Below are 40379 nucleotides of genomic sequence, written 5' to 3'. Positions count from 1 at the left end.
TCATCGATCGTGCGACATGGGACAACGTCCAGCGGATGCTTGCCGCCAATCTCCAAGGCGAGAGGTCAGGCGGCAGGGCACGATCACCCAGCTTGCTTGCGGGTCGCATCGTCGATCAGCACGGCGAACCGCTGGTCGCTGTCCATGCCTGCAAGGGGAAGGTCCGCTATCGTTACTATGTAAGCCGGTCGCTCCAGCATGATTCAGACGCAAGGTCGACCGACGGCCTACGAATACCAGCGCTGGAGATCGAGGCAGCCGTCAGCCAGCTTCTGACGGAAGCGCTCGATGATCCGCTATCGCTGCTTGCACGAGCGGGGATACCACTCGAAAGTGATCGTCTGCGTATGATCCTCAAACAGGCCGAACAGCTTGCCACTTCCATCCGCGGCAAGCAGCGCGATACGATCCGCGATCTTGTAGCAAAGGTCGCCGTCCAATCACACGAGATATCGGTTGAGCTGTCAGTTATGGCGCTATGCACAACTCTGGCTGTCGAGGCCTCTGCAGGTACACAACCCTCGATCCTGCTTAACTCGCCGGTCCGTCTGACCCGCACCGGTCGGGCCATCCGGCTGGTCCAGCGCGATGGCCGACTGGTCTCACAGGGCAGGCCTGATCCCGGCCTCGTTGAGTTGCTGCGCAAAGGGCGTAGCTGGTGGCAACAGCTTCAGACCGGCACGATCGACATCGCCACCATCGCCCGTGACGAGAAGGTCAACGACTCATGGGTATCGCGCCTCGTCCGACTGAACTTCCTCGCGCCTCCGATCGTCGAAGCCATCCTCGCCGGGACCCATCCTGCCTCAGTCAGCGCGACATCTCTACGCACCGCCAGCCTGCCGGTCGACTGGGACGAGCAGATGGCCCTGTTCGGAATGTGATGAATCACAGCCAGTCACGATACCTGCGGCGCTTCGGCGCCACTTTGCATTGCCAGACTATCAAAAGCAGCCGACGATTACTCACTCCGTACTGCCAAATCAGGCGACAGAGAAAATGCCGCCAGAGGGCCCAAATGTTGCTCCAGATACGCTCTCAGCAGACCGGACCATCTCCGCAAACGGCGTGGAACCGCGCCACTTCCCGGAGTATCTTCCTTTTATATCAATAACTTAAATATGCGTGGCGGAGGGAAGAGCTTCGAAACGCCCGACTGGAGTCATGTAACCATCGGAAATCACTCGATAATATGGCTCCACATCATCCAGTCCGGCCTGCGCCGCAGACTTCCTGCCAAGCAACAAGTCCGTACCGAGAGAATTCATGTAGTCTGCAACAGCCGCTCCAAGATTGCCATCTCTGGTGGATCGGTGCCCCTCCTACGATCGCGCATCATGATGCACCCATCGCCCTGTCCACTCCGTATCGCGGAAATAGGCGATAGAGGAAAAGTCGTCTGACCGGCCAAATCTTGCCCACCATCTGCTCTCCGCAGACCGGGCCATTTGCCCAAATGGCGCGGAACCGCGCGCCTTTCAGCGGAAAAGAAAATCATTCTATATCAATGACTTATGTGTGGCGGAGAGGGTGGGATTCGAACCCACGGTACGGTTGCCCGCACAACGGTTTTCGAGACCGTCCCAATCGACCTCTCTGGCACCTCTCCGCATGATCGAGGGTCTCTCCGCCCGGGGGCGGCTGGTCGATGAGGGGCGGCCCTTAGCCGAACTATTCGGGCTTGCCAAGCGTCGCGCTTGCTTCCGTCGCGACAAACCCTAGATTGATCCCATGACGAGGGATATTTCGCTTTCCGTGGATCGCCAGGCGCAGTTGATCGCGCCCGCCATCGCCCATGCACGCTTCGCCATCGGCGATGTCGTGCGGCACCGGCTGCTGGAATTCCGGGGCGTGATATTCGATGTCGACCCCGTGTTCGCCAATAGCGAGGAATGGTATGAGGCCATTCCCGAAGGCGTCCGCCCCGCGCGCGACCAGCCATTCTACCATCTGCTCGCCGAAAATTCGGACAGCAGCTACGTCGCTTATGTGAGCCAGCAGAATCTGGAGCATGACGAAAGCGACGAGCCGGTGGACCACCCCGCCATTTCCGGCATCTTCGACGATTATCGCGACGGCCGCTACCAGCTGCGCCGCGAGCATCGCCACTGATCCGATCCCGCTGACCGCCAATCGCCGGGCTTGACGATTACAGGCGTAGTCATATAAGACTACATCTGTAATCGGAGGGACGCCGATGGTGGATCGAATCAGCGACGGCGAACATGCCGTCATGGACGTGTTGTGGGATGAGGCGCCGCTGACCGCCGCCGAGGTGGCCGAACGGATCGATCCCGCCCGCGGCTGGAGCGACCGCACCGTCAAGACCATGCTCGCCCGCCTGCTCGCCAAGGGCGTGCTGGCGCATGAGGAGGATGGCCGCCGCTACCTCTACCGGCCGCTTGTGGCGCGGGCGGATTATGCGGCCCGCGAATCCCGCAAGCTGATCGATCGCCTGTTCGGCGGCCGCGCCGCGCCGCTGGTGGCGCATCTGGCCGAGCAGGACCAGCTTTCCCCGCAGGACATTGCCGAGATCGAGGCGCTGCTGAAGGCGCTCAAGCCATGAGCGCCGCGCTGCTTCTCCAAAATCTGGCGGCATCGGCGCTGCTGATGCTGCTGGTCCTGCTGGTGCGCGGCAGGATCGCCGCCCTGTTCGGCGCGCGGCTGGCCTATGCGCTATGGGCGCTGCCGATGATCCGGCTGGTGATGCCGCCGCTGCCCGAAATCGCCCGGCCGGTGGCGGCGCATGTCCCAATCCGCATCGACCTTTCGGGGCTGGAGGGCATCGCGGCCGCGCTGCCCGCGGGCGCGGAAGCCGCATCGCCGGCCATGATCGCGCCCCATGCCGCCGGCATGGCCGCGGCGACGGGGCCGGACTGGGCCGCGCTGATGGTGCCCGGCCTGATCCTGCTGTGGCTTGGCGGGGCCGCGCTTCATTTCGCATGGCATATCGGCCTTTACCGCCACTTCCTGAAGATGGCGCTCAGGGGATCGGCCTTCCTCTGCCGCCGCTGCGGGATCGCGGTGCATGTGAGCGCGGGCGTGGACGGCCCGGTGGCCGCCGGCATCGTCCGCCGCCGCATCCTGCTGCCCGGCGATTTCACCCGCCGCTATACCCGGCAGGAGCAACGGCTGGTGCTGGCGCATGAAGTGGCCCACCATGTGCGCGGCGATCTGATCGCCAATATCTTCGCGCTGGCGATGCTGTCGCTCCACTGGTTCAACCCGCTGGCGCACATCGCCTATCGCGCCTTCCGCGCCGATCAGGAACTGGCCTGCGACGAAACCGTGCTGGCGGACGAGCCGGCGACGGAGCGCCACGCCTATGCGACGGCGCTGGTGAAATCGGCGACGCGCGGCACGCCCGCCGCCGCCTGCGCGCTGGGCGCCGCCCGGATCAAGAGGAGACTGCAGATGATGGCCACGGGCAAGATCGGGCGCGCACGCCGGCTGGGCGGCGACGGGGATCGATATGCCCCGGCTGGCGGTTGCCGCTCCCCTCGCGCCGCTGGCGCCGGCGGCACCGGCTGCGCCCGCCGCCCCTGCCCAACCCGCCATCCAGGCGGTGCCGCTGCCGCCGTCCGTGGTGGCGCCGGATGCGCCCGAGCCGCCGGCCCCGGTGGCGGCCCCCGCCGCGCCCCGCCCCCCGGTCGAAGCCCAGGCGGCCCGCGAACAGGCGGCGCGTGCCCGTGAGCATGCCGCCTTGCTGCGCGAACAGGCGGATCGGATGCGCGAGCAGGCGGCGGAAGCGCGCGAGGCCGCCGCCGAGGCCCGGGCGATCGGCCGCGAGGCGCGGCGGGAAGCGATGCGTGCCCAGGCGCGCGCGGATGTGATCCGCGTGGATGTGGACCGCGAGGTCCGCGTGGCCCTTGCCCAGGCGCGTGCCGAGCTGGCGCGGACCTGCGGCAATGGCCGGGGCCGGATTTCCGCCGAGGCGGATGATCGCCGCGCGATCGCCACGCTGGCCGCCAGCTGCGTGGACGCGCGCGCGATCCGCGCGCAGGTGGCCGATGCGCTGAAGGAGGCCCGCGCCGAGATCCGCGCGGCCGATCTCACCGCCAGCCAGCGGGCCAGCGTGCTCGCCTCGCTCGACCAGCAGATCGCCGCCCTGCGCGCGGATTCCGTGGATTAAGCCGGATCGACGTTCGAATATCCGGCACCGACATCGCTTGTCGCAGGATGGCCCCTGAAACGGGTTCCGGGGCGACGATTCGACCGCCACCCTTTTGAAGGTTCCGGGGAGGGCCGGTTTCGGGGCATACCAAGGCATGATCGCCTCTGCCGGATGGAGGCCCCGGCTAAACGATGGTCCGGGGCGGCATGCGGGGGAGGTCGGAGTAGCTTCGCTTCATTCAGCCCGGATCGGCATGCCGCCCCGCTTTGGGGACAGGCGGCCGCCGGACATTCTGGAGGAAGCACCCCATGACCAGCATCAACGGAACCGCCCTCGTCACCGGCGCCTCGTCCGGCATCGGCGCCACTTATGCCGAACGGCTGGCGCGCCGGGGCCATGATCTCGTCCTCGTCGCCCGCAGCGCCGACAAGCTCCAGGCGCTCGCCGCCCGGCTGCGCGCGGAGACGGGCCGGCAGGTGGACGTGCTGTCCGCCGATCTGGGCAAAGCCGACGATCTGGCCCGCGTCGAACAGCGGCTCCGCGACGACAAGGCGATCACCATCCTCGTCAACAATGCCGGCATCGTCGGCGACGGGCCGCTGGCGACGGCCGACCCCGACAAGCTGGAGGCGATGATCCGGCTCAACGTCGTCTCCACCACGCGGCTGGCGGCCGCCATCTTCCCCCGGCTGCTCGCCGCCGGCAGCGGCGCGATCATCAACATCGCCTCGGTGACGGCGCTGATGTCCGGCGCGTTCGAGCCCGGCTATGGCGCGACCAAGGCCTATCTGCTGAACTTCACCGAAGCGCTGCAGGCCGAGGCGGGCGACAGCGGCGTGCGCATCCAGGCGGTGCTGCCCGGCATCACCCGCACCGCCATCTGGGACAGCCTGGACGGCAAGCTGGATCTCGTGCCGGCCGAGATGGTGATGGAGGTGGACGAGATGGTCGATGCCGCGATCGCGGGCTTCGACCAGGGCGAGGCGGTGACGATCCCCTCGCTGCCCGATGCCGGCGACTGGGAAACCTATGTCGCCGCCCGCGCGGCGCTGGCCCCCAATCTGAGCCACGCCCATGCAGCACCACGCTACGGCCTGAAATGACGGGCCTTTCGATCGGAAGCGGGCCGATGGACGAAGCCGGCGTCCGATTTTGATCCCTCGGCTGTAAGCTTCCGATCTTTCCACGCCCCGGCCCACCCCATAGCCTGTCCCCGAACCGGCCTTTGCCGCCGGCAACGATAAGGAGAGGCACATGGCAACCGCACCTTCGATCGCGCCCGACGAGAAACTCGTCTCGGTCGATTCGCATGTTTTCTACACCGATGAATGGGTCGTCCCCCGCCTTTCGGAGCGGCTGCGCCAGGGGTGGATCGACGGCAACAAGAAGTATCAGGCGCTGGAGCTGGAGAAGCGCGGCGGCTTCATCCCCGACATCAACGACATCATGGACCCGGTCGCGTGGAACGATCCGGGCCATTACGAGCCCCATGCCAAGCTGGCCTCGATGGACCGCGACGGCGTGTTCGCCGAGGTGATCTTCCCCGAAGTCGGCGGCGCCAAGATGTGCAGCCCGGAGATCATGGGCAACGACTGGAAGGAGATGCTGTCGGGCTTCAACGACGCCATCGCCGATTTCGCGGCGGTCGATCCGCAGCGCCTGATGTGCGCCTACCAGCTTCTGCCGCACGATGTGGAAGCATCGGTGAAGGAAGTGGAGCGCGTGGCCAAGCGCGGCGCGCGCTGCGTGCAGCTTCCGCCCTTCCCCACCGAGCTCGGCCTGCCGGACTATTTCGACGAGCGTTACGACCGGCTGTGGGCGATCCTGCAGGAAACCGGCATCACCATCCTCAACCACCTCGACAACAACGCCAAGGGCTATGAGCTGATCAAGCGCGATCCGACCCCGATGAAGGGCGTCGCGCTGGGCCTGCCGGGCTTCCAGCTGGCCGAGACGATCTGCTTCTGGATCCTTTCCGGCACGCTGGAGCGCTTCCCCAAGCTGAAGGTGCTGTTCGTCGAGCCGGGCCTGGGCTGGCTGCCCTTCCTGTTCGACATGATCCTCGACGGCCGCATCATCCAGGGCCATTACAGCTTCCCGAAGCTGAAGCTGCTGCCCAGCGAATATTTCAAGCGGCAGATGGGCGCGACCTTCATGTATGAGCCGCTCGGCCTGAAATATTGCTACGACTATTTCGGCCCGGACGTCCTCTACTGGTCCACGGACTTCCCGCACCCGGCGACGTCCTGGCCGAATTCGCGGGCGCTGATGGAAAAGCAGTTCACCGCCGCCGGCATTCCCGACGCCGATCGCCGCAAGATCGTGTGCGAGAACGGCCTCAGGATGTTCGCGACGAACTGAGCCTGCCGGACGGAGGCGACCTTGCGGGCGGCGTGCTCCCTGTGGGCCGCCCGCCAGGGGCGCGGCGGCCATCGGGTCGCGCCGCCGCGCCACGCCCGCCCACCCGCCTTCCACCCGCTTGCCAAGCGAAGGGCAATCCCGCATCGTGCGACCCTTGGGACAATCGGGAGCCGATCCGGTGGCCGCGGCCACGCTTATCGACCATTATGCGCGGGCCTTCCTGGCCAGCGCGGCCCGCGCGGGGCTTGATCCCGCCATCGTCGCCGAAGGGCGCGATCCGGTGGCCGGGCGCTATGACGGCACCGCGCTTTCGGCGATATCCCGCAACGCCAAGCTGATGATGGCGGACGAGCTGTGCGGCCTGACCGCGCACCCGCTGCGCCCCGGCGCGTTCGAGCTGATGTGCGAGATCGGCACGCTCAGCGATACGGTGGGCACCGCGCTCGATCGCGCCTTCCGCTTCTATGCTGTCGCCACGCGCGACCTGGCCTTCACGCTCGACCGCGACGGGCATGACGCCGTCGTCACCGTCGCCATCCCGGATACCGGCCATGATCCCGATCGCGTGCTGCCGGGCTGGTGGCTGATCTTCTGGCAGCGCTTCGCGCAATGGCTGATCGGCGAGAAGTTCGCCGTCATCACCGCGGAATTCCCCGGCGATCCGGCGGTGCCGATGCAGGAATATCTGGAAGTGATGGGCTGCGAATGCCGGTTCGGCGCCGACGTGGCGCGCCTCGGTTTCGCCGACGCGATCCTGGCCCGGCGGGTGGTGCGGGTGCCGAGCGATATTCCCCGCTTCCTCGCCCACCGCCCCGTCGACATGCTGACCGTCGACGATGTCGGCGACGGGCTGGTGACGGCGATCCGCGCCCGCATGCGCGCGCATCTGGAAATCCACCAGGCGCTGCCCAAGCTGGAGGCGCTGGCCGAGGGCTTCGGCATGTGCGGGCAGACGCTCCGGCGGCGGCTGGAGGCGGAAGGATCGAGCTATCGCGCGCTCAAGGCGGACGTGCGGCGCGAGGTGGCGCTGATGTGCCTGCACGACGGATCGATCCCGATCAGCCAGATCGCCACGCGCGCCGGCTTTGCGGAGGCCAACGGGCTGGCGCGCGCCATCCGGTCCTGGGCGGGCGTCTCCCCCACCGCCTATCGCCGCATGGTGCTGGGCCAAGCCGGGCAGGAAACCGCCCACTGATCCACTGACAAGAGGCGCCGCCGCGCGCAAACGGCTTCTGGCGGAGGGGAATTTTCCGGCTTATGGCGCACAGGACCCATAAGGAGCCCGCCATGGCCGCGCTGATCCTCCACGAATATGCGAATAGCGGAAACTGCTACAAGATCAGGCTGACGGCCGCCCTGGTCGGCGTGCCGCTGGACCGGCGCGAATATGACATATTGAAGGGCGAGACCCGCACGCCCGCCTTCCTGACCCAGATCAACGGCAATGGCCGCATTCCCGTGCTGCAGATCGGCGAGAAGCTGCTGCCGGAAAGCAATGCCGCCTGCTTCTGGCTGGCGGAGGGATCGCCGCTGATCCCGGAGGACCGCTTCGACCGCGCGGACATGCTGCGCTGGATGTTCTTCGAGCAGTATAATCACGAGCCCAATATCGCCACGCTGCGCTTCTGGCTGGCCTTCGTCGGCGAAAACGCGCTGACGGATGCCCAGCGCGCCTCCATCCCCGCGCGGCGGGCGGGCGGCGATGCGGCGCTGGCAGTGATGGAGCGGCATCTGCGCGGCGGCGCCGGCTTCTTCGTGGGCGATCGGATCAGCCTGGCCGATATCTGCCTCTACGCCTACACCCATGTGGCCCATGAGGGCGGGTTCGATCTCGGTGCCTATCCGGCGATATCGGCCTGGATCGCGGCAGTCGCGCGCACGCCCGGCTACCTGCCGATCACCGCCTGAATTCCATTCTTCTTGCCCTCGCGGCCGCCTGCGATTACATCGGGCCGGAACGCACCGGCCGCTCCGTAAGGGGCGGCCCTATTTATTTCCGGAGGATGTTCCCGTGGCCCAGCCGCTTATGCCTCATGCGACCGCTTCCTGGCTCGTCGACAATACGGCGCTCAGCTTCGAACAGATCGCGGCCTTTTGCGGCCTCCACATCCTCGAGGTGCAGGCCATCGCCGACGACATGGCCGCCACCAAGCTTACCGGCCGCGATCCGGTGCGCGCGGGCGAGCTGACGCTGGCCGAGATCGAGAAGGGCCAGGCCGATCCCAATTACCGCCTGGTAATGCTGAAGGGGCCGGAACAGGTGCGCCGCACCAAGGGGCCGCGCTACACGCCGGTTTCCAAGCGGCAGGACAAGCCGGACGGCATCGCCTGGATCATCCGCAACCATCCCGAGGTTTCGGACGGGCAGATCAGCAAGCTGATCGGCACCACCCGCACCACCATCGCCGCCATCCGCGATCGCACCCACTGGAACATCGCCAACATCGTGCCCAAGGACCCGGTGACGCTGGGCCTCTGCTCGCAGCGCGAACTGGACGCGATCGTCGCCAAGGCCGCCAAGGCCGCCGGCATCGAGACTCCGGTCGACAGCCGCCTGGAAGGCGACCGCGAGGCGCTGATCGACGAGCTGCGCGCCCAGCGCGAGGCGGCCGCCCGCGCCGCCGAATCGGCGCTGCATGGCGAGGCGGGGGACGAAGACGGCTTCGTCGATCCCTTCAAGAAGTAAGCCGGTCCGGCGCGTGGGGGCGCCGCGATCGCCATCTTCCAGCAAGGCCGCGTCGGGACAGCCCGGCGCGGCCTTGCCGTATTTGCATCCCCCCGCCGCGCGGCCTAGTGGATCGTCATGGCCGATCCCGCTTCCATCTGGCGAACCGCCTACCGCCACCCCACCAGCTGGGAGGCGAGCTACCCGCCGCTCAGCCTGCCAGCGATGCTGGAGGCTTCCGCCGCGCGCTGGCCCGATCGGCCGCTGATCGATTTCTTCGGCCGCCGCTTCAGCTATGCCGAAACGCTTTCCGGCGCGCGCCGGGCGGCGATGGGCCTGGCCGCGCTGGGCGTGGGCAAGGGCGATCGCGTCGGCCTGTTCCTGCCCAACGTGCCCCATTATGTCGCGGCTTATTACGGCGCGCTGATGCTGGGGGCGACGATCGTCAACTTCTCGCCGCTCTACACGGTGGAGGAGCTGGCCCATCAGGTGCAGGATTCGGGCACGCGCATCCTCGTCACCGTATCGGCGAAGGCGCTGCTGCCCACCGCGCTGAAGGTGATGGAGACGAGCGGGCTGGAGAGGCTTGTCGTCGGATCGGTGGCGGGCGCGCTGCCGCCGGCCAAATCGCTGCTCTACCGCCTGTTCCAGCGCAAGGAGGTGGCGAAGGCGCCGCACGATCCCCGGATCGTCCCCTTTTCGCGCCTGATCGCCAATGACGGCGCGCTCGCTCCCGTGCCGATCGATCCCGAGCGCGACGTCGCCCTGCTGCAATATACCGGCGGCACCACCGGCGTGCCCAAGGGCGCCAAGCTGACCCACCAGGCGATGACGGCCAATGCGCGGCAGATCGTGGCGGTCGATCCGCATCGCGACGAGGACGACCGGATCATCGGCGTGCTGCCGCTGTTCCACATCTTCGCCAATGCCGCCGTGCTCAACCGCACCGTGATGAACGGTGGCGAGATCGTGATGCTGCCGCGCTTCGACGCCGCCGGCACGCTGGCCGCGATCCAGCGCACCCGCGCCACCGCCATGCCGGGCGTGCCGACCATGTATCAGGCGCTGCTGGACCATCCCAAGACGGCGGGCACCGATTTCTCCTCGCTGCGAGTCTGCGTTTCGGGCGGGGCGCCGCTGGCGGCCGAGCTGAAGGCGCGGTTCGAGGGCGTGACCGGCGCCAAGCTGTGCGAAGGCTATGGCCTCACCGAAAGCGGCATCGCCAGCGCCAATCCCTATGAGGGCGAGAACCGCACCGGCACGATCGGCCAGCCGCTGCCCGCCACCACCTTCCGCCTGGTGGACCGCGACGATCCCCGCAAGCCGGCGGCGGACGGCGAGCCCGGCGAGATCGTGATCCACGGCCCCCAGATCATGACCGGATATTGGAACCGGCCGGATGCGGACGCCGACATCTTCGTGGGCGGCGGCCTGCGCACCGGCGACGTCGGCCTGATCGACGCGGACGGCTATATCCGCATCGTCGACCGGCTGAAGGACATGATCTCCGTGGGCGGGTTCAAGGTGTTCCCGAGCCAGATCGAGGCGATCCTCTACCACCACCCCGCCGTGAAGGAGGCCTTGGTGATCGGCATCCCCGATGCCTATCATGGCGAGAATCCCAAGGCCTTCGTCACCCTCCACCCCGGAAGCGAGGCCGTGACGGGCGAGGCGCTGCGCGCATGGCTGAACCCGCAGGTCGGCAAGCATGAGCGCGTCGTCGCGGTCGAGATCCGCGAGAGCCTGCCCCACACGCTGGTCGGCAAGCTGAGCCGCAAGGAACTGGTGGCCGAGGAGCGCGCCCGCGCCGAAGCGAGCGCAAAGGCCGCAACGCCGGCTTGACCATGGCGCCCGCCCCGGCCACAAGCCGGGGCATGGGGCAGGATGAAGACACCATCGCCGAGCTTTCGTTCGAGGACGCGCTGAAGCGGCTGGAGACCATCGTCCAGCGGCTGGAGAGCGGCGAGGAGACGCTCGACAATTCGATCCGCCTTTATGCCGAAGGCGATGCGTTGCGCGCGCAGTGCGAGAAGCGGCTGAAGGACGCGCAGGCGCGAATCGAGAAGATCAGCCTGGGCGCCGACGGCCGGCCGGCGGGCGCGCAGCCCTTCGATGTCGGCTGACGGCGACGTGACGACCACGCCCGTCGCGCTCCAGGACGCGATGCGGCAGGTGGCGACCGAGATCGACCGCCATTTCGACCTGCTGCTGGAGGTGCCGGACGACGCGCGCGGGCGGCTCTACGATGCCATGCGCCATGCCGCGATCGGCGGCGGCAAGCGGCTGCGCCCGCTGCTGGTGTGCGCCGCGTGCGACCTGTTCCATGTCGATCGCCAGGCGGCGCTGCGCGTCGCCCTCGCCATCGAATGCATCCACGTCTATTCGCTGGTGCACGACGACATGCCGTGCATGGACGATGACGATCTTCGCCGCGGCAAGCCCACCGTCCACAAGGCCTATGACGAGGCGACGGCGGTGCTGGCCGGCGATTCGCTGCAGAGCCTGGCCTTCGAGATACTGGCCGACGAGGCGACCCACCCCGATCCCTTCGTGCGGATCGAGCTGGTGGCCGAGCTGGCCCGCGCCGCCGGCCCGGCCGGCATGGCGGGCGGGCAGATGATGGACCTCGCCGCCGAGACCCAGGCGTTCGACCTGCCGACCGTCACCCGCCTGCAGCAGCTGAAGACCGGCGCGCTGATCGGCTTCTGCCTGGAGGCCGGCGCGATCATGGGCCATGTGCCGCCCGAAGGGCGCGGCCGCCTGCGCGGCTATGCCCGCGATATCGGCCTGGCCTTCCAGATCGCGGACGACCTGCTGGACGTGGAAGGCGATGCCGCCGCCATCGGCAAGGCGGTGGGCAAGGATGCCGCCGCCGGCAAGGCCACCTTCGTATCACTGCTGGGCCGCGAACGCGCGCACCAGCAGGCGGACATGCTGGTCGGCCAGGCGATCGCCCATCTTTCCAGCTATGGCGCGGAAGCCGATCTGCTGCGCGTGATCGCCGGCTACATCATCGAAAGGGATCGCTGAATGGCGCGCATCGGCGTCTATCCGGGCACGTTCGACCCGATCACCCTCGGCCATGTCGACATCATCCGCCGCGGCGCCAAGCTGGTGGACCGGCTGGTGGTGGGCCTTTCCACCAACCCCGCCAAGACGCCGATGTTCACGATCGAGGAAAGGCTGGCGATGATCCGCCGCGAAGTCGCCTCGATTCCCGGCGATATCACGGTGGTGACGTTCGATTCGCTGCTGATGGACTTTGCCGATCGGGAAGGCGCGCGGGTGATCGTGCGCGGCCTCCGGGCCGTTTCCGACTTCGAATATGAATATCAGATGGCGGGGATGAACCAGCAACTGAACGACCGGGTGGAGACCGTCTTCCTGATGGCGGACGTCAGCCTCCAGCCGATCGCCTCGCGGCTGGTGAAGGAGATCGCGCTTTATGGCGGCGCGATCGACAAGTTCGTGCCATCGGCCGTGGCCGCCGAAGTGCGGGCGCGGGTGGAACAGCTTGGCGTCAGGGGCGGCTGACCGTTCAGCCGCCGGCAAGGGCGATCCGGCCAGGGCCGGGCACCCGGCGTTCGGCCGTCATGTGGGACAGGATTATCGGGGCAGGCAGGCGCCGCACCCCGGCGGGAGATGAAATTTCGATGCGTTTGAAGATGTTGATGGCCACGCTCGCCGGCCTGTTCGCATTCGGACCCGCGCTTGCCCAGGATGCCGCGCCGGCAGCGCCGACCACGCCGGCGGCGCCCGCCGCCGCGCCTGCCCCCGCCGTCGATCCGGCCAACATCCTCGATCTCGAGCTTTCGACCGGCGGCACGGTGAAGATCCTGCTGCGGCCCGACAAGGCGCCGCACAGCGTGGAGCGCATCCGTTCGCTCGCCAATCGCGGCTTTTATGACGGGCTGGTCTTTCACCGCGTGATCGAAGGCTTCATGGCCCAGACGGGCGACCCGCGCGGCGACGGCACCGGCGGATCGGACCTGCCGGACCTGAAGGCCGAGTTCAACGACATGCCGCACGTGCGCGGCGTGATGTCCATGGCCCGCGCCGACAATCCGGACAGCGCCAACAGCCAGTTCTTCATCATGCTGACCGCCAATCTGCGCCTGGACGGCAAATATACCGCGATCGGCCGCGTCATTTCCGGCATGCAATATGTCGATGCGATCGAGCGGGGCGAGCCGCCGGCCAACCCGTCCAAGATCGTCCGCGCCCGTACCGAGGCCGCCGAGCCGACCCTGCCCGTAGCGGCAGCGGCCACCGCCGCCGATCCCCATGCGCATGAGCGCGAGGAGGAAGCTGCCAAGGCGGTGAAGAGCGTGCTGAAGGGCGAGATGAAGGACGATCAGAAGCCCAAGAAATAAGGGCGGCGGATCGGGCCAAAGCCATGCGTGTCGACCTGTTCGATTTCGATCTGCCGGCGGAACGGATCGCGCTCCGCCCGGCATCCCCGCGCGATTCCGCACGGATGCTGGTGGTGGACGCCGCCGGCATGGCCGATCGCATCGTCCGCGACCTGGGCGATATCCTGCGGCCGGGCGATATCCTGGTCTTCAACGATACCCGCGTCATCCCCGCCCAGCTGGAAGGCCGGCGGGGCGAGGCGCGGATCGGCGCGACGCTCCACAAGCGCGAGGGGCCGCGCGCCTGGCGCGCCTTCGTCCGCAACGCCAAGCGGCTGCGCGACGGCGACCGGGTGGAATTCGGCGCGGGCGTGGCCGCCATCGCCGCGAGCCGGGGCGACGACGGATCGATCCTGCTGGAGTTCGAGGGCGACGAGCCGGTCGAGCTGCTGCTGGAACGCGCCGGGCGGATGCCGCTGCCGCCCTATATCGCCGGCAAGCGCCCCGCCGACGAGCGCGACCGCGACGATTATCAGACGATGTTCGCCGCCGAGCCGGGCGCCGTCGCCGCGCCCACCGCCGCGCTGCACTTCACGCCCGGGCTGATCGCATCGCTGGCGGCGCGTGGCGTGGACCATGTGACGCTGACCCTGCACGTGGGCGCGGGCACCTTCCTGCCGGTGAAGGCGGAGGATACCGACGACCATCGCATGCACGCCGAATATGGCCGGATCGACGCCGCCACGGCCGACCGGCTGAACGCCGCGCGCGCGGCCGGCGGGCGGGTGATCGCGGTCGGCACCACATCGCTGCGCCTGATCGAGAGCGCGGCCGGCGAGGACGGCATCATCCGCCCGTTCGACGGCGATACCGCCATCTTCATCACCCCCGGCTACCGCTTCCGCGGGATCGACGGTCTGATGACCAATTTCCACCTGCCCAAATCGACATTGTTCATGCTGGTATCGGCGCTGATGGGGCGCGAGCGGATGCAGGCCGCCTACGCGCACGCCATCGCCGAGGGATATCGTTTCTATTCCTATGGCGATGCGAGCCTGCTGATCCCCTGATCAAGAGGCCGATTGCCAAGCGTTCGTGCCCGCGCTATCCGGCGCGGCACAGGCGGGTATGATGTAATGGTAGCCTGTCAGCTTCCCAAGCTGAACGCGCGGGTTCGATTCCCGCTACCCGCTCCACTTTCCCGCGACATGCAAGAATGAAGGCCCCAGCCGAAGCCGGGGCCTGGGCGGCTCGCTTATGCCGGGCGGTGGAGCGCGCAGAGCTTGTTGCCGGCGGGATCGCGCAGATAAGCGAGGTAGAGCGCGCCGATCGGTGATTCGCGATAGCCCGGCGCGTCCTCGCAGCTCGTGCCGCCATGGGCGACTCCCGCCGCATGCCAGGCATCGGCCTGTTCGGGCGAAGCCGCGCGGAAGCCGATCGTGCCGCCATTGGCGTGGGTCGCGGGCTCGCCGTTGATCGGGCTGGTGATCATGAACATGGCATGATCGTGCACGTAGATCACGCGCCCCTTGTCGTCGGCGAAGCCCGGCTTCGCGCCCAGGGCCCCCAGCACCGCATCGTAGAAGATCTTGGATTTCTGGATGTCGTGCGCGCCGACCATCACATGGGTAAACACTGGCTCTCCCTTCCTTGTTGCTGTCAGTAGACCACGACGGACCGGATGCTCTCGCCGGCGTGCATGAGGTCGAAGCCCTTGTTGATCTCGTCGAGCGAGAGGACGTGGGTGATCATGGGGTCGATCTCGATCTTGCCGTTCATGTACCAGTCGACGATCTTCGGCACGTCGGTGCGGCCCCTGGCGCCGCCGAAGGCCGATCCCTTCCAGACGCGGCCGGTNACGAGCTGGAAGGGCCGCGTGCCGATCTCCTTGCCGGCCTCCGCCACGCCGATGATGATCGATTCGCCCCAGCCGCGATGGCAGGCCTCCAGCGCGGTGCGCATCACCTGGGTGTTGCCGGTGCAGTCGAAGGTGTAGTCCGCGCCGCCATCGGTGAGCGCGACGAGGTGCGCCACCAGATCGCCCTCCACCTTCGCCGGATTGACGAAGTGGGTCATGCCGAAGCGGCGGCCCCATTCCTCCTTGCCGTCGTTGATGTCGACGCCGACGATCTTGTCCGCGCCCACCATCTTCGCGCCCTGGATCACGTTGAGGCCGATNCCGCCCAGGCCGAAGACGATCACGTTGGCNCCGGGCTCCACCTTCGCCGTCTTCACCACCGCGCCGACGCCCGTCGTCACCCCGCAGCCGATATAGCAGCTCTTGTCGAAGGGCGCGTCCTCGCGGATCTTGGCCACCGCGATCTCGGGCAGGACGGTGAAGTTCGAGAAGGTCGAGCAGCCCATATAATGGAAGATCGGCTGGCCCTTGTAGCTGAAGCGGGTNGTGCCGTCCGGCATCAGCCCCTTGCCCTGNGTCGCGCGGATCGCGGTGCACAGGTTGGTCTTGCCCGACAGGCAGCTTTTGCACTGGCGGCATTCGGGCGTGTAGAGCGGGATCACATGATCGCCGGGCTTCACCGAGGTNACGCCCGCGCCCACCTCGCGGACGATGCCAGCGCCTTCGTGGCCCAGCACGCTCGGGAACAGCCCCTCGCTGTCCAGCCCGTCCAGCGTATAGGCATCGGTGTGGCAGATGCCGGTCGCCATGATCTCCACCAGCACCTCGCCCGCCTCCGGACCCGCGAGATCCAGCTCCACGATTTCCAGTGGCTTCTTCGCCTCAAACGCTACCGCGGCGCGTGTCTTCATGGGTCGTCTCCGGAACTTGGTGTCCGGCGAGGCATATTGGCTCGGGCGGGCGCCCGCCACCCTCAAAACGCAGGCCCTAGCGCAAGGTCATCCGGCCGTCGGCGATGCTGACCGATCCGATGCGCGAAAGGAAGGACTGGCCGAGCAGCGATATCCGCGCGCCATCGCCGATGATCGCGCCCGGCACGGCGGCGGCATCGACATGGCCCAGCACGATCCGGTCGATCGTCACCAGCTTGCCGCGCACGTCGCCCGAGGCGCCCTTGCCGATGACGCGGAATTCGTAGGGGTTGAACGGCAGGCCGACGCGGCGGGCATCGTCCATGGTGAGAACGACGCCGCTCGCCCCGGTATCGACCAGGAAATGCACCTGCCGCCCGTTCACCAGCGCATCGGCATAATAATGGCCGTCGGCGCGACGCTCGATCACGATGCCCGGCCCTGCCGGCATCGCCGGCCGCGGCGGTTCCGGCATCCTCTGCGAAGTCGCCGCCGGTGGGGCGGCAACCTGATCCGCAACCGCCGGGGCGGCCCGCGCCGGGGGCTCGGCCGGCGGGGCCGGATCGGGCGACGGCCGATAGGGCAGCAGCCATCCCAGGGCCGCACCGGCCAGGATCGTCAAAAGCAGCGGCAACCGTCCCGACATCCGGCAGCCATTAGCGCCGCTGATCCTGCGATCCGGTTAGGATCGATAGTAAACATCCTCGGCGCAACACCATATCAGCATATGAAATGACGATGTGGATGATGAAAAGCGATATCCCAGGGTTAACCATGCCTTCGCATGAAAGCCGAATGATCTGCAAAATCCATTATTGCCGTATCTATAATAGATCATGCGAAAACTCCGGTATAGTCACGCCACCATCGATGCTGTAAGCATTGGTTGCGGTCGAACCATTAGAGCCAATCAATAGCCGGAGAGGATCAGGTCTGCCCCAGGAAGGGACGTTGCGTATGTGTATCGGGTCCGACGAGTGGTGGAACGAGAGCAGCGACAATCTGAGGGCGATCATCGAAAATGCCCCCCGGAAGATGTGGGTCGGCCGGCCCGACGGCACCGCAAAATTCTACAATCGCGAATGGCGGCGCTACACGGGCGATATCGAGACGACGCCGGATCATGGCTGGCGCGATCTGGTCCATCCCACCGATCTCCACCGGCTCCGCCGCATCGCGGCGCCCGCCATCGCCGCCGGCCAGCGTTATGACGTGGAGATGCGGCTGAAGCGCCAGCGCGACGGCGCCTATCGCTGGCACCGCGCCAGCGTCGCCCCCGTCGAGCGCGAGGGCAGGCTGATCGCCTGGGTGGGAGCGGCGGCGGATATCGACGATCGCCGCCGGGCCGAAATCGCACTGCGCGAGAGCGAGGGCAATTTCCGCCTGCTCGCCAACGTCATCCCGCAGCTCGCCTGGATGCGCGACATGCGGGACGGCACCGTGTGGTATAACGACCAGTGGAGCGAGTTCACGGGCCTTTCCGGCGATGAGATCGCCCGGTCGGGCTGGCGGGCGACCGTGCATCCCGACCAGATCGACGAGCTCAACCGGATCATCGACGATGCGCACGGCCGGCGGGAGCCGTGGGAATTCACCTGCCGGCTGCGATCGCGGGACGGCGACTATCTGTGGTTCCTGATCCGCGCCGTGCCGATATTGGAGGATGGCGCCGTCGCCGTGCGCCGCTGGTTCGCGACCGCGACCGACATCCACCGCCAATATGAGCTGCAGGAACGCCAGAAGCTGCTGACCAAGGAGGTGAGCCACCGGGTCAAGAACAGCCTGTCGCTGGTGGCGAGCATCCTCGACGTGAAGGCGCGGTCGTCCCGCAACGAGATCATCCGCGACGTGCTGCTCGATGCCCGTTCGCGGGTGCAGACGATCGCCGACGTCCACGACCATCTCTGGAAGCAGGAGGACGCCCGCGTCGCCGACCTCGGCGAATTCCTCCGCGATCTCTGCCGCAAGCTCGGCGATTCGGCGCCGCATCACAACATCGCCTTCGAAGGCTTCCGCCATATCGTCCCCGCCGAGCAGGCGATCTCGATCGGGCTGGTGGTGAACGAGCTTGTCACCAACGCGCTGAAATATGCCTATCCCGCCGATCAGGGCGGCCCGATCCGGGTGATCCTCGGCAAGGGCGACGAAGGGCATATCACGATCGAGGTGGCGGACGAGGGCGTCGGCCTGCCCGAGGATTTCGACCTTTCCCGACCGGGCCAGAGCCTGGGGATGAAGCTGATCGCCCGCACCACGAAACAGCTCAAGGCCGATGCCTCGGTCGCGCGGCTGGAAAAGGGCACCCGCTTCGCCATCCAGGTGCCGAAGACAAGCTGATCGGCGCCGCTACTTCCGGCCGAACAGCTTCTCGATATCGGCGTGGCCCAACTTGATCCAGGTCGGCCGGCCGTGGTTGCACTGGCCGGAATGGGGCGTCACCTCCATCTCGCGGAGGAGCGCGTTCATTTCCGCGACCGAAAGGATACGGCCGGCCCGCACCGACCCGTGGCAGGCCATGGTCGCCGCCACCGAATCCAGCTTTTCCTTGAGCGACAGGGCCTCGCCGAAGGCGGCAAGCTCGTCGGCGAGATCGGTGACGAGGCCCTTGGCGTCGCTGCCGCCCAGCAGCGCCGGCACGCTGCGCACCAGCACCGCCTGCGGGCCGAAGCGTTCCAGTTCCAGCCCCATTTCGGCCAGCTCGGCGATCCGGGCCTCCAGCCGGTCGCAGGCGCCTTCGTCCAGCTCCACCACCTCGGGCAGCAGCAGCGCCTGCGCCGCGACGCCGCCATCGGCCATCGCCCGGCGCATCCGTTCCAGCACCAGCCGTTCGTGCGCGGCATGCTGATCGACCAGCACCAGTCCATCGGCCGATTCCGCGACGATATAGGTGGCAGCCACCTGCCCGCGCGCCACGCCGAGCGGATAGTCCACCGCCTCGGGCGGCGGCGCGTGGGCGGGCTCGGCCCGCGCCTGGGGCTGCGGCGCGAAGGCGGGGGCATGATCCCAGACCGATCCCTGCACCGGCGGACGCGGCGCGGCCCAGCCCGCGCCGGGCGACGGCGCCGCAACCGGGCTGCCGAGCGCGCCCATCGGCTCGCTGCGCCAGGCGCCCATCGCCGCCGGGTCCGCCGATTGCGCGCTGCGGTGGCCGGCGGCGTCGAGCGCGGCGCGCAGGCCGCCGACGATCAGGCCGCGCACCAGCCCCGGATCGCGGAAGCGCACCTCCGTCTTGGCCGGATGGACGTTCACGTCCACTTCGCTGCCCGGCAGGTCGATGAACAGCGCCACCACCGGATGCCGATCGCGCGCCAGCATATCCTGATAGGCGCCGCGCAGCGCGCCCACGAGCAGCCGATCCTTCACCGGCCGGCCGTTGACGAAGAGATATTGATGATCGGCGACGCCGCGATTGAAGGTGGGCAGGCCCGCCACGCCGCGCAGCGTCACCTCGCCCCGCACATAATCGATCGCCACGCTGTTTTCGGCGAGCGCCCGATCGGTGAGCGCGGCGACGCGCGACGCGCGATCCTCGCCCGGCGGCGCCGAAAGCGCGCGGCGGCCGTCATGCTCCACCGAAAAGCCGATGTCCGGCCGCGCCATCGCCAGCCGGCGGATCGCATCCATGCAGGCGGCATATTCGGCACGGGGGGAGCGCAGGAACTTGCGCCGGGCTGGCACGCGATCGAACAGCCCTTCCATGCGGATGCGAGTGCCGGGCGGGATCGCCGCCGGCCCCTCCCCCGCCAGCGCGCCATTGTCGACGGTGCGCGACCAGCCGTCCGCCCCGCGCACCCGGCTTTCGATCGTCAGCCGCGATACGCTGGCGATGGAGGGCAGCGCCTCCCCCCGGAAGCCCAGCGTCGATACCGCCTCGATCGCATCGTCGGGCAGCTTGGAGGTGGCGTGCCGCTCCAGCGCCAGCGCGATCTCGTCCGCCGCCATGCCGCAGCCGTCGTCCGCCACCTCGATCCGCGCGAGCCCGCCGTCGGACAGGGAAATGGCGATGCGGGTGGCCCCGGCATCCACCGCATTCTCCACCAGCTCCTTCAGCGCGCTGGCGGGTCTTTCGACCACCTCGCCGGCCGCGATACGATTCACCAGATGTTCGGGAAGGCGGCGTATTGACATGGCTGCCGCTCTAGCCCAAGCGCGAGCATCCCGCGACCGGCATTTCCACCCGACCATGCACGGGGCTCAATGCACGGGCGCGATCGGCGGCGCAGCATCCACGGACAGGCGAACTGATGTCATTTACCCGGTGGTTCAAGTTCATGTCGCATGACATGGCGATCGATCTCGGAACGGCCAATACGGTCGTCTATCTGCGGGGGCGCGGAATCGTGCTCAACGAGCCATCCGTGGTCGCCATCGAAACCACCAATGGAATCAAGAAGGTGCGTGCCGTCGGCGACGACGCCAAGCTGATGATGGGCAAGACGCCGGAAAGCATGGAGGCGATTCGCCCGATGCGCGACGGCGTGATCGCCGACATCGACGTGGCCGAGCAGATGATCAAGCACTTCATCCACAAGGTGCACGGCAAGCGCCGCTTCCCGCGCTTCCCGGAAATCGTGATCTGCGTGCCTTCGGGATCGACCAAGGTGGAGCGCCGCGCGATTCGCGACGCCGCCTCCAACGCCGGCGCCAGCCAGGTGTGGCTGATCGAGGAGCCGATGGCGGCCGCGATCGGCGCCGACATGCCGGTGACCGAGCCGGTGGGATCGATGGTCGTCGATATCGGCGGCGGCACCACCGAGGTGGCGGTGCTTTCGCTGCGCGGCCTCGCCTACACCACCTCCGTCCGGGTGGGCGGCGACAAGATGGACGAGGCGATCGCCTCCTACGTCCGCCGCAACCACAACCTGCTGATCGGCGAATCGACCGCCGAGCGGATCAAGAAGGAAATGGGCGTCGCCCGTATGCCGGCCGACGGCCGCGGCGAGACGATCCACATCAAGGGCCGCGACCTGGTGAACGGCGTGCCCAAGGAAATCACGATCACCCAGAGCCAGATCGCCGAGGCGCTTTCCGAGCCGGTGCAGGCGATCGTCGAGGGCGTCCGCATCGCGCTGGAGAATACCGCGCCGGAGCTGGCCGCCGACATCGTCGACCAGGGCATCGTGCTGACGGGCGGCGGCGCGCTGCTGAACGGGCTGGACGAGGTGATCCGCGAGGAGACCGGCCTGCCCGTCACCGTCGCGGAGGACCCGCTGACCTGCGTCGCCTTGGGAACGGGCCGCGCGCTGGAGGATCCGGCGTTCCGCGGCGTGCTCCAGACCGCCTGAGCGGGCTCGGCCGGCGATGGCGCCGCCGCGCCTCAGACGCCCCGGATTCTCGCGCCGCGCGCAATATGGCCTGTTCGCCGCTTATGTGATCGCGGTGGCCGGGATCGTCGTCGCGCTGCTGCTGCTGGTTGCCGCGCGCTTCGACCCGCAGGGCTTTTCCGCCCTGCGCGCCACCGCCAATGATCTGGCCGCCCCCGCCACATCGGCCGGGCGCGGCTTGGTGGACGGCGCGACGACGATCGGCGAAGAAATCGGCGCCTATTGGCGCGCCGGCACCCAGAATGCCGAGCTGCGGCGCGAGATCGAGGCATCGCGCGCCAAGCTGGTGGAAGCCCGCGCCATCGATTTCGAGAATCGCCGGCTCAAGCGGCTGCTCAACCTCGTCGGCGACAAGCGCGAGACGGTGGCGGTGGTCCGCGTGATCGGATCGTCCGCCAGCAGCACCCGCCGGCTGGTGACGCTGAGCGCCGGCCGCACGGCGGGCGTGGAGCCGGGCCAGCCGATCCGATCCGCCGAAGGGCTGATCGGCCGGGTGGTGGAAGCGGGCCAGATATCCTCCCGCGCGCTGCTGATCACCGACGGCAGCAGCGTGGTGCCGGTGCAGATCATCCGCAGCGGCGTCGCCGCGCTCGCCACCGGCCAGGGCGACGGATCGATCGAGCTTAGGTCGCTGATTGCCGGCGCATCGCCCTTCCGCCGGGGCGACGTGGTGATGACGACGGGCGCGGGCGGCATCTATCCCGCCGGCATCCCGGTGGCGGTGGTGACGAAGGTGACGCGCGATGCCGCGCGGGCCATGCCGCTGGCCGATCCCGCCCGCCTCGATTTCGCGATGGTGCTGCGCCCCCTCCAGTCCGATCTGCCGCCGCCGCCCCCGGCGCCCACCGGCCCGTGAACGGATCGCGCCCCCGCGTCGTCGGCATGGACGATGACGATATCGTCCTGCTGCCGCGCCGCGCCCGCTGGGTGCCGATCGCCACGGTGCTGGCGGGGTCGCTGGTCACGCTGCTGCCGATCGTCGCCGATTGGCCGCTGCTGCCGCCCTTCGGCCTGCTGATGCTGCTCGGCTGGCGGCTGCTCCGTCCGGAGATGTGGCCGAGCTGGATCGCGCTGCCGCTGGGGCTGTTCGACGATCTGTTCAGCGGCCAGCCGCTCGGTTCCGCCATGGCGCTCTGGACCATCGTGTTCGTGGCGTTCGACATGATGGACAATCGCGCGGTGTGGCGCGATTACTGGATGGACTGGCTGACGGCGGCGGCGGCGATCATCTTCTGCCTGGCGGGCGGCGTCGGCCTTGTCGCATTCACCACCGGCGGAGGCCATTTGCTCGCGATCGTGCCGCAGACGATCATCACCATCCTTCTTTTCCCGGCTGCCATGCGCCTGTGCGCGGCGCTGGACCGCTGGCGGCTCCGGTGAAGCGCGGCCGCCGCATCGTCACCGAACAGCAGCAGCTCCTCACCTTCACCCGGCGGGCGATGGTGCTGGGGGGCGCGCAGATCGGCATCGGCGCGATACTCGCCGCGCGGATGGGCTGGCTTTCGATCGCGGAGAACGAACGCTATCGCCTGATGGCGGAGGATAATCGCGTCCAGCTCATCCTCATCCCCCCCCGGCGTGGCTGGATCATCGACCGCAACGGCCAGCCGATCGCGATCAACCGCACCGATTTCCGCGTGGACATCATCCCCGACCAGCTGAAGGACGAGGAGCGCGTGCTCGCCGAACTCGCCCGCCTGCTCGCCCTGCCGGAGGAGGAGGTGGACCGCATCCGCGAGGACCTGAAGGACGCCGCCGGCTTCCGCCCCGTGCAGGTGGCCGAGAAGATCGATTACGAGCATTTCGCCGCCGTCAGCGTCCGCCAGAGCGAGCTGCCGGGCGTGGCGCCCGCGCGCGGCTATACCCGTTATTATCCGGCCGGCGCCGCCGTCGGCCACCTCGTCGGCTATGTCGGCGCGGCCTCCGCCAAGGATTATGAGAAGAACAGGGACCCCTTGCTGATCGCGCCGGGCTTCAAGATCGGCAAGGAGGGGCTGGAAAAGGTGATGGAGCCGGTGCTGCGCGGCAAGCCCGGCGCCCGGCGCAGCGAGGTGACGGCGCGCGGCAAGCTGGTCCGCGATCTCGATACCCGGTCGGACGTGGCGGGCGGCACGCTGCGCCTGTCGATCGACGCGGGGCTGCAGACCTATGCGTCGCGGCGCATCGGCACCAACAGCGGATCGGTGGTGGTGGTCGATTGCCATACCGGCGACCTGTTGTGCATGGCCTCCATGCCGTCCTACGATCCCAACAGCTTTTCCGACGGCATCAGCCATTCCGAATATGCGATGCTGAACGCCAACGATCACCTGCCGCTGCTCAACAAGACGCTGCAGGGTCTCTATCCTCCCGGATCGACGGTGAAGCCGGCGGTGGCGCTGGCCTTGCTGCGCGCCGGGCAGCGGCCGGAGGAATCGGTGGTGTGCACGGGCGCCTACCGGCTCGGCAACCGCCTGTTCCACTGCCACAAGCGCGGCGGCCACGGCCATGTCGACATGCGCCGCGCCATCCACCAGAGCTGCGACGTCTTCTTCTACCATTATTCCCAGACGATCGGCATCGATGCCATCGCCACGATGATGCGCCAGCTGGGCCTGGGGGAGGAATTCCCCCTGCCCGTCGCCTCGCAGCGTTACGGCACCGTGCCGGATACCGCGTGGAAGCAGCGCCGCTACAAGACCGGCTGGAACACCTATGACACGGTGAACGCCACGATCGGGCAGGGCTATATGCTGTCCAACCCGCTCCAGCTCGCCATCATGTCCGCGCGGATCGCATCGGGCCGGGCGCTGATGCCGCGCCTGCTCGCCCGCAGCCCGCTGAAGGGCGGCGAGGCGCTGGACGTGGACCCCGAACATCTCGCCTTCATCCGATCGGCGATGAGCGACGTGGTGAACGGCCCCGGCACCGCCGGCCGGTCGCGCCTGCCGATCGCCAACGTGCAGATGGCTGGCAAGACGGGCACCGCCCAGGTCCGCAACATCACCGCCGCCGAGCGCGCGCGCGGCGGCAAGTTCGGCGGCGAGGGCGTGCCGTGGAAATATCGCGACCACGCCTTGTTCATCGGCTTCGCGCCCGTGGAAAATCCGCGCTACGCCGCCGCCGTGGTGATCGAACATGGCATCGGCGGATCGGCCGTGGCCGCCCCCATCGCGCGCGACGTGATGACCTATCTCTATGATCCGGCGAAGGCGCTGGCGACGCTGGAGAAGATGGAGGAAGGCTGGGGCGGCGATATCGAGACGCGCATGGCCCGCGAAGCCGCCGAATGGGCCAATCGCGAGAAGCCGGCGCCCGCGGCTCCGCCCGCCCCGGCGCCGGCGTCCGCCGCATCGAACGCCGCCGCCCCTGCGCCGGCCGCGAACAACGGAGCGGCCGCGCCCGCCGCCGACGCCGTCGGCAACGAACCGGTCGAGACGGACTGATGCGCGATCCGCTCGTCCCGGCCCCGCTCGCCATGCTGCCGTGGCGGCTGATCGCCACGGTGATCGCCATCGGCGGCTTCGGCCTCGTCGTCCTCTATTCGGCCGCCGGCGGCAGCCTGAAGCCTTGGGCGCTTTCCCAGGGGATCCGTTTCTGCGCCTTCCTGTTCGGCGCGATCCTGCTGTCCCGCGTGCGCGAGGACCAGATCAAGGCGGCCGCCTTCCCGGCCTATGCGATCATCGTCGCGGCGCTGGTGATCGTGGAGATATTCGGCTTCGTCGGCGGCGGCAGCCAGCGATGGCTCGACCTCGGCTTCATCCGCCTCCAGCCGTCGGAGCTGATGAAGCCGGCGATCGTGCTGGTGCTCGCGCGCTTCTACGATCTGCTGCCGGCGGGCGAGATACGCCGCTTCAGCGCGATCTGGCCGGCCGCCGCGCTGATTGGCGTTCCCTTCGCGCTGGTGCTCGTCCAGCCCGATCTCGGCACCGCCACGATGATCCTGGCGGGCGGCGTGGTCGTGACCTTCCTCGCCGGGCTGCCGCTGCGCCTCTATATCGGCGCGGGCGCGGCCTTCCTGGCGGCGCTGCCGATCATCTTCTTCTCGCTCCACGAATATCAGCGCAACCGCGTGCTGATCTTCCTCGATCCCGAAAGCGATCCGCTCGGCACCGGCTATCATATCAGCCAGTCGAAGATCGCGATCGGATCGGGCGGCATCTTCGGCAAGGGTTTCCTGAACGGCACCCAGAGCCATCTCGATTACCTGCCCGAAGGCCATACCGACTTCGTCTTCGCGACGATGGCGGAGGAATGGGGGCTGGCCGGCGGGCTGTTCATCATCGTCGCCTTCCTGCTGGTGGTGAACTGGGGCGTCCGCGTGGCGCTCCGCGCGCGCAGCCGCTTCGGCCGGTTGGCGGCCGGCGGCCTTTCGATGACGATCTTCTTCTACGTCGCCATCAACCTTTCGATGGTGATGGGCCTCGCCCCCGTCGTGGGCATCCCGCTGCCGCTGGTCTCCTTCGGCGGATCGGCGGTGATGACGGTGATGCTCTGCCTGGGCCTGCTGATGGCGATCGACCGCGCCGAAAAGGCCGGCCGCTAAGACAATCGCCACCCCCGCCCGAGGCCCCGACCACCCCACGCCTGCGGCAATGCAAAAAAATCTGCCAAAGGGTGTTTACAAGGCGCCCGCCCTGGGGCAAAGGGCGCGCCTCGCTTCGAGACATTCAGTCTCCAACGGGATGGACGCATAGCTCAGTTGGTAGAGCAGCTGACTCTTAATCAGCGGGTCCTAGGTTCGAGCCCTAGTGCGTCCACCATTTTTCAATAACGTAGATACGACAGCGGCGTGCTGCCTAATCGTGGGGTCCCATTGGGGTCCCAGACTCGTTCGTCGCCTTCACGCATCGACCGAGTGACAACCCGCGCGGTCGTCAGTCGGGCGAATAGTAGATCGCGTCCAGCATGGCGACGCGCCCATCCCATATCTCGGCTTCCTCCCCGGTCGGTCGATCAATGTTGTACCAAGTTGAAGCCCGGACCGGCTCTACGACCCGTTCCCAGTAGTTTTCGAGGTCGAGCGTCGACGGCGAAAATGCCAGAGCCTGCGCTAACCCCGCCTTGTTTGGTTTGCTTACGCACACGAATGTGTCCGGCCGCTTCATTGCTAGAAGTCTCGTTGCTGTCGGGACGCCGCCGGTCCGATGCGACCGCTCGAATGCTCGCAAAAAGTATCCGCAGAACCTCTCGTATTGCGCGCACGTAACGTCGCCATGTCTCGGGATACTGTCAACCGCACGGGTAAGCCAACCGTCTTGCTCCGCGATGCGATTCGCAAAATCTCCCATGCCTTTCATTGAGCCGAACCAACCCCAGTCATGATCATCCAATCCAGAAGCTCGCTTCTGCGCTTCGCCGATTACCCCGGCGATCGCCTTCCATTCGTTCGCTGAAAGCTCAGCGAACGACCCCACGGTTGCGAAAAGGCGCTGACAGGTGCGGAGGAGACCCAGTCTCTTATCTAGTTCGTGATAGCGGCTGGATCGGACAGCGCTTAGGTAGGTGTCCCATTCCATCTCGACCAAGGGTGACGTGAATTGTCGCCACGCGGCGGCCTCACTCGGCATCACCGGATTTTTGGGCTTTCTGAGCGCTTTCGCCGCATCGAACTGCAATCTGTAGCTTTTCGCCATCGCAGCGGTGACTGACCTCCGGAGCGGGCGATATGTTTCAAGGCATGCCCGCACCTGCTTAAATACGGGGGAATCGACGTGCCCCTTCAAATGAATGCAGGCCTCCCAGTTCTTGCCCAACCCGCCCACGTTGAAATTGGAGCTTCCGACAATTGCTTCGGCATTGTCCCCTGATCGGAAGTAATGGAGCTTCGGGTGAAACGTCGCGCTGCCACCATCCGCGATAAAAGCGTTCTTCGTCCCCACCAGACGCTCAATAAGATTGGGGTCGGTCTGACAGAACGAAATACCGATCGTTACCGAGCTAAACTTGTGGGCATTTTGAAGCAGCCGATCGGCAACAGGACCATTGTAACCCCATGCCACGGCCACATGTATTTCGTCGTGTTTGTCGATTAACCTTTTGAGCCGCTTAGAAACTTCTGGCGCATCCAGTAGCTCAACATCCATCCCCCCCTCCTCCGATCACATGGGCAAAAGCGGCAGACCCAGCTCTTTCAAAAACTCGTTGTGCTGTGCGGTCGTTGCCTTCACCCGCTTGTCGATCTCGACCAGCGAGGCGTGGACGGCTGCAAGGTCAATCTCCGCCTCGGCCTCCGCCGTGCTGACATACCGGCTGATGTTGAGGTTGTAGCCGTTTTTCTCGTCAGCGATTTCTGACATAGGCACGCGACGGGAATAGCGCGGCTCTTCGTTCCGGTGCTGATAGGTGGAGACGATCTTGGCGATATGGTCCGGGGTCAGCCGGTTTTGCCGCTTGCCGCGTTCGAAATGCTCGGCAGCGTTGATGAACAGTACGTCATCCGGCTTTTTGCATTTTTTGAGCACAAGAATGCAGACAGGGATGCCGGTCGAGTAAAAAAGGTTGGCAGGCAGCCCGATCACCGTGTCGATATGCCCGTCCTTGAGCAGCTTCGTGCGGATACGCTCCTCCGCCCCACCACGGAACAGGACGCCGTGCGGCAGGATAATCGCCATCACACCGTCATCCTTGAGGAAATGAAAACCGTGGAGCAGGAAGGCAAAATCGGCGGCCGATTTTGGCGCAAGGCCATAATTTTTGAAGCGCACATCGTCGGCCATCGCGTCCGACGGGTCCCAGCGATAGCTGAACGGGGGGTTGGCAACGACCGCGTCGAAACGCGGCACTTTCGCCGGGTTCGTCTCGCGCAACATGGGCCACTCATTGGTGAGCGTATCGCCGTGGAAAATCTCGAACTCGCTGTCCTTCACCCCGTGCAGTAGCATGTTCATGCGCGCTAAGTTATAGGTGGTGATGTTCTTTTCTTGCCCGTAGATTTTGCCGATGCCGCGCGGCCCCATCTGGTTGCGGACGTTGAGGATCAGCGAGCCGGAACCGCAGGCAAAGTCGAGCAGGCTGTCGATATGGCCGCGCTTGCCCTGCGTTGGATCCTGGCTATCGAGCGCCACGATTTCTGACAGAATGTCGGAGACGAATTGCGGCGTGTAGAACTCCCCCGCCTTCTTCCCACCGCCGGCCGCAAACTGGCCGATCAGATATTCATAGGCATCGCCCAGCGTGTCGCTGGTCGCCGAAAACTCCTTCAGCCCCTTGGCGATTTCGGTGATGATCTTGCACAGTTTTTCATTGCGATCCGGCAATGATCTGCCGAGTTTCTCGGACGATAGGTTGATCTCGGAGAACAGCCCTTTGAACGTGTTCGTAAAGGCCTCATCCTCAATAAACTTCATCCCCTTTTGCAGGGTATCGAGCAGGTCGCCATCCTGCACGCGGGCCATTTCGACGATGCTGGTCCACAGGTAAGGCGGCTGGATGACATAATGGACCTTGCGGCGCATCTGCCGCTCAAATTCTTCGGTGTCCTCAGGGTTGGCCGCATACCAGACCGAGAGCGGCGCGCGCTTATCATCCGCGCCGAGCGAAGGATAATCCGGCCCCAGCTCCTTCGCCGCGGCCGCCTCATAATTATCGGAGAGGTAGCGCAGGAACAGGAATGCCAACATGTAATCGCGGAAATCGTCCGCGTTCATCGCCCCGCGCAGTTGGTCGGCGATGTTCCACAGGGTCTGGCCCAGCTTTTTATGTTCTTGTTCGGTCATGCTGCGTCTGCCTGCTGGGTGTCTTCGAAGATTTCAGGGTTGAAGGTGTACTGCGCGCGGAGGTTGGCGAGGATGCGGCGAAACGCCTCCTTGTTCTCCGGCACCATCTCGACGGGTTCGTAGAGCGAATAATTGCCGTGGTTCATGATGTTGAGCAGGCGGCCATAAACAACGCCATCGGGATCGTCGTCCTCGCGCCGGATCAGCGCGGTGAACCCCTTGAACCCGTGAAAGCTTGATGTCTTTTCGAGCACCGCGCGCAGCATGTTGAAGTGATAGGTATAGAGTTCACCGCTATCGGCCGCCTTCTGCAGCTCGCTCAGGATGGCGACATGGTGGAAGAACGGCGTATCGCCCGTTTCGCGGACTAGATAGCGGCCGTCAGCCGCCTTGGTCAGGAACAGCTTCCGCGCCTTCCCGAACTCGTTGCAAAGCACGTTGAAGAACAGCGGATGATGCGTCGAAAGCACGGTCTTGAGCTTGTTGTCCTCCCGCTTCAGCATCTCGGAAAGGTGGCAGGCGACCTTGATCGCATTATGCTCATCGAGTGAGGAGATGGGATCATCGATGTAAAGGCAGCGCACCCATTCATAAGGGTTGCCCTCCTCGGCATCGATCGCGACATGGGCGATGGCGAGGAAAAAGCACCAGATGAAGATGTTTTCCTCGCCGCGCGAAACCTTGATGTTGTCGCGCGTGACAGGAACGATATTGCCCTCATCGTCTGTGCCCTGCTCTTCCCGCGAGAACGTCACCACCCAGTCAGTGGTATCGATACGGAAATCAAAATCGGCATAGCGCACGAGCAGGGGGCGGATGCGGTTGTCCATTTCGAGTTGTTCCAGCCCGGCGAAGAAGCGCGAATTGGCGTTCAGCCGCAGCTTGCGGTCGGTATCACCGTCAAGGTCGTTATCCCATGAAAACAGGTCTTCGGTGAAGGCGTTGAAATACAGCGTGTCGCGCGCGTCGCCCTGTTTCCCGATGTCCTTGAATTCCATCGACAGCCGCGTCTTACCCGTGCCGTTATACGCGTAGAGCAGTATGCATTTCTTGGTGTCGAGCACCTCGCGCAGATGCACGGCGAGCGCGGGCAAATCGGCGTGGGGGGCGGCTGGCGTCATGCGGCCACCTCACAGGGTAACGCGAAGAGCTGCTGCATTAACCCGAATTTGTGGGTTTTGAGGGCTTTGACCCTGTCGAATTGTGCCTCGATTCCACGATCGCAATCGCTGAAGCAACTGGCGATCCTCTCTTGCTCCGCCATGCTCGGCAGCAAAACGACGGACCTGCGAAGTTCATCCATATTAATCTTGCAGGGCACTGCGTTTAAAAGCGACCGCTGCGCAAGTTCGGCCTGATATCTTTCAGACTGGAAAAAGGCGTGCATATAACCAGAATTAAAACCGGAAGACTGTTTGACGACTGCCAGCGTCACGTAAATACTGAAATCACCTTCCCAGTCGATGATTTTAGAGTAGCCGATTTTTCCGATCCGAGTGATGAGCAGATCCCCAATTTCAGGTTTGTTTTTGGCAGTGGCCAAATCGTGATCGGCCTGTGATATGAACCTATTCGCGGCCCCACTGACAAGATTCTCCACGCTGTAGAACGGAACGCCTTCGTCAACATATGTCGGCGTTTGGTGCGTGCCGTCGAAGATTGCGGGCGATATCTGCGCTAAGGTTCGCTCCTCCCACTCCCCTGCATGCCGAAATTCTGGAAAGCGTAGGCGGGGGGTGGTTTCAGCGGGGATTTTCTCGCCGTTTTCGATGCGTTCGGGGCGCGGGAAGAGCTGTTGCAATAGCCCTTGCTTATATGCGCGCAGCGCCACCAGCCGATCCCTCTCCGCCGCGATCAAATCATCAAGCGTAGACAGGCAGTCCGATATCTTATGCTGCTCAGCTATTTTGGGCGGCAGCGGAATTTTGACGCCGTAGAAGTCGTCTGTTCTAATGTTCAGCAAGCCGTTGCTGCGTGCTCCACTCGTGATGAATCTGCGCAGCTGTCGACCATGCACATTCTGGTCAAACAGTGCTTGAAAATACGTCGGATGATAATCTTCACGCAGTCGAAAGCAAATAAACGCGCTTGATGCTGCCGCTTCTTCAAATTCCTTTAGCTGGCAAACCCAGCCCTGCGGATAGGAAAGTGAATTGCCCTTGTTATAGGCGAAATCACCCTGCCGCAGATATGTGTAGTTCCGATACTGAACGCCCGAGATATCTCGACCAAACTTCGAGGCTTGCGAAACGAAGCCGCGCCCTGCGGTGATGCTAACCGGAGTCAACTTCGCGCTACCGACTTTCTCATTGATGGGTTCACAAACGTCGCGCAGGGGTGTTGGCACCCACCCCCCCGCATCACGAAACTCCGGAAACCGCAGCTTTGGCACAAGCACTTGTGCAGCCTCCCCCTCGTCCGTCACTGCGTGCGCGCTATCACTGCTCATAAACACTCAACCCTGAAATCTCGCGGCCCTCCGCCAGCCGGTGGAGCAACGGGGTGAGCGCCTCCATCAACGCCAGTTCCTTTTGCGTCCGCGTTTTCCAGCCGAGGCCGAGCGGAGCCATCAGGTCGCTCAGCGCGTCGCCATCGAAAATGCGGCGCCGGATAATTTCGTCGACAAAGGCTTGCAGCGCCGCGACCTCCAGCCCGTGCGCTGTCGCAATCGCAGTCAGCTCGGCCGCCTTTTTCTCCGCCTTGAACGCTTCATATCCGGCTTTGATGTCCTTTTCCTCCAGCGGCTGAGCGACCGGAAGGCCGCGAATGTACTCGGCGATATCGTCGCGCTCGTCGATGAACTTGGCATCTGCCTGAATGATGCCGATCAGCTGCTCGCGGTTCATCGTCCGCTTGCCTGCCGGGGCCTGCGTCGTCTTTGCGATCAAGCTCATGATATAGTCGTAGTCGATCACTGCTGAGGCAAAGAGCACGAATTCGAAATCGAGCTGGTCGACCTCCGGCACGGCCTCGCCGCCCTGCCGCTGCTGCGCCGCGCGCAGTCGCTGTGCGGTTTCAAGGTAAGCACTGCGAAATCCTTGCAGCGTTTGGGGCGGCACGGTCTTGGCGATCTCCGTCTTCTGTTCTTCCTCCAGATCGGTATATTGATCGAGCTGGGTTTTCAGCCGCTGCACGCCCTTGAACAGCTCGATGAACTGTCCTCTAGCGGCATCGCCCTTCAGGTTCGCTACTTCGTCCGGGCGGGCTTCCAGCCCCTGTGACACCATGAAATCATCGAGCCGCTTCACCGCGTCGGTCAGGCTGGCGATCACCTTGGGCGCGGGATCGACCAACCAAATGGTGGCGGGGGCATCGACGCTCTCACCTGAGAACAGCGCAATCGCCTCTTCGACGTTGCCTTGCTGCGACCGGAAATCGAGAATGTTGCCATAAGGTTTGCTATCGTTGAGCACGCGGTTGGTGCGCGAAAACGCCTGAATCAGGCCGTGGTGCTTCAGGTTCTTGTCGACATAGAGCGTATTCAGGAATTTAGAGTCGAAACCGGTGAGCAGCATATCGACGACGATGGTGACATCGATCTTCTGCACGTGCGGCAGATCGCCATTGGGCCATTGCTGATCCTTGATGCGCTTTTGCACGTCTTGATAATATTGGTCGAATTCGCCGATGCGGTGATTAGTTCCATATTGCGCGTTGTAATCGTCGATGATCGCCCGCAGCGCTTTCTTCTTGGTATCGGGATCAACCTTGTTGTCTTCCAGCTCCTGCAGCAGGTCCTCCTGCAACTGGCGCACGTCGGGGTTTCCTTCCGCCGGTGGAGAGAAAACGCAGGCGATGTTGAGCGGGCGGAAGTCCGGATTGGCGGCGGCGCGGGCCGCCTGGATGGCTTTGAACTTCTCCCAATATTCAATCGCCTCGTTGATCGAGGCGGTGGCGAGGATCGCGTTGAATTTCCGGTCGGCAGTGGCGGCATCATGCTTGGCAAGGATGGTCTCGATGACCTTCTCCTTTTTCAGCCCCTCGCCCGGCTTGGGCAGCTTGTCCCCCTCCGCCTTATAATAGTCGATGTGGAAGCGGAGGACGTTTTGGTCCTCGATTGCATGGGTGATCGTGTATTCGTGCAGGCTGCGCTCAAATAAGGTCTCAGTGGTGCGCAGGCTGGCGTGTTCGCCCTCGACCTGTTCGTAGCGTGCATTCTTCTCGAATATCGGCGTGCCGGTGAATCCGAATAGCTGCGCGCGCGGGAAGAATTCCTTGATTGCATCGTGGTTCTTGCCGAACTGGGAGCGGTGGCATTCGTCGAAGATGAAAGCGATGCGCTTGTCAGCCAACGGCTGCAGGCGGGCCTTGTAGTTGCGCTTGTTGCCGCCATCGAGCGCGAGGCCGAGCTTCTGGATCGTGGTGACGATCACCTTGTCGGCGTAATCGTCGGACAGCAGGCGGCGGACCAGTGTTTCGGTGTTCGTATTTTCCTCAACGCAGCCCGCCTGAAAGCGGTTGAACTCCTCGCGCGTCTGCCGGTCGAGATCCTTGCGGTCGACGACGAACAGGCATTTTTCGATGTCTGGATTGTCCTTGAGCAGTGTCGAGGCCTTAAACGATGTCAGCGTCTTACCGCTGCCGGTGGTGTGCCAGACATAGCCGTTGCCGATGTTCTGCTGGATGCACTCGACAATCGCCTTCACCGCGTAAATCTGGTAGGGTCGCATCATCAGCAGTTTCTGCTCGCTAGCGACGGCGACCATGTAGCGGCTGATCATCTGACCCAGCGTGCATTTGGCCAGGAACTTGTCCGCGAACTCATCGAGGCGGCCGATCTTGCGGTTATCCTCCGCCGCGAACTGGTAGATCGGAAGGAAGCGCTCATCGGCATTGAAGCTGAAGTGCTCTTCGTTGTTATTGGCGAAATACCAAGTCTCGGTGCGGTTGCTGACGATGAACAGCTGTATGAAGCAGAGCAGCGTGCGGCTATATCCGTTGCCCTGTTGAGATTTGTATTCGACGATCTGCTGCATCGCCCGGCGCGGGCTGACGGAATGGGCCTTGAGCTCGATCTGCACAACCGGCATGCCGTTGATCAGCAAGATCACGTCATAGCGGTGGTGGCTATTGTCGGTGTTGATCCGTAGCTGGTTGACGACCTCGAAGCTGTTTTTGCACCAGTCTCGGATATTGACGAGCGTGTAGTTGAGCGGCGTGCCATCGTCGCGCTCAATCGTGTCACGCTCGCGCAGCGACTTCGCGGCAGCGAAGACGTCTGCGGTAACAATCTTTTCTAAAAGGCGTGTAAACTCACTATCCGACAACGTGACACGGTTGAGCTCTTCAAACTTCTTTCGAAAGTTCCTCTCGAGCCCGAAGCGATCCTGAATGTCTGGACGATATTCGTATTTAAGCTCTTGGAGCTTCGAAATGAGATCGCGTTCGATCTGCGCTTCAGCTCCGGTCATAGCCGAGCACCCGCGTCACCCACGGGCAGAAGGCTGATAGGCGCAGGACCACGCATGTGCAGTTTCACGACGCATGCCCCTTCTCTGACGAGAAGGAATCCGGCCCACCAGCCCTGACCCATTCATCGACTTCCGAGATTTGGAATTTCCAAAGCCTCCCAACCCGATGGGCGGGCAGATTTCGCTGCTCACGCCAGCGGTATACTGTGTCTTTCACGACACCAAGGTGATGCGCCACCTGTTCGGCGGTCACCCACGGCTCTGGTTCCACAGCTAGCCCCCATCCGCCAGAATCGGCTTGAGCAGGCTACCGTCGTCTAGAGTCGATCACAAGCGGCTTCTACGCCGGTAGCAAAAGCTGCAACTCCTCCGATGCCGGAGCTTTCTTGATCGCGATGCCTCGAACCTTCGCGATGTCGCTGACCACCTGCGTGATGTGATGCGTCGTGTTTAGCTGCCGCCATGTGGTCGAGTTGCCCGGTCCTGCTGTCGGGTTCTTCGCTCCGCTTGCGATGAAGCTATCGGCGCTCGAAAAGCCCTCTCCGGCAAAATCGCCGCTGTCGACGATCGCCTTGTAGACACCGTGCATCCGCTGCGCGTCCTTGCCCTCCTTAACCGCGCGCTGGACACGCCACGCGCCGGGCGTCGCGTAACGGATATGGCGGATGGCGGGAGCGCCTCCACCTCCGAAGGCCATCTTGGCGCAATCGGCGGCATAGTCACCGAAAATCATATACTCGGCCGTCGTCGGATCGAACCGCACCGCTTCGCGCCACGCCAGCCATTCGTTGCGCGTCCAGATTTCGGCAGTGCCGTCCTTAGCCGGATTCACTTCGGGATAATGCGTGCCCTGAAAGATGATGTGCCGCCACGCGCCAATTTCCTGCAAGGTTTCAAGCGCACCGCTGATGATCGGGGCGGCTATCATCGGGTCCGACAACTCGGCACCGGCAAAGTCAGCTACCACAGCACAATCGGCCGGGTTTAGCCCCAACGATGACAGGATGTTTAAGAGAGTGGCGCGCAACTCCGCCCCAACCAATTCATCCGAGGAAACGCAGATAGCAAACTTGAGCGGGGACTGTCCGGGGATGGATGCCCGGAAAGCCGAGACTTCTGCGCTACCCAAGTCTGAGAGCTGGGCGATGGGGATAGCAATCACACCAGCGGCCCACGCTCGCTGAAACATACTCGGCAACCATGCCGCCAGACGATCCCGGCCATATTCGTCAATGATGTAGGTGGCGTCGATGAGCGCAGGGCGATCCCGCCAATGCGCCGCCAGTGCCACGCTGATGTCTGGCATCTCGGCCATCTCGATCAGAAGTGGCTCTGCGTCGTTCCGCTCCTTCTTCGGGGGAACGATAAAGCGCGGCAGGACGCTATCCGCCACGTCATGCGCAAGCTGGCGGACGCCTTCCAACTCTCCAGCCTTCATCCGAAGGGCGCTGCAATAGACCGGCCTATATGACGGGTTCATCGTTCACCTCGATTGTTTTGCTGAGGAGCTGCTTTCGAACACGGCCCCGCCCAATCTTGTCAGAGAATATCTTGTAGTTCTGCCTCTCCATACGCAAGCGGCCGAATATGATCGCAGGCGCTATCCCCAACTGTTTCGCCAAGCGTTCTATTGGCTCCGCAGTCTTAGCGATGCGTGCTGGCGATTTGCTCCAAACCGCATCGGGAATGAGCATGTTTTGGGCAAAGCGATTCGCTTCTTCTTCCATCTCGTCGATTTCGAGATGCTCAAAGTCATCGAAGAAGCCGGAAGCCAATCCCGTTCGATAGTGCAAGATAACGTGCCCCATCTCGTGCATCAGCGTGAACCAAAAATTGTCCAAGGTATCGAGCCGGAGCGTCAGGCCGATCACTGGATGCTCATCAATCAGGAACGCAGCACCATCGACACGCATTCCGGCGATCTGCGGCTCGATGACCAGCAAGATGCCTTGCTCGGCAAGCATCTCCTTCGCACGTACGGGGCCATCGTCGAACACACTCAGCTTAACCAGTTCACTGAGCCACGACATATTGAGTGGCCGATATTTAGGCTTCTTCCGCTGAATCAGGCGGAGCGCGCTCCGCGTGACTTGTGCCTTCCACGCCAGCAGAAACCAATCTTTCGACAGATCGTGGACGTTCAATCCCGTTCGCAACAGCGAGGGCGTCCCATATTCGCCGACATGCTCCGCGACGGTGCGGCGAAGTTGGCTGATACCATTGTCGTCGGACTGGTCGGCTTTATCCAGCCAACCGTTCTCGCGTGCGTGCTTCAACACCTTTTGAAGCTCGCTCGACGACATCTCATAAGATGGAAGCCACGGCTCTTGTAGGGGCTGGTCTATGTGGGCCGTGAGCTTGATACCAAGCGTGCGCGCAACGCGCTGGAGGCCGGATAGACTGATGCTACGGTAACGCTCCGCCTCGTATCGCTGGACCTGTTGCTCGGGGAGGAACAGCCGGCGGGCTAGCTCTTTCTGCTTCCAGCCCTTTGCCACCCTAGCAGCGACGAGTAACGCGCCCAGATCGTTGCCCGCACGAGCTTTCAGGCCGGTCACATCCCCGCCTTGTGCTGTCCGATATGCTTCGAGGCTTTCAATTAGCCCTTGCCGTTCCGCGACCAAAGAACGCCGAATGGCATCCAATATCTCAGGCGGTAAACCATCGACAATTTGCTGTAGCACCTGATCGGAAGAAAGTGCCTCACCGATCTGGTCGATGAGCGCACAGACTTCGCGCTCTTGGCGTTCGTTAGTGATTAGCGCAGCCCCGGGCATAAAACCGCAAATTAAACATCATATCTGATGTGTCAAGTCGGCTCCACGCAGCGAGCTAAGGCGCTACCGCTTTGTTTGTCGCCAGCGATTGAACCACCTCGTCCAGCTTTGGCTCGGTGACCATTCTTCGCCGTCGCGCTTGATCCGAACGACCTCCAGCCGATTAAAACCGGTGCGGACGCCTTCGATCGTCACGGAGCAATCGAGATATCGCGAGAAGCGACGGCTCGGTTCGAGTTCCCATTCTCCGCCTTCATGGACGGCGATGAAGAACCGATAGCCCGGTCGCTGCGCAATGATGCCTCGCACCGTGTGAAGTGAGCCTAGCGGCATGGGACCATCCGTTGATGCATTTACCACCTCCCTCTGTAGTCGATCAGTGACATCGATAAGAAAGTGGCGGCGGTCTGGCAAAGTGAATTGTCACCGATTGTCTGTAGACTGATTGGCTACATCACGGTCCATGTCGCAGCGATGGATATTCGGGAGCGCCTTGCGAGAAATCTGCGCCTGTTGCGGCAGGAAAAAGGATGGTCGCAGGAAGTCTTCGCGGACGAGGCGGGATTGCACCGAACCTATATCAGCGACCTTGAGCGCGGAGCTCGCAACCCAACGATTACTGTGGTGGACAAGCTGGCCACGGCCTTGGGCGTGACGCCGGGGCGGCTGCTCGATTAGCTGTATAGCCGGGCTGCATAGCCGGGGTTCCGCCTGATCTTCGCCAGACTATTTCGTATAATGGCCAGCATCAACGACACAGAGAGGCCATCATGGGCGGCATCAACTCCGGACGGCGGCGCAGCGTCTATCGCGGGGCCGTTGAGCAATATCCTGCCATCGACCTTCGCGTGTTGAAGCGCGCAGGGCTGCTTCGCCCCGGCGAATGCACGTATGACACATTGCGCTGGCGAAATCAGGCTCCAGAGGCGCTCAGCGTGCGAATTTTCATCAACCTGAGCGACACCGGCGATGCATCAATGCGCATTATCGATCCCTTGGGTGCTGGCACCATCAGTCAACGCGTGGCGATCGAATGCATCCCCTGCCCCTATGGTGGCGTCCGCTGCTATCTCCTCTGCCCGATCGATGGCAGGCGATGCGAACAGCTATTCCTCGTCGATGGCATGTTCGCGTCTCGCAAAGCCCACCGGCTGGCCTACGCAGTGCAGAGCGATGATGAATTGTCCCGCGCCCAACGCAAGGCGAGCAAGCTACAGAGACAGGTCGAGGGCGATGCCCGCTATGCGCGTCCTCGTGGGCGCAACCGATGGGCCATGGTACAGCGCCTCAAAGCCGCGAAGATCGACGCGCGAATGATCTACCGCGAACGGCTGCGCGGATTGGTCAACGATATCTCATAATTCGTTGCTTGGCGGTCTGATGCCCAGCGGATACCCAGCATGTTCGGTAGGTAGCGCCAAGACCCGCAAAACCGCGATCCGCGCCCACCATATAGCCTCATATCCAATCAGCGGGTCCTGACGGATTTCTGCCGTTTTCGATCTCTGCGCATTTCGTGGAATCGGTGTCAATCGACCCGAAAGCCGCTGAATTCCGCGACCTATGCTCCCAAGCCTTCGATGGGACCCCAGTGGTACCCGCGATGACTAAACAACCCGCTCTGCCCCATCATCGCGTCCGACCTCGGTTGGGCTGGTGTCGGCGATATTCAGGGATGACGGCGAAGGCCGCCTCGATGCGCTGCGGGTCGATGCCGTATTCTCGAACCATGATGCGCTTGAGCCAATCCAGCGCGGCGGTCAATTCGTCTACCGATTGCTCGGCCCAGTCATGCCAGCACGCGCCGTGCGTCATAGCGAACAAGCGTTCGCCAGAATCGAGAAATTTGAAAACAGCTACGTCGCCAGCAGCCGCGTCGCCATCGCTACGACGCAGGAATGCCGGTTGCCATGCGATCACCGCCGATCGAATTGGTATGTCTTTAGTTGAACAATAGTCCTTCATGCATCCGAATCTAAGCGTATGGGATGAAGAGAAAACTTGATGCTTCCGGGATTTTTCCTGACTTCAAGCAGCTCTCGATCTTAATGGGGTGATGGTCAACGAAAGGAGACCATCATGTCCGACGACCAACCACTCGACCGCACCCACCTGTTATCGCACGCTCAGGCGTTGTTCCCCGACACCACGATCAATGTGGTCTACGATCCCAACGAAATCATCCACATCGATGTGAACGGGCGTCGCTACACCTTCGAAATCGGAAGCGATGACGATGAATATGTATTCACCGATGGTTTGACGACCTTTACGATCCCGATCATGGATTGCGACGAAGATTTCTAGGATTTCTCCTGACACGCCTTCCGCGCCTATCTTATTGGAAATGTCGGTCCTAATCAAAAAGGAGATGACCGACATGACCACAACCAACATCGCGAAGCCCACAGCCCCGATCGTCGAAGCCGGTAAGGCAGACGGTCACAAGCCCGAAGTCGTCACGCTGGAGCAGCTCGCCCGCGAAATGAAGGTCCCGCCGCGCGATGCTCGAATGCTGCTTCGGCTGGCTGCCAAACAGACACGGCAATACCCGAACCTCGGCAAGGAGCATGTCGCGCGGCAACCTTGGCAATGGACCAATGGCTCGAAAGCGCTCGGCGAAGCAAGGAAGGCGCTGGCGGCTGCACCCGAATGAAAGCCTAAAAGAGCGCAATATCGACGTATGCGCGAATATTGCGCTCTTTATCATCCTTGCCGCCACATCGCACCAGGGCCACGACCGCTTTTGACGTTTGCGATGACCTTCGCATCGTCGATCGTGCGAGCCGAATAACCTGCCGCCATCAGCCGGTCTAAGAGCCCGATCGGAAATTAAGTTGAGTGGTATCAGCAGGTTAGCTTGACGGCTGAGCCTGTCGTTGATTCAGGGGTTTCGCCAAAAACTGCCG

General features: G+C 64.2%; 39 protein-coding genes, 3 tRNA genes and 1 pseudogene. 28 read left to right on the top strand and 15 right to left on the bottom strand.

Going from position 1 to position 40379, the window contains the following annotated elements; genetic code table 11:
• Positions 1-884 (top strand): annotated as a pseudogene (locus BHE75_RS24335) (hypothetical protein); the annotation flags it as partial.
• Between the two features lie 635 nt (positions 885-1519).
• Here BHE75_RS24335 and BHE75_RS02570 read toward each other — a convergent pair.
• Positions 1520-1609: transfer RNA gene (locus BHE75_RS02570), tRNA-Ser, on the bottom strand.
• 122 nt (positions 1610-1731) lie between these two features.
• Here BHE75_RS02570 and hspQ point away from each other — a divergent pair.
• The 16 genes from hspQ to BHE75_RS02490 all read left to right on the top strand — a co-directional run bounded on the left by hspQ (position 1732) and on the right by BHE75_RS02490 (position 14688).
• Complete coding sequence (gene hspQ, locus BHE75_RS02565) at positions 1732-2112, top strand: heat shock protein HspQ (RefSeq protein WP_015459236.1); 381 nt, start codon at positions 1732-1734, stop codon at positions 2110-2112.
• An 85-nt stretch (positions 2113-2197) separates the two neighbouring features.
• Positions 2198-2566 (top strand): BlaI/MecI/CopY family transcriptional regulator, encoded by a 369-nt coding sequence (locus tag BHE75_RS02560; protein ID WP_015459235.1) that lies wholly within the window; start codon positions 2198-2200, stop codon positions 2564-2566.
• Positions 2563-3693, top strand: coding sequence for a M56 family metallopeptidase (locus tag BHE75_RS02555; RefSeq protein ID WP_070932163.1), 1131 nt, complete (start codon positions 2563-2565; stop codon positions 3691-3693). Before BHE75_RS02560 ends, BHE75_RS02555 begins: the two co-directional genes overlap by 4 nt.
• A gap of 10 nt (positions 3694-3703) precedes the next feature.
• Complete coding sequence (locus tag BHE75_RS02550) at positions 3704-4132, top strand: hypothetical protein (protein WP_139181611.1); 429 nt, start codon at positions 3704-3706, stop codon at positions 4130-4132.
• A gap of 290 nt (positions 4133-4422) precedes the next feature.
• Complete coding sequence (locus tag BHE75_RS02545; RefSeq protein ID WP_070932158.1) at positions 4423-5217, top strand: SDR family NAD(P)-dependent oxidoreductase; 795 nt, start codon at positions 4423-4425, stop codon at positions 5215-5217.
• A 151-nt stretch (positions 5218-5368) separates the two neighbouring features.
• Positions 5369-6475: an amidohydrolase family protein gene (locus BHE75_RS02540; RefSeq protein ID WP_015459232.1), complete on the top strand. Its 1107-nt coding sequence runs from the start codon at positions 5369-5371 to the stop codon at positions 6473-6475.
• Positions 6476-6653: 178 nt separating this feature from the next.
• Positions 6654-7670 carry an AraC family transcriptional regulator gene (locus tag BHE75_RS02535; protein ID WP_015459231.1) on the top strand — a complete coding sequence of 339 codons (1017 nt, stop codon included), beginning with the start codon at positions 6654-6656 and terminating at the stop codon, positions 7668-7670.
• Positions 7671-7762: 92 nt separating this feature from the next.
• Positions 7763-8383, top strand: a complete 621-nt coding sequence (locus BHE75_RS02530) for a glutathione S-transferase family protein (RefSeq protein WP_015459230.1) — start codon at positions 7763-7765, stop codon at positions 8381-8383.
• A 118-nt stretch (positions 8384-8501) separates the two neighbouring features.
• Complete coding sequence (locus BHE75_RS02525) at positions 8502-9161, top strand: DUF1013 domain-containing protein (RefSeq protein ID WP_015459229.1); 660 nt, start codon at positions 8502-8504, stop codon at positions 9159-9161.
• A gap of 117 nt (positions 9162-9278) precedes the next feature.
• Positions 9279-10982 carry a long-chain-fatty-acid--CoA ligase gene (locus BHE75_RS02520; protein WP_070932156.1) on the top strand — a complete coding sequence of 568 codons (1704 nt, stop codon included), beginning with the start codon at positions 9279-9281 and terminating at the stop codon, positions 10980-10982.
• A gap of 32 nt (positions 10983-11014) precedes the next feature.
• Positions 11015-11263: an exodeoxyribonuclease VII small subunit gene (locus tag BHE75_RS02515; protein ID WP_015459227.1), complete on the top strand. Its 249-nt coding sequence runs from the start codon at positions 11015-11017 to the stop codon at positions 11261-11263.
• Positions 11253-12170, top strand: a complete 918-nt coding sequence (locus tag BHE75_RS02510; protein WP_070932154.1) for a polyprenyl synthetase family protein — start codon at positions 11253-11255, stop codon at positions 12168-12170. Before BHE75_RS02515 ends, BHE75_RS02510 begins: the two co-directional genes overlap by 11 nt.
• Entirely contained in the window at positions 12171-12674 is a 504-nt protein-coding gene (gene coaD / locus BHE75_RS02505) for a pantetheine-phosphate adenylyltransferase (RefSeq protein ID WP_015459225.1), read from the top strand. It begins immediately after the preceding gene.
• Between the two features lie 119 nt (positions 12675-12793).
• The gene (locus tag BHE75_RS02500; protein ID WP_015459224.1) at positions 12794-13513 is read left to right on the top strand and encodes a peptidylprolyl isomerase; all 720 of its coding nucleotides are present in this window, start codon (positions 12794-12796) and stop codon (positions 13511-13513) included.
• A gap of 23 nt (positions 13514-13536) precedes the next feature.
• Positions 13537-14562, top strand: coding sequence for a tRNA preQ1(34) S-adenosylmethionine ribosyltransferase-isomerase QueA (gene queA, locus BHE75_RS02495; RefSeq protein WP_070932152.1), 1026 nt, complete (start codon positions 13537-13539; stop codon positions 14560-14562).
• A 52-nt stretch (positions 14563-14614) separates the two neighbouring features.
• Positions 14615-14688: transfer RNA gene (locus BHE75_RS02490), tRNA-Gly, on the top strand.
• Positions 14689-14747: 59 nt separating this feature from the next.
• Here BHE75_RS02490 and BHE75_RS02485 read toward each other — a convergent pair.
• The 3 genes from BHE75_RS02485 to BHE75_RS02475 form a co-directional block, all read right to left on the bottom strand.
• Complete coding sequence (locus tag BHE75_RS02485) at positions 14748-15128, bottom strand: VOC family protein (RefSeq protein ID WP_070932151.1); 381 nt, start codon at positions 15126-15128, stop codon at positions 14748-14750.
• Between the two features lie 23 nt (positions 15129-15151).
• Positions 15152-16261, bottom strand: coding sequence for an S-(hydroxymethyl)glutathione dehydrogenase/class III alcohol dehydrogenase (locus BHE75_RS02480; RefSeq protein ID WP_070932149.1), 1110 nt, complete (start codon positions 16259-16261; stop codon positions 15152-15154).
• A 76-nt stretch (positions 16262-16337) separates the two neighbouring features.
• Positions 16338-16907 carry a retropepsin-like aspartic protease family protein gene (locus tag BHE75_RS02475; RefSeq protein ID WP_254684341.1) on the bottom strand — a complete coding sequence of 190 codons (570 nt, stop codon included), beginning with the start codon at positions 16905-16907 and terminating at the stop codon, positions 16338-16340.
• Positions 16908-17218: 311 nt separating this feature from the next.
• On the opposite strand from BHE75_RS02475, the gene BHE75_RS02470 reads away from it, so the two are divergent.
• Positions 17219-18598 carry a sensor histidine kinase gene (locus BHE75_RS02470; protein ID WP_015459219.1) on the top strand — a complete coding sequence of 460 codons (1380 nt, stop codon included), beginning with the start codon at positions 17219-17221 and terminating at the stop codon, positions 18596-18598.
• Between the two features lie 9 nt (positions 18599-18607).
• Here the strand turns inward: BHE75_RS02470 and mutL are convergent, their stop codons facing one another.
• Entirely contained in the window at positions 18608-20389 is a 1782-nt protein-coding gene (gene mutL / locus BHE75_RS02465) for a DNA mismatch repair endonuclease MutL (RefSeq protein ID WP_070932145.1), read from the bottom strand.
• Between the two features lie 116 nt (positions 20390-20505).
• Here mutL and BHE75_RS02460 point away from each other — a divergent pair, with 116 nt between their 5' ends.
• From BHE75_RS02460 to BHE75_RS02435, 6 genes are all read left to right on the top strand, one after another.
• On the top strand, positions 20506-21546 hold the full coding sequence (locus BHE75_RS02460) for a rod shape-determining protein (RefSeq protein WP_015459217.1): 1041 nt from the start codon (positions 20506-20508) through the stop codon (positions 21544-21546).
• A gap of 16 nt (positions 21547-21562) precedes the next feature.
• Entirely contained in the window at positions 21563-22441 is an 879-nt protein-coding gene (mreC, locus tag BHE75_RS02455; protein WP_015459216.1) for a rod shape-determining protein MreC, read from the top strand.
• A gap of 26 nt (positions 22442-22467) precedes the next feature.
• Entirely contained in the window at positions 22468-22965 is a 498-nt protein-coding gene (locus BHE75_RS02450; protein WP_070935396.1) for a rod shape-determining protein MreD, read from the top strand.
• Positions 22962-25010, top strand: a complete 2049-nt coding sequence (gene mrdA, locus BHE75_RS02445) for a penicillin-binding protein 2 (protein ID WP_084653427.1) — start codon at positions 22962-22964, stop codon at positions 25008-25010. The genes BHE75_RS02450 and mrdA overlap by 4 nt, the downstream gene beginning before the upstream one ends.
• Positions 25010-26110, top strand: a complete 1101-nt coding sequence (gene rodA / locus BHE75_RS02440; RefSeq protein ID WP_015459213.1) for a rod shape-determining protein RodA — start codon at positions 25010-25012, stop codon at positions 26108-26110. The genes mrdA and rodA overlap by 1 nt, the downstream gene beginning before the upstream one ends.
• A 141-nt stretch (positions 26111-26251) precedes the next feature.
• Positions 26252-26327, top strand: a tRNA-Lys gene (locus BHE75_RS02435).
• A gap of 114 nt (positions 26328-26441) precedes the next feature.
• On the opposite strand, the gene BHE75_RS02430 is transcribed toward BHE75_RS02435, so the two are convergent.
• The 9 genes from BHE75_RS02430 to BHE75_RS02395 all read right to left on the bottom strand — a co-directional run bounded on the left by BHE75_RS02430 (position 26442) and on the right by BHE75_RS02395 (position 37803).
• Positions 26442-27650, bottom strand: a complete 1209-nt coding sequence (locus BHE75_RS02430; protein WP_070932143.1) for a phospholipase D family protein — start codon at positions 27648-27650, stop codon at positions 26442-26444.
• A 15-nt stretch (positions 27651-27665) separates the two neighbouring features.
• Positions 27666-29282, bottom strand: a complete 1617-nt coding sequence (locus BHE75_RS02425; RefSeq protein ID WP_070932141.1) for a type I restriction-modification system subunit M — start codon at positions 29280-29282, stop codon at positions 27666-27668.
• Positions 29279-30403 (bottom strand): anticodon nuclease, encoded by a 1125-nt coding sequence (locus BHE75_RS02420; protein WP_070932139.1) that lies wholly within the window; start codon positions 30401-30403, stop codon positions 29279-29281. The genes BHE75_RS02425 and BHE75_RS02420 overlap by 4 nt, the downstream gene beginning before the upstream one ends.
• Positions 30400-31731 (bottom strand): restriction endonuclease subunit S, encoded by a 1332-nt coding sequence (locus tag BHE75_RS23015; protein WP_084652848.1) that lies wholly within the window; start codon positions 31729-31731, stop codon positions 30400-30402. The genes BHE75_RS02420 and BHE75_RS23015 overlap by 4 nt, the downstream gene beginning before the upstream one ends.
• Entirely contained in the window at positions 31721-34693 is a 2973-nt protein-coding gene (locus BHE75_RS02410) for a type I restriction endonuclease subunit R (RefSeq protein ID WP_070932135.1), read from the bottom strand. The genes BHE75_RS23015 and BHE75_RS02410 overlap by 11 nt, the downstream gene beginning before the upstream one ends.
• Before the next feature lie 64 nt (positions 34694-34757).
• Positions 34758-34946: a helix-turn-helix domain-containing protein gene (locus BHE75_RS23010; protein ID WP_302622696.1), complete on the bottom strand. Its 189-nt coding sequence runs from the start codon at positions 34944-34946 to the stop codon at positions 34758-34760.
• Between the two features lie 87 nt (positions 34947-35033).
• A complete protein-coding gene (locus tag BHE75_RS02405; protein ID WP_070932133.1) occupies positions 35034-36173 on the bottom strand; it encodes a beta family protein in 1140 nt (379 codons plus the stop codon).
• Complete coding sequence (locus tag BHE75_RS02400; protein ID WP_070932131.1) at positions 36157-37470, bottom strand: XRE family transcriptional regulator; 1314 nt, start codon at positions 37468-37470, stop codon at positions 36157-36159. The genes BHE75_RS02405 and BHE75_RS02400 overlap by 17 nt, the downstream gene beginning before the upstream one ends.
• Before the next feature lie 63 nt (positions 37471-37533).
• Positions 37534-37803 carry a DUF5818 domain-containing protein gene (locus tag BHE75_RS02395; RefSeq protein WP_139181610.1) on the bottom strand — a complete coding sequence of 90 codons (270 nt, stop codon included), beginning with the start codon at positions 37801-37803 and terminating at the stop codon, positions 37534-37536.
• A gap of 63 nt (positions 37804-37866) precedes the next feature.
• Here BHE75_RS02395 and BHE75_RS02390 point away from each other — a divergent pair, with 63 nt between their 5' ends.
• Both BHE75_RS02390 and BHE75_RS02385 read left to right on the top strand, forming a co-directional pair.
• Positions 37867-38148 (top strand): helix-turn-helix domain-containing protein, encoded by a 282-nt coding sequence (locus BHE75_RS02390; RefSeq protein WP_084652846.1) that lies wholly within the window; start codon positions 37867-37869, stop codon positions 38146-38148.
• Positions 38149-38240: 92 nt separating this feature from the next.
• On the top strand, positions 38241-38831 hold the full coding sequence (locus BHE75_RS02385) for a hypothetical protein (RefSeq protein WP_070932125.1): 591 nt from the start codon (positions 38241-38243) through the stop codon (positions 38829-38831).
• Positions 38832-39099: 268 nt separating this feature from the next.
• Here the strand turns inward: BHE75_RS02385 and BHE75_RS23860 are convergent, their stop codons facing one another.
• Positions 39100-39435 (bottom strand): hypothetical protein, encoded by a 336-nt coding sequence (locus tag BHE75_RS23860; RefSeq protein WP_139181609.1) that lies wholly within the window; start codon positions 39433-39435, stop codon positions 39100-39102.
• Positions 39436-39549: 114 nt separating this feature from the next.
• On the opposite strand from BHE75_RS23860, the gene BHE75_RS02375 reads away from it, so the two are divergent.
• A complete protein-coding gene (locus BHE75_RS02375; RefSeq protein WP_070932121.1) occupies positions 39550-39777 on the top strand; it encodes a hypothetical protein in 228 nt (75 codons plus the stop codon).
• Between the two features lie 73 nt (positions 39778-39850).
• Positions 39851-40126 (top strand): hypothetical protein, encoded by a 276-nt coding sequence (locus BHE75_RS02370; protein ID WP_254684340.1) that lies wholly within the window; start codon positions 39851-39853, stop codon positions 40124-40126.
• Positions 40127-40379 lie beyond the last annotated feature (253 nt).

It is taken from the genome of Edaphosphingomonas haloaromaticamans, from assembly GCF_001853345.1.
Classification (GTDB): Bacteria; Pseudomonadota; Alphaproteobacteria; order Sphingomonadales; family Sphingomonadaceae; genus Sphingomonas_E; species Sphingomonas_E fennica.
The sequence above is the reverse complement of the archived record's forward strand: the minus strand, read 5'-3'. Positions and strand labels throughout refer to the sequence as shown.

What these genes read in the sequence shown, in the direction of transcription:
- hspQ (WP_015459236.1), top strand. Translation starts at nt 1,732, where the DNA reads ATGACGAGGGATATTTCGCTTTCCGTGGATCGCCAGGCGCAGTTGATC.
- BHE75_RS02560 (WP_015459235.1), top strand. Translation starts at nt 2,198, where the DNA reads ATGGTGGATCGAATCAGCGACGGCGAACATGCCGTCATGGACGTGTTG.
- BHE75_RS02555 (WP_070932163.1), top strand. Translation starts at nt 2,563, where the DNA reads ATGAGCGCCGCGCTGCTTCTCCAAAATCTGGCGGCATCGGCGCTGCTG.
- BHE75_RS02545 (WP_070932158.1), top strand. Translation starts at nt 4,423, where the DNA reads ATGACCAGCATCAACGGAACCGCCCTCGTCACCGGCGCCTCGTCCGGC.
- BHE75_RS02540 (WP_015459232.1), top strand. Translation starts at nt 5,369, where the DNA reads ATGGCAACCGCACCTTCGATCGCGCCCGACGAGAAACTCGTCTCGGTC.
- BHE75_RS02530 (WP_015459230.1), top strand. Translation starts at nt 7,763, where the DNA reads ATGGCCGCGCTGATCCTCCACGAATATGCGAATAGCGGAAACTGCTAC.
- BHE75_RS02525 (WP_015459229.1), top strand. Translation starts at nt 8,502, where the DNA reads ATGCCTCATGCGACCGCTTCCTGGCTCGTCGACAATACGGCGCTCAGC.
- BHE75_RS02520 (WP_070932156.1), top strand. Translation starts at nt 9,279, where the DNA reads ATGGCCGATCCCGCTTCCATCTGGCGAACCGCCTACCGCCACCCCACC.
- BHE75_RS02515 (WP_015459227.1), top strand. Translation starts at nt 11,015, where the DNA reads ATGGGGCAGGATGAAGACACCATCGCCGAGCTTTCGTTCGAGGACGCG.
- BHE75_RS02510 (WP_070932154.1), top strand. Translation starts at nt 11,253, where the DNA reads ATGTCGGCTGACGGCGACGTGACGACCACGCCCGTCGCGCTCCAGGAC.
- coaD (WP_015459225.1), top strand. Translation starts at nt 12,171, where the DNA reads ATGGCGCGCATCGGCGTCTATCCGGGCACGTTCGACCCGATCACCCTC.
- BHE75_RS02500 (WP_015459224.1), top strand. Translation starts at nt 12,794, where the DNA reads ATGCGTTTGAAGATGTTGATGGCCACGCTCGCCGGCCTGTTCGCATTC.
- queA (WP_070932152.1), top strand. Translation starts at nt 13,537, where the DNA reads ATGCGTGTCGACCTGTTCGATTTCGATCTGCCGGCGGAACGGATCGCG.
- BHE75_RS02475 (WP_254684341.1), bottom strand. Translation starts at nt 16,907, where the DNA reads ATGTCGGGACGGTTGCCGCTGCTTTTGACGATCCTGGCCGGTGCGGCC.
- BHE75_RS02470 (WP_015459219.1), top strand. Translation starts at nt 17,219, where the DNA reads ATGTGTATCGGGTCCGACGAGTGGTGGAACGAGAGCAGCGACAATCTG.
- mutL (WP_070932145.1), bottom strand. Translation starts at nt 20,389, where the DNA reads ATGTCAATACGCCGCCTTCCCGAACATCTGGTGAATCGTATCGCGGCC.
- BHE75_RS02460 (WP_015459217.1), top strand. Translation starts at nt 20,506, where the DNA reads ATGTCATTTACCCGGTGGTTCAAGTTCATGTCGCATGACATGGCGATC.
- mreC (WP_015459216.1), top strand. Translation starts at nt 21,563, where the DNA reads ATGGCGCCGCCGCGCCTCAGACGCCCCGGATTCTCGCGCCGCGCGCAA.
- BHE75_RS02450 (WP_070935396.1), top strand. Translation starts at nt 22,468, where the DNA reads ATGGACGATGACGATATCGTCCTGCTGCCGCGCCGCGCCCGCTGGGTG.
- rodA (WP_015459213.1), top strand. Translation starts at nt 25,010, where the DNA reads ATGCGCGATCCGCTCGTCCCGGCCCCGCTCGCCATGCTGCCGTGGCGG.
- BHE75_RS02430 (WP_070932143.1), bottom strand. Translation starts at nt 27,650, where the DNA reads ATGGATGTTGAGCTACTGGATGCGCCAGAAGTTTCTAAGCGGCTCAAA.
- BHE75_RS02425 (WP_070932141.1), bottom strand. Translation starts at nt 29,282, where the DNA reads ATGACCGAACAAGAACATAAAAAGCTGGGCCAGACCCTGTGGAACATC.
- BHE75_RS02420 (WP_070932139.1), bottom strand. Translation starts at nt 30,403, where the DNA reads ATGACGCCAGCCGCCCCCCACGCCGATTTGCCCGCGCTCGCCGTGCAT.
- BHE75_RS23015 (WP_084652848.1), bottom strand. Translation starts at nt 31,731, where the DNA reads ATGAGCAGTGATAGCGCGCACGCAGTGACGGACGAGGGGGAGGCTGCA.
- BHE75_RS02410 (WP_070932135.1), bottom strand. Translation starts at nt 34,693, where the DNA reads ATGACCGGAGCTGAAGCGCAGATCGAACGCGATCTCATTTCGAAGCTC.
- BHE75_RS02405 (WP_070932133.1), bottom strand. Translation starts at nt 36,173, where the DNA reads ATGAACCCGTCATATAGGCCGGTCTATTGCAGCGCCCTTCGGATGAAG.
- BHE75_RS02400 (WP_070932131.1), bottom strand. Translation starts at nt 37,470, where the DNA reads ATGCCCGGGGCTGCGCTAATCACTAACGAACGCCAAGAGCGCGAAGTC.
- BHE75_RS02395 (WP_139181610.1), bottom strand. Translation starts at nt 37,803, where the DNA reads ATGCCGCTAGGCTCACTTCACACGGTGCGAGGCATCATTGCGCAGCGA.
- BHE75_RS02385 (WP_070932125.1), top strand. Translation starts at nt 38,241, where the DNA reads ATGGGCGGCATCAACTCCGGACGGCGGCGCAGCGTCTATCGCGGGGCC.
- BHE75_RS23860 (WP_139181609.1), bottom strand. Translation starts at nt 39,435, where the DNA reads ATGAAGGACTATTGTTCAACTAAAGACATACCAATTCGATCGGCGGTG.
- BHE75_RS02375 (WP_070932121.1), top strand. Translation starts at nt 39,550, where the DNA reads ATGTCCGACGACCAACCACTCGACCGCACCCACCTGTTATCGCACGCT.
- BHE75_RS02370 (WP_254684340.1), top strand. Translation starts at nt 39,851, where the DNA reads ATGACCACAACCAACATCGCGAAGCCCACAGCCCCGATCGTCGAAGCC.